Consider the following 56,849-nt stretch of genomic DNA (forward strand, 5'->3'; position numbering starts at 1 on the left):
CCACGACGACGGACCTACGCCAAGCCGCGGCCCCGTCGTAGACGTCGACTCCACACGCCGCTCACCTAGAGATATCGATTCCCCTAGGCTCCACAAGTTTCAAGTCGCGTCGAGCATTCAGCCCGCACTCAGGGCGTACTTCTTCGACTACTGGACGCCCTGAACGCGGTCTCGATCCCGTCAGCGCGGAATTGACAGCGACCGACTACGGCCGCGGCTGAACGTCCACGCTGGGCGGGCGAGGTGAAGGCTCAGGCTTCGACGAGCGCCGCACCACGCTGAAGGCGACCGCGCCGCCGGCAAGGACCACGACGGTCGCTGCACCCGCGATCAGCCACGGCTTCTTGCTGCGGCGCTGATTGCGGCGCGCCTCCTGCAGCAACTGGGGCAGGCTGGCAGCCACTTCCTGAGCGGCCGCGAGTTCCTGGCCGATCGTCTCCTGGGCGGCCGCGATCTCCCGCGCCAACCGGCCTTCCCGGTAGCGGCGGCGAACTTCCGCCGCGGTGGAGTGCGCCGATTGCACACCGAGGCCGACCACGCCGCGGGTGACGTCCACCGGTCCCACCGCCGAATAGGTCAGGCCCCGGGTCAGTCGCTCGCGTGGTGTCAACGAGGCTTCCGCCTTCTGGCTCATCTGCCGCCTTTCGATGTACTGCTCAAGTCCTACGCAGTCCTATCAGGTGGCGAGGCCCTAGAGCTAGAGGGTGCCGCCGGGCGTGCCGCCGACGGCACCGGCTGCGGGACGGGCCACCGGTAGTGGCAGACTGTGATGCCGTGACTAACAGCCCCATTCAGACCGCTACCGCCACGCTGCACACCAATCGCGGAGACATCAAGGTCGCCCTGTTCGGGAACCACGCGCCCAAGACCGTCGCCAACTTCGTCGGCCTGGCGCAGGGCACCAAGGAGTACTCGACCCAGAACGCTTCGGGTGGTCCGTCAGGCCCGTTCTATGACGGCGCGGTTTTCCACCGGGTGATCCGGGGCTTCATGATCCAGGGCGGCGACCCGACCGGCACCGGCCGCGGCGGCCCCGGCTACAAGTTCGCTGACGAGTTCCACCCCGAGCTGCAGTTCGACCGGCCGTACCTGCTCGCGATGGCCAACGCCGGCCCGGGCACCAACGGCTCCCAGTTCTTCATCACCGTCGGCCCCACCCCGCACCTGAACCGGCGCCACACGATCTTCGGTGAGGTCATCGACCCCGACTCGCAGGGCGTCGTCGATGCGATCGCCACCACGCAGACCGACGGCAACGACCGTCCCACCAACCCGGTCGTCATCGAGTCGATCACCATTTCCTGACCGGGGCCGCCCACGGCGAGCGCGCCTGCGACGCGCGCTCGCCGAACTGAACGTCAGCCCGCGTAACCCGCGTCGGTGAGCGCGTCCAGCACTTCCAGCGGGTCGGTGCCAAGGTCCCAGCGGGACAGGATCAGCAGCCCGCCGTCGACGGTCTCGAACTCGAGCAGGCGCACCCGGCGCCCGTGCCGGCGGAACTCCGAGATGCGAATGATCTTGAGGACGTCTCGGCTGAACACCTGCGTGCGGAACCAGCCGCGCACCACCAGACCCTCGGGCGTGATTGCCAGCTTGGGCCGCGCGTGCCACGATGCCGCAGCAAACAGGAGCAGACCCGCAGCGGCAATCCCGGCGATTACCCGGCCCGGCGGGTCTGTGACCAGCGTCACAGTCGCGGTAGCCAGCAAGACGCCGCCGATCGCGCAACCAGCGATTCCCGCCGTCTGCGGCGCCCACTCAGTTTGCTGCATACCCGACTGAGCCCCCCTCACCACGGCAGATCCGGTTATCCACAGACGCTATCAACAGTGGGGATGAATCACACGCGTGTGATTGGGTGACCGGAAGGTTGCTGGCGTGCCGACGGAATAATCACAAAATGAATGCATTACGCCCGCGTCAATCCCTGTCCCTGCCGCTCAGTGCCAGCGCATCGTGAGCAACAACCCGGTGATCATGAAAGCGAAGGCGATCGCGTAGTTCCACGGACCCAGTTCCGCCATCCAGTGCAGCGCCGCGGGGGCCTGCGGACCGTAGGCGGCCAGCTGGAACACCATCAACCAGACCAGGCCGATCAGCATCAGCCCGATGAACAAGGCGACGAACCACACGCTCGACGGCCCGACCTTGACTTTCACCGGAGTCCGGCTGACCGCGGAGACGGTGAAGTCGTTCTTCTTGCGGACCTTCGACTTGGGCATGTGTACCTCTGATACCTCAACAAAGTGCGGGACGGGTGCAACGATTACGGTTGCATGCAGGTAGAGCTCGGATACGAGACTAGCCCACAGGAGACACCATGATCGATCGGCGCCGTTCGCCGTGGCGCTTCGGTGTGCCTTTGGTCTGTCTGCTGGCCGGACTGCTGCTGGCCGCCACCCACGGCGTCTCCGGCGGCGCGGAGATCCGCCGCAGCGATGCGCCCCGCCTGGTCGACCTGGTCCGCGAAACACGTACCTCGGTCAGCCACCTCGATGCCGAGCGGGAGGCCCTGACCAGGAAGATCGACGCCGCGCACGGCCGGTCCTCGGACGTCGCACTGAAGGCGATGCTGAAGCGGGCCGCGGAGCTGGCCGCCGATGCGGACATGAACCCGGTGCACGGCCCCGGCCTCGTCGTCGTTCTCAACGATGCCCAGCGCGACGCCAACGGCCGGTTCCCGCGTGACGCCACACCTGACGACCTGGTCGTGCACCAGCAGGACATCGACGGGGTGCTCAACGCGATGTGGAGTGCCGGCGCCGAGGCGATCCAGATGCAGGACCAGCGGATTATCGCCAGCTCGGTGGTCCGGTGCGTCGGCAATACACTGCTGCTGAACGGACGGACTTACAGCCCGCCGTATTCCATCACCGCGATCGGCAACGCCACGGCCATGCAGGCGGCCTTGGCCGCCGCTCCCCTGGTGGCGCTGTACAAGCAGTACGTGGTCCGCTTCGGCCTGGGCTACCGGGAGGACGTCAAGCCCGACGTCGCTGTGGTCGGTCACGCCGAACCGGTGCGCCTGCACTTCGCGCAGCCGATCGGCCCGATCGGCTACTGACCGCAGCCGTCCACAGCGGGCGGTAACCTGTCACGATGCGGATCCTGGTCGTCGACAACTACGACAGCTTCGTGTTCAACCTGGTGCAGTACCTGGGCCAGCTGGGCGTCGAGGCCGAGGTGTGGCGCAACGACGACGCCAGGCTCGCAGACGCCGACGCGGTGGCCGGCGAATTCGACGGCGTACTGCTCAGCCCCGGCCCCGGCACTCCGGAGCGTGCGGGCGCTTCGATCGCGCTGGTGCGCGCGTGCGCCGCAGCGAACACGCCGCTGCTCGGCGTCTGCCTGGGACACCAGGCCATCGGGGTCGCGTTCGGCGCCACCGTCGACCGCGCGCCGGAGTTGCTGCATGGCAAGACGAGCAGCGTGTTCCACGCCAATGTCGGTGTGCTGCAAGGCCTTCCGGACCCGTTCACGGCCACCCGGTACCACTCGCTGACCATCCTGCCCGAGTCGCTGCCGGCTGAGCTGGAGGCCATCGCCCACACCCAGAGCGGGGTGATCATGGCCGTGCAGCACACCTCGTTACCGATCCACGGCGTTCAGTTCCATCCCGAGTCGATCCTCACCGAGGGCGGACACCGGATGCTGGCCAACTGGCTCAGCTACTGCGGCTGGGCACGCGACGACACCCTGGTGCGCCGGCTGGAGAACGAGGTGCTCGCCGCGATCCGGCCGCACATCCCGACCGATGCAGGCGCTACTGACCGAACTTCAGCGTGATGACGCCGTCCCGGTTCACACCGCTGCCGGCCGACGGGCTCTGATAGACCACCTTGTTGTGCAGGTTGCCGCCGGCGTCGACGTCGGGGCCCTTGTCCAGCACCCCGGTCCAGCCCAGCGCCCGAAGCCGCGGTTCGGCATCGGTCCAGAACATGCCCGACACATCCGGCATGATGAACTGGTTGCCCTTGGAGACCTGCAGTTCGATGACCGTGTCGATCGGTTGCGTCTCACCCTTGGCCGGGTTGGTGCCGATCACTTCGCCGGCCGGGCGCGGGCTGTCCACCTGGGTCTGGGTGATCTTGGTGAAGCCGTAGACGCTCAGGTTCTTCTGGGCGACGTCGACGGTCTGTCCCGTGACGTCGGGGATCTGCTTGGTCTCCGGACCTGAGCCCACGATGATCGTGATCACGTTGGTGATTGCCGAGGTCTGATTGGCCGGGGGGTTGGTCGCGACGACCTTGCCCTGCAACTCCGGGGTCGACGGCGAGTTGGCCTGCTTGAACTTGTTGAAACCGGCCGCGGTGAGCTTCTTGACCGCCTCGGAGTAGGTCAGGGAGGAAACGTCGGGCACTTCGCGCTGCTCCGGCCCGGTGGAGACGTTGATGGTGATCTCGTCGCCGGCTCCCACCGAGGAGTTCGCGGCCGGATCGGTGCCGATGACGTGATCCGGCAGGATCTGGGAGTCGGGCTTCTGCTGGGTGCGGGTCTTGAAGCCCTTGTTCTGCAGCGCCACGATCGCATCGGCGGACGTCTGGCCCCGCACGTCGGGAACCTGGACGCTGCGGGTGTTCCCGCCGAACGTGTTGATCGCGATGGTCACGACGATCGTCAACACCGCCAGCACGGCGACCACGGCCACCCACCGGCCCACCGAACCGGCGCCGCGGTCGCGGTCGGAGTTGTCGAAGTTCTGCCGCGGCAGCGGGTCGGTGCGCGGACCGCCGTGGCCGACGCCCGAGGACGACATGAATGCCTTACGCTCCGCGCCGGTGAGCACCTTGGGCGCTTCGGGGGGTTCACCGTTGTGCACCCGCACCAGGTCGGCACGCATCTCCGCTGCGGTCTGGTACCGGTTCTCGGGGTTCTTGGCCAGCGCCTTGAGCACCACCGCGTCGAGGTCCGCGGAGATCCCTTCGTGGCGCTCCGACGGCGGAATCGGGTCTTCCCGCACATGCTGGTAGGCGACGGACACCGGCGAGTCGCCGGTGAAAGGTGGCTCCCCGGTGAGCATTTCGTAGAGAACGCAGCCCAGCGAGTAGACGTCGGAGCGGGCGTCGACGGAATCGCCGCGGGCCTGCTCGGGCGAGAGATACTGCGCGGTGCCGATCACCGCGGCGGTCTGGGTGACGCTGTTGCCGCCGTCGGCGATCGCGCGGGCGATGCCGAAGTCCATGACCTTCACCGCGTTGGTGGAGCTGATCATGATGTTGGCGGGCTTCACATCGCGGTGGATGATGCCGTTCTGGTGGCTGAAGTTCAGCGCCTGGCAGGCGTCGGCGATCACCTCGATGGCCCGCTTGGGTGTCATCGGGCCCTCGGTGTGCACGATGTCGCGCAGCGTGACGCCGTCGACGTACTCCATGACGATGTAGGGCAACGGGCCTGCGGGCGTCTCCGCCTCGCCGGTGTCGTACACCGCGACGATCGCCGGGTGGTTCAGCGCCGCGGCGTTCTGCGCCTCGCGCCGGAAGCGCAGATAGAAGCTGGGGTCGCGGGCCAAGTCAGCGCGCAGCACCTTGACCGCGACGTCGCGGTGTAGCCGCAAGTCACGGGCGAGGTGAACTTCGGACATGCCTCCGAAGCCGAGGATGTCGCCCAGTTCGTAGCGGTCGGACAGATGCCGAGGGGTGGTCATCGAGGTGTCTCATATCGGGCCAGCGACGCGTGCAGTACAGAATTACCCGTTAATGGACTTTCCGTCCAGTTGAAACCGGAGTTCGGTGCCGGCCCGATCTCTGCACTGCCGGTGTTGGTCACCGTCGGCGGCGGAGACGGTTGATTGTCCCCCTTGGAGTTGATGACGATCAGCACCGCGATGATGATCGCCAGCGCTCCGAGCACACCCGCTGCCCACAGCAGCGCGCGCTGACCCGACGAGAACGTGCGCCGCGCCGGGGGCCGGTGCCCACCGGCCGCGCGGCGTGGCGCCGTGGTGCGGGTGGCGGGTGCGGGCGCGATCCGGGCGGGGGTGGCCGACGGGATAGCCGCGGGGGCTGCCCGCCCCGGCGGCGGTGACTGGCTGGGTCGCGGCGGGCGGCGCCCGGCCCGAACCGCGGCCACGGCGTCGGCGAACGGCCCCCCGCTGCGGTAGCGCTGGCTGGGATTCTTCACCAGCGTGATCTCGATCAGTTCCCGGACATTGGGCGGCAGGTCGGCGGGCAGCGGCGGCGGCGGCTCCTTGATGTGCTTCATCGCCACGGTCAGCGCGCCGTCGCCGGTGAACGGCCGCTTGCCCGAAACCACCTCGTACCCAACAACTCCCAGCGCGTACACGTCGCTGGCGGGAGTGGCGTCGTGGCCGAGGGCCTGCTCGGGGGCGATGTACTGCGCGGTGCCCATCACCATGCCGGTCTGGGTCACCGGTGCCGCGTCGACGGCCTTGGCGATGCCGAAGTCGGTGATCTTCACCTGTCCGGTCGGGGTGATCAGGATGTTGCCCGGCTTGACGTCGCGGTGCACCAGGCCGGCGGCGTGTGCGATCTGCAGTGCGCGACCGGTCTGTTCGAGCATGTCCAGCGCGTGCCGCAACGACAGGCGGCCCGTGCGCTTGAGCACCGAGTTCAACGGCTCGCCGTTGACCAGCTCCATCACCAGGTAGGCCGTGCGGCCCTCCCCGTCCATTGCACTTTCGCCATAGTCATGGACCTGCGCGATACCGGGATGGTTGAGCATCGCGGTGGTGCGTGCTTCAGCCCGGAACCGCTCGATGAACTCCGGGTCCTGCGAGAACTCCTGCTTGAGCACCTTGACCGCGACGCGCCGGCCCAGGCGGCTGTCCACCGCCTCCCACACCTGGCCCATGCCACCGGTGGCGATGAGCCGCTGCAGCCGGTACCGGCCGGACAGCGTCACCCCAACTCTCGGACTCATGGTCCCCCTTGCAAAGCAGCCTCGATCACTGCCCTCCCGATAGGCGCGGCGAGCGCTCCCCCGGTCGCGGACAAGCGATCGCCGCCGTTTTCCACCAGCACCGCCACGGCAATCTTCGGGGCCTGCGCAGGTGCGAAGGCGATGTACCACGCGTGCGGTGGAGTATGCCGCGGGTCGGTGCCATGCTCGGCGGTACCCGTCTTGGATGCGATCTGCACGCCGGGGATAGCCCCTTTCTGCTGTGCGACTTTCTCGGCGCCGACCATCAGCTCTGTTAGCTTAGCGGCGACCTGCGGCGACACCGCGCGGCGCTGCTGGTACGGGGCCGTGGTGCTGATGTTGGCCAGATCCGGCCCCTTGAGGCTTTCTACCAGGTACGGCTGCATCAGGACGCCACCGTTGGCGATGGTCGCAGCCACCTCCGCATTCTCCAGCGGGGTCAGCGCGACGTCTTTCTGCCCGATGCTGGTCATCCCCAGCGCGGCGCCGTCCGGAATCGCCCCGACGGTGGATTCGGCTACCTGCAGCGGAATCGGATCGGGCGCGCTGTCCAGGCCGAACGCGTGCGCCATGCTGCGCAGCGCGTCGGTTCCGGTGAGCAGGCCGAGCTGCACGAACGCGGTGTTACACGACTTGGCGAACGCCTCACTCAACGGCACCGTGTCGCCGGGACCGCACGGGGTGCCTCCGTAGTTCTCCAGGGTCGCCGTGCTGTTGGGCAGCGGAATCCTGGCCGCGGCGGTCAGCTGCTGCGTCTCGGTGGAGCCGGCCTGCAGCGCCGCCGCGGTGGTGATCACCTTGAACGTCGACCCCGGCGGATACGTCTCGGAGATGGCCCGGTTGAGCAGTGGGTTGTCGGGGTTGTCGCGGAGACTCTGCCAGGCCTGGGCCTGGACGTCGGGGTTGTGCGACGCCAGCAGATTGGGGTCGTACGACGGCGACGACACCAATGCCAGGATCTTGCCGGTGGACGGCTCCAAAGCGACGACGGCGCCCTTGCAGGGCGAGCCCGCGCACCCCTGCTGCATCGCGTCCCACCCGGCCTGCTGGATGCGCGGCCGGATCGTCGTGTCGATGTTGCCGCCGCGCGGGTCGCGGCCGGTGAAGAAGTCCGCCAGGCGCCGACCGAAGAGCCGCTCGTCGGAGCCGTTGAGCAGCGAATCCTCGGCCCGTTCCAGGCCTGCGCTGGAGTACCGCAACGAGTAGAAACCGGTGACCGGCGCGTATGCCGCTGGGTTGGGATACACCCGCAGAAAACGGAAACGGCTGTCGGTGGCCACCGAATACGCGAGCAGCTGACCGCCGGCGATGATCTGTCCGCGCTGGCGCGAGTACTCGTCGAGCAGCACCCGCTGGTTTCGCGGGTCGGCCCGCAGCCCGTCGGCCGTGAAGACCTGCGTCATCGTGGCATTGAGCAGCAGCAAAACGATCAACGCCATCACGGTCATCGAGATTCGGCGGAGGGAGGTGTTCATACGCGCTCGATCACCTCGGTACTGGCCGCCGCGATCGGCGCCTTCTTGCGCGGGCGGGTGCGCAGCGGACGGCGGGCGCCGTCGGAGATCCGGGCCAGGATGCCCAGCAGCACGTAGTTGGCCAGCAGCGAGGAACCGCCGTAGGACATCCACGGCGTGGTCAACCCGGTCAGTGGTATCAGCTTGGTGACGCCGCCGACGACGATGAACAGCTGAATCGCCAGCGTCGAGGCCAGACCCGCGGCCAGGAGCTTGCCGAAGCTGTCGCGGGTGGCGATCGCCGTGCGCATGCCCCGGATGATGATGATCGTGTAGAGCATCAGGATGCTGGCCAGGCCGACCAGGCCCAGCTCTTCGCCGAACGCGGCGATGATGAAGTCCGTCGAGGCGGCGGGGACGGTGTCCGGCTGCCCGTTCCCCAGCCCGGTGCCGAAGATGCCGCCGGTGGCGAAGCTGAACAGGGCCTGCACCATCTGATAGCCGGTGCCGTCGGGGTCGGCGAACGGATCCAGCCACGTCTGCACGCGAACGCGCACGTGCGCGAACAGGTGATACGCCACCAGGCTTCCGCCGGCGAACAGCACCAGGCCGAGCATCACCCAGCTGAACCGCTGCGTGGCCAGGTAGACCACCACGAGAAAGGACGCGTACAGCAGCAGCGAGGTGCCGAGGTCCTTTTCGAAGACCATCACGCCCACCGAGATCACCCAGGCAGCCAGCAGCGGAGCAAGGTCCCGCGGCCGCGGCAGGGTCAGCCCCAGCACGTGTTTGCCCGCGCTGGTGAACAGGTTGCGCTTGGCCACCAGCACCGCGGAGAAGAAGATCAGCAGCAGGATCTTGGAGAACTCGGCGGGCTGAATCGAGAAGCCCGGCAACCGAATCCAGATTTTGGCACCGTTCTGCTCGGACAACGACGCCGGCAGCAGCGCGGGAATCACCAGAAAAATCAGGCCGGCCAGGCCACAGATATAGCCGTAGCGCGCGAGTTGGCGGTGATCCTTGAGGAACGTCACCACCAGGGCAAACGCGGTGACTCCGACCAGCGTCCACAACATCTGCTGGTAGGCGCTGGGATGCCCGTGCCGGCCCACCTGCTTGTCCACCAGGTCCAGGCGGTGGATCATCACCAGGCCCAGCCCGTTGAGCAGCGCCACTACCGGCAGCAGCAGCGGATCGGTGAAAGGCGCGAAACGCCGGATCGCCAGGTGCGCGATGCCGAACAGGGTGAGAAAACCCAGCCCGTAGGTGGTGAGGTCCCAGTGCAGGCCCCGCTCCTGGTTGGCCTCGACGATGAAGAGCGCGGCGATGGTGATGACCGCCGCGAAACACAACAGCAGCAACTCGGCGTTGCGCCGCGTGGGCAACGGAGGTGTCACCGCAACCGGTGCGGGCAGTTCCGTTGTGGTCATGCCGCGGGTCGGCAATCGGCCTGCTGTGGCGGGTTTTCGCTCGTCGTCGGCGCCGCGCTGCTGGGCGTGGTCGACGACGGCGCCGCAGGCGCTGCCGGGGTGGTGCTCGAGCGGGTCGATGGTGTGGTGGTGGCTGTCGGGTTCGGTGCCGAGGACGGCGTGGCCGACTGCGTCGCAGAGGCCGGGGCGGACGGGTTGAAGCTCGGCTCCGGGGTGCCGCTGCTGTTGGTGGACGGGGCGGACGGCTCTGGTGCCGAGGTCGCACCCTGATGGCATTTCGGCCGCAGCGACTTGGCCAGTTCGTGCAGTTGCTTGCGGGCCCCGTCGAGAGTGTCCGACGGCAGCTGCCCGGCCTGAACCGAGGCCCTGGCGGCACTGTTCAGGTACTCGACTTTCATCAGCCGGCAGTTGTTGCGGTCGGGGGGTTCGCTGGGACCGATGTCGGAGATCTCGTCGTTGGAGTTGAGGCAACCCAGCGAATAGACCTCGTTCAGTGACAGACCCAGCAGCGAGCCCTGGATGCCGCGCATGATGGCAACGGTGCCGTTGTAGTCGGCGACGTAATAGTTGTTCCGGATGACCGCGCGACTGATGAGCAACCCGGCGATCAGCACCAGGGTCAGCAGCCCGACCACCAACCCGATCCGACGCCGTGACCAGCGTCGCTTGGGCGGCGGTTCGACCGGCGGCGCGACTCGTTTGGTGACCTCGCCCTTGCGGGGGCCGATCGCCGAGGCGCGCCCGGCCGCGGTGTTCGGCAGGGTCAGCTGGTCGTCGCCGTCATCGCCGGACACTGCCCCGGCCAGGATCGGCTGGGTCTGGCCGAACTCGTCGTCGACGACGTCGGCCACCACGACCGTGACGTTGTCCGGGCCGCCGCCGCGCAGCGCCAGTTCGATCAGGCGGTAGGCGCTCTCGGCGACGTCGGGGATTTGCAGGGCCTCGGCGATGGTGTCGTTGCTGACCGGATCGGACAGGCCATCGGAGCACAGCAGGTACCGGTCACCGGCGCGCGCCTCGCGCATCGTCAGGGTGGGCTCGACCTCGTGTCCGGTCAACGCCCGCATGATCAACGAGCGTTGCGGGTGGCTGTGCGCCTCCTCGGCGGTGATGCGGCCCTCGTCGACCAGCGTCTGGACAAAGGTGTCGTCCTTGGTGATCTGGGTGAGCTCGCCGTCGCGGAACAGGTAGCCGCGCGAGTCGCCGATATGCACCAGCCCGAGCCGGTTGCCCGCGAACAGGATGGCGGTGAGCGTGGTGCCCATGCCCTCCAGATCAGGCTCCATTTCGACCTGCGCTGCGATCGCGGCGTTGCCGGCGCGCACCGCGGTGTCGAGCTTGGCCAGCAGGTCGCCGCCGGGCTCGTCGTCGTCGAGGTGCGCCAAGGCGGCGATCACCAGCTGGGAGGCGACCTCTCCGGCTGCGTGACCACCCATGCCGTCGGCCAGTGCCAGCAAGCGTGCGCCGGCGTAGACGGAGTCTTCGTTATTGGCGCGTACCAGGCCGCGATCGCTGCGGGCGGCATATCGCAGGACCAGGGTCACGGGCGCAACTCCTCAGTGCCGCCGAGGCCGGCACCATCGTCGTAAGCGCGGGTCACGGGCGCAACTCTATTGCGGTCTTGCCGATCCGAACCGGCGTACCTATGGGAACTCGCACAGCAGTTGTCACTTTGGCCCTGTCGAGGTAAGTGCCGTTGGTCGATCCTAGATCTTCCACATACCATTCGGAGCCGCGCTGAGACAGCCTGGCATGCCGAGTAGAGGCGTAATCATCAGTCAATACCAAGGTTGAGTCGTCCGCGCGGCCGATGAGCACCGGTTGGCCGCTCAGCGTGATCCGGGCGCCCTGCAGAGCCCCTTCAGTCACAACCAGATACCGTGCCGTGTCGCGGCGCTGCCGCGAGGGCAGCAGGTTGCCGCGCAGCGTCAGACCACGACGAACCATTACCGCGCCGGTCGGTGCATAGATGTCGGTGCGCAGAATCCGCAGCACCGACCAGATGAACAGCCACAACAGCATCAAAAACCCGGCACGCGTCAGTTGCAGTACCAACCCCTGCATCCGGCGGTCCTTTCCGTCCCGGCACTGCCCACCCCGCGCACCTGATGCCGTGCACCTCAGCAAAGTCACGATACTTCGACAGTGACCGATGCGGGGAGATGCGCGGCAGCTTCGAGTCGGTCGGCTCAGTGAATACGGACGATGATCTCGGAATGACCCAGCCGGATCACGTCGCCGTCCGCGAGCTGCCACTCCTGTACCGGGGCGTTGTTCACGGTGGTGCCGTTGGTGGAGTTCAGGTCCGAGAGCAACGCGACCTGACCGTCCCAGCGGATCTCCAGATGCCGACGTGACACGCCGGTGTCCGGTAGCCGGAACTGGGCGTCCTGGCCGCGCCCGACGATGTTGGAGCCGTCGCGCAGCTGGTAGGTCCGGCCACTGCCGTCGTCGAGCTGCAGGGTGACCTGAGCCCCGGCCGACCCGTAGCCGCCCTGGCCGTAACCGCCGTAGCCGCCCGCCTGGCCGTAGTCCTGCGTCGGCGGCTGACCATACTCAGGAGCCGACTGCTGGCCGTAGTCGCCGTAACCCTGCGACTCTCCGTAGCCCTGTGGCTCCCCGTACCCGCCCTGCGGCGCGTACCCACCGGGTGCCGACGCCTCGGCGTACTGGGTGTAGTCGCCGCTGCCGTAGTCCTGGCGACCGTAGCCGCCGCCCTGCTGGTAGCCCTGGTCCTGCCCGTAGCCGCCACCCTGTTCGTAGGACGGCCGCTGCGGCTCGGGGGGAGCGGGCGGCGCGCTCGGTGCGCCGTACCCCTCGTCCTGGCGGGCGGGCTCGCGGCCGTAGTCGCCGTAGCCGCCGCCGTAACCCTGCTGACCACCCTGCGGCTGACCGTAACCACCCTGCTGGTAGCCCTGGTCCTGGCCGTACCCGCCCTGGCTTCCGTATCCGCCGGCGGGCGGACCCGCAGGCGCGGCGGGCGGAGGTGCCTCGTAGGTGGGCGCGTAGTTGCTCTGACCCTGGTCGCCGTAGCCACGCTGGTCGCCGTAGCCGCGCTGGTCGTAGCCGCCCTGCTCGCCGTAACCGCGCTGGTCGCCATAGCCGCCCTGCGGCTGACCCTGGGGTTGGCCCTGCGGCTGGCCGTATCCACCCTGGCCCTGACCGTAGCCGCCCTGATCCTGGTAGCCGCCCTGACCGTAGCCACCGTGTTCCTGGCCGTAGCCACCCTGTTGAGGAGGCGGGTAGCCCTGCTGCGGCGGGTATCCGCCGCCCTCTGCCGGGTACGGAGGCTGGCCACCCTCATGCGGCCGCTGGTAGCGGTCGTCGTAGTACTCGTCGGGCCGCCCCTGCCCCTGACCGCCGCGGTAGCCTGGATTGTCAGTCATCGGTCGTACTCCTGGTTCTGCGCCAAACGCATGATTTGATTGTGGCTGGGCGGAATCGGTAGCCGTCGGGCGGGGCTCGACGTCGGGGTTGACAGTCCCGCGGGCGCGGAACTGGCCGGTGTGCAGGTTCGAGGCCTGCTCGAACCGGACGACCACTTCACCATACGTTTGCCACCCCTGTTCCTGGATATAGTCCGCCAAGTACCGAGCAAAAGCGCTCGACGTGAGGTCCGGGTCGCCGCCCAACTTCTCGAAGTCGTGCACACTGAGGGTAATGATGTATTCGTTGGGTGCCAAAAGGCGATTTCCCTGCAGGGAGCGGACGCCGTCGGCAGCCTCGCGGCGCAGCAGGGCTTCCACCTCTTGCGGCACGATCGATCCCCCGAACACCCGGGCAAACGCATCACCAACCGTCGACTCGAGTTTGCGCTCGATGCGCTGAACCAGCCCTCGTTGGCTACCCATTTTCGCGCTCGCCTCACTACTGTGCACGGGAGTCGTCGGCCGAAGGCGATGAACTCGGCCACGTGACTTGTTAACTGACAATCGTATCGGGACAGCGCGACGCGGCGGCACCGTCAGAATCCTGAGAATCACATCGATACTGTTCGGAGACCTTTCGCCGACTGCGTGGGGGTGCCCCCGAGCGCACGGTTGGGGTGCGCAGCCACTACAGTGATATGGTCCTCCGGTTGTTTCGGGCGAGTGGCGGAATGGCAGACGCGCTGGCTTCAGGTGCCAGTGTCCTTCGGGACGTGGGGGTTCAAGTCCCCCTTCGCCCACAAAAAACCCCGGCCATAGGCCGGGGTTTTTTGTTGGCCGGGGTCGTCTTCGCGAGCGTGCAGGGTCGTACATCGACGCGCCGATAGCGCTGACATTCCGCGCACGGTCGCGGCGCCACAACGACGCCGTGTGGCCCAAATTCCGCTGCCGTCTACATTCTGTTCGACAACTATCGAAGGAGTCGCAGCGTGAACATCGATCCCGCGGCCACCGCGTGGTTGCTCGCCAGCACCGCGCTCGTCCTGCTCATGACCCCCGGCCTGGCGATCTTCTACGGCGGCATGATGCGCACCACCGGCGTGCTCAACATGATCATGATGAGCTTCATCTCCATCCCGCTGGTGACGGTGGCGTGGCTGCTGGTGGGTTACAGCCTGGCCTTCTCCGACGGCGGCGTCGGCGGTTTCGTAGGCGGGCTGGCTCACGCCGGCATGAGCGGAATCGGCCCGGAGACCCTGCACGGACAGGTACCCGAGCTGCTGTACGCCACTTTCCAGCTGACCTTCGCCATCATCACCGCCGCTCTGGTCAGCGGCGCCATCGCCGACCGTGCCAAGTTCGGGGCCTGGATGGTGTTCGTCCTGGTGTGGTCGGTGGCGGTCTACGCGGTGATCGCGCACTGGGTGTGGGCGCCCACCGGCTGGCTGGCCAAAATGGGAGTCCTGGACTACGCGGGTGGATTGGTCGTCGAAATCGTCTCTGGCTCTTCGGCGTTGGCCCTCGCCCTGGTGCTCGGCCCGCGCATCGGCTTCAAAGTGGAGGCGATGCGCCCGCACAACCTGCCGTTCGTCCTGCTCGGCGTGGGGCTGCTGTGGTTCGGCTGGTTCGGGTTCAACGCCGGATCGGCGCTGGCCGCCAACGGGCTGGCGTCCGCGATCTTCCTCAACACCCTGGTGGCCGGCTGCCTGGGCATGCTGGGCTGGCTGACGGTCGAACAGTTCCGCGACGGTAAGCCCACCACGTTCGGTGCCGCCTCGGGTGTGGTGGCCGGCCTGGTGGCGATCACCCCGTCGTGCGGCACGGTGAACACCCTGGGCGCGGCGGTGGTCGGCCTGGTGGCCGGAGTGGTGTGCTCCTACGCGATCCTGGTCAAGTTCAAGCTGAACTACGACGACTCCCTTGACGTCGTCGGGGTGCACTTCGTCGGCGGCGTTGTGGGGGTGTTCCTGATCGGGCTGCTCGCCACCGCGGTGATGACCGGCGGCCCGAAGGGCCTGTTCTACGGCGGCGGACTGGGCCAATTGGGCAAACAGTCTTTGGCGATGGTGGTGGTCGCGCTCTACGCCTTCGCCGTCAGCTTCCTGCTGGGCAAGTTGATCGACCGGTTCATGGGATTCCGGCTCAGCGCCGCCGACGAGAAGAGCGGGATCGACCTGGCCGAGCACGCCGAAACCGCTTATCCCGAAGGCGTTTACGGCCACCAGGCGCCGCGCCGTCCGTCCATCGGCGACCGCGACGACTCCCGCCCGCGGTCGATCGACGATGACGACGACCTGTCGTAGCACATGTGCTAAATCCGGAATCCGGACGACTTCGCCGGCCTCGGTGACCTGGTCGACGTGATTGCGGTCTGACTTCCTAATCGCGCTGGCGATAGCCTGGCCACGTGAGCAGCAAGCAAGTGCCGGGGGGCGTCGTGCACGAGATGCCGGCTGACCTGCGTCAGGCGCTGGTCGCAAACTCGACCGCCCTGGAGTTGTGGAAGGACATCACTCCCCTGGCCCGCAACGAGTTCATCTGCTGGGTCGAGGACGCCAAGCAGGCGGCCACCCGCGAACGCCGCATCAGGCGGACCCAGGAGGAGCTCGAGGAGGGCAAGCGCCGGCCCTGCTGCTGGCCGGGGTGCAAGCATCGCGAGCGCAACGGCCGATAGCGGTAGGCCCGTTGCTGGACCCGCCCCGAAACGTCTAGTGTTTGGTTAGGCGAACCTAATCTGGCGGTTACCCCTCCCGCTGGACCAGGTCAACGCCCCGCTGAGTCACAGCCCTGACTGCAGCGAAGATGCCGAATCCGGGCACGCCGAGCGCGGGCCGGGCTGCGCAGCATGGGAGGACCAGTTGTTGATGGGTGCGATGCCGAGGGGTTGGCCGGCGGAGAGTGCGCAATGACGGCGCCGATCTGGATCGCCTCACCTCCCGAAGTCCACTCGGCACTGCTGTCCGCCGGGCCCGGGCCGGGCGTTCTGTTGGCGGCGGCGGGCGCCTGGCAGGCACTGGGTGCCGAGTACGCCGAGGCGACCGCGGATCTGTTGAGCGTGCTGGGTGCCGCCCAGAGTTCATGGCAAGGCCCGAGCGCCGCTCAGTACGTCGCCGCGCACGCGCCATACCTGGGCTGGCTGACCCAGGCACAGGCGACCAGCCAAGCCGCCGCCGCCCAACACGAGGCCGCCGCCGCGGCCTACACCACGGCCCTGGCGCTGATGCCGACACTGCCCGAGCTGGCCGCCAACCACGTCGTCCACGGGGTGCTGGTGGCGACGAATTTCTTTGGTATCAACACCATTCCGATCGCCCTCAACGAAGCCGATTACGTGCGCATGTGGCTACAGGCCGCGGCCGCGATGGGTGGCTATGAAGCGGCGTCGGCAGCGGCGCTGGCAGCCGTCCCGCCCACCTCGCCGGCGCCGACGGTGGTCAAATCCGACGCAGCCGCCGAACCCAGCCAACTCGCCGCCGCGGCTCCCGCCGCCGATTCCGGAAACCAGCTCAATCTCGCCGACATCATCGCCCAGTTGCTGCAGCAGTACCTCCAGTACGTCCAGCAGCTGTACGAGCCGATCACCAACTTCCTGCAGAACCCGGTGGGCAACACCATCCAGCTGATCACCGACTTCCTGACGAACCCGGCGCAGGCGCTGAGCACCTGGGGACCGTTCCTGTTCGCCGTCATCTACCAGATCGTGACGTGGATCGCGGCGAGCCTCACCTACCCCCAACTCCTGCTGGACCCGCTGCTGTCGATAACCCTGGGGGTGGTGATCGGGGTGGGTTACGAGTACCTCCAGCAGCTTCCGGGCCCGGTGGCCGAAGGTGCGGAAGCACCGGCGGCGGTGGTCAACGCACCGAGTCACTCGTCGAACTGGCCGCTGGCGACGCTGGCGCCGACGATCACCGGCCCGGCCGGCGCTCCGGCGGCTTCGGCCACCGCAAGTGCCGGGTCGGCACCGGCCTCGGCCGCGCCGGCGCCGGCAGCGTCGGCGGTGCCGTATGCCGTCATCGGGCTCGATCCCGGTGAAGGGTTCACGCCGACATTTCGCGAGGGATCCAGCGTAAAGGCGCCGGCCGAAGGTATTCCGGCGGCCGCCGCCGGTGTCGCGGTCCGGGACAAACGCCGGTCCCGGCGACGGCGCGCGGCCACCATGCCGGAGCACCAGTACGCCGACGAGGTGCTGGATTACGACCCGGAACCCGACCCGGTGCCGCCCGCCGAGCCGGCGGTGACGGCCTCAGGAAGCCGTGCGGGCGCGATGGGCTTCGGGGGTACCGCGGCCAGGGGCGACGCCGACGCCGCCGGACTCGTGACCTTGCCCGCCGACGAATTCGGCAGTGGCCCAACCGTTCCGATGCTGCCCAACACGTGGGAGTCCGAACAGCGCTAGCCTCAGTTGCTCGGCTGTGTGTGGACCCAGCCGACCACTTCGGCGGTCACCGGGTCGGTGATGTCGTTGTATTCGGGATGCTTCTTGAGCACCGTGACCACCATCGAACACACCGGCACGATCCGCTTGCCGTCCGCGCGGGTCGCCTGTAGCGCGTCCTCGAGCAGCAGTGTGGCCAAGCCGCGCCCACCGAATGCCGGGTCGATTTCGGTGTGGTGGAAGACCCGCTGATCGCCCCGGTCGGCGAAATCGGCGAAGCCGACGTCCTGGCCGCCGACGGCGATCGTGTAGCGCCGGTCGTCGGCCCGGATGTCGACCTCTGCACCCATTTTGTCGGTTGTCATGTGCGCTCCTTCTGATGTGGAAGTGGCCTGGGAATCAGCCGGGTGGTTGGCATCGGCGGGGCGGGCAGCCGGGCGACCGAACCCTGATAGCCCCTTACGGCACCGAAGCGGTCATCTGGATAGTTACGGGGGTCCTGCCATTGCCGTCGGTAGCCGACGATCTCGTCGTGACTTCGTCCGACGAAGTTCCACCACATCACCAACTCTTCGCAGAACGGCGCGCCGCCCAGCAGCAGGACCCGGGCGGGGCGCCCACCGGCGTTGCTCAGCCGCAGCACGGAGTGTCCGGTGCCCAGGAACCCCAGTTCTGCCACCGACAGCCGAACTCCATCCAGTGCGACGTCTCCGTCGTCGCACAGCACCCCGTGCTCGAAGGCCGGGTCGATCCGGAGTTCGAGCTCGGCCCGCGGCTCCAGGTCAAGTTGCGCTCCGAGCAGCGGGGTGAAAGTCGTTACCGGCGAACGACTCCCGGCCAGCTCACCCAGGAAGACCGAGGCTCGAGCGCCCGGAATCGACACCGGTTCGGGACGGTAGTGCGCGAAGTCGCGAGCCGTGTTGCGCGCTGAATCCGGCAGTGCCACCCACAACTGCGCGCCGTGCAGCACACTGCCGCTCACAGCCACTTCGGAGTGACAGATACCCGCGCCGGCCGTCATCAGGTTGAGTTCGCCCGGCCGCACCATGGCGTGCACACCCGCGCTGTCGCGGTGCTCCACCTCCCCGCTGAACAGCCAGCTCACCGTTTGTAAGCCGGTGTGGGGATGTGGCGGAACGTCCATCCGCGCGGCGTCTCCGGTCACCGGCCCGTAGTGGTCGACGAAGCACCAGGCGCCGATCAGTGAGCGCTGCCGCTGTGGCAGGGTGCGACGCACCGGCATGGCCCGCGGCCCGCCGAGGGGCACCTCCCGCGGACGCAGGATCTCCACGGACGGGGTGTCCGCGGCGACCTGCGCAGCGCCACAAGCAACTTCGGCCGGCGCGATCTCCAGGTTGCTCACCCTGGCGACCATACTCGCCGACTCACCGGCTCGGCGGTTGCAGCGCCTTCATGGCGACCCGCATCACCGGCTCAGGTATCCGGTCTTTGAGCGCCAGCGCCCGGTCGGCGGCGCGAGAGCGCAGCGGTGTGCCTCTGCCGAACATGCGGTTGAAAGGACCCCCGGTCGGTTCGACGGTCACGTGCAGCGGCGGGACGTCGACGGACGAACCCAGGGCATTGGAGATCACCATCCGCTGAATCTCGCTGGTGCCCTCAAAGATGGTGTACAACTTGGCATCTCGATACCACTTCTCCACCGGGTGATCGGTGATGTATCCCCAGCCACCCATCGTCTGAATCGCCCGCTCGGTGGCCTTGACCGCGACTTCGCTGGCGGCCAGCTTGGACATGGAGCCCTCCCCTCGCTCGAAGGGGACGTTGTTGGCCGCCATCCAGGAGGCGCGCCACGTCAGCAGCCGCGCGGCGTCGATCTGAGTTGCCAAGTCGGCCAACGGAAATGCGATGCCCTGGTTGTTGATGATGGGTCCGCCGAACGCCTCCCGCTCGGTGGCGTAGGCGGTGGCGTATTCCAGTGCGGCGCGCGCGATTCCGATGGCCTGCGCCGCCACCATGGGCCGGGTCTGCTCGAAGGTGCCCAGGGTGGCGGATCCCGACTTCTTCGCGCCGGCCACCACTTCGCGGGCCTTAGCCAGCTTGTGTTCGAGTTTGTCCTGGCCACCGAGCAGATTGCCGCCCGGCACCCGGACGCCGTTGAACCGCAACTCAGCGGTATGTGATGCCCGGCATCCCAACTTGTCCAGCTTGCGGACCAGTTCCAGTCCGGGGGTGCCGCCCGGTACGACGAACAGGGCCTGGCCCCGGTGGCCGAGTTCCTCGTCGACCACCGCGTTCACCACGTGCACATTGGCGATGCCGCCGTTGCCGATCCACATCTTGTGACCGTCGATGATCCAGTCGTCCCCGTCGCGGCGGGCAACGGTGCGCAGGTTGCGGACGTCGCTGCCGCCCTCGGGTTCGGAGATGGCCAGCGCGGCCAGCTTGAGGTCCCCCGGCGTCCCGAAGCACTCCGGGGCCCATTGCAGCATCTGCTCGGGAGAGGCGGCCTGTCCGATCGCCGAGAGCGCCAGGGCCGGCATCACGATGGCCAGGCCGATCCCCGCACAACCCCAGAACAGCTCTTCCATGAACATCGGTAGCGAGATGCCGGTCGGGTCGCCGATCAAATCCCGGTAGAACAACGGGCTGTAGAAACCGCGCTGGGCGGCCTCTTCCAACACCGGCCACGGAAACTCCTGCCGCTGGTCGTATTCCAGCGCCACCGGCCGGACCACCTGCTCGGCGAACTCGTGAGTTCGCCGGGCCAGATCGTGTTGCGCTGCGGTGGGAGTCACGTCGAAAGTCATGGGGCGCCTCTGGTTCAGTTGCCTCGGCCCGGACGGGGCCACTGTCAAGCGCGGTATACCCCCGGTTTCGGCGCGCTATCGCGCGACTTCCCATGAACGCTGCTCAGGCCGCCGAACGCGGACCCACCTTGGCGGCCGGGAGATGCAGGATCACCGAGCTCAGCGGAAGCTGGTTGGTCTCCAGCTCGCGTTCCCGGCTCGCCAGCAGGGCTGCGTTCTCGGGCAGTTCCCGGGCGTTGATCTCTCCGGCGGCGATCCGTCGCAACACCTCGTGGGCGTGCGCGAGTTGCTCGCGCTTGCGATACTGCCCGCCGGGCAACTTGACCCCCGCCCAGACCCCCTGGTTCGGCCAGAACACGCCCGGAATCGTGGAGCGGGACGGCGAGTACTTCGGCGAGCACTGGCCGCACAACTCCGGAGTGGGCTGGGCGTACTCCGGTGCCCTGAGTGCATTGACCGCAGCCTTGGCGGTGCCTCCGCCGATCGCGCCGATGGGCGCCTCACCGGCCGCGCCGGCCGCCGCGGCGGAAGCGGTGGCCCAGGCCGCGGCGCAGACCGGCATGCAGGCATCGAGCCAAGCGGGGCAGACGGTGGGCCAGAGCGCGGCCTCTCCCGCCGAGGCGACCGGCCAATTGAGTTCATTCATGCAGGCACCGATGCAGATGGTGTCGGGGGCGACCGAACCGCTCAAAGAGATGCTGCAGGCGCCGATGCAGGCCATGCAGGGCGTCACCAGCCTGCCCCAGGGGATGATGCAGGCCTTCGGTGGAATGTTTCCCGCCGCGGGGACCCCAAGTGCGGCGGCCGTCGCCGAACCCGCGGTGGCGGCCGGCGGGAGCGCCGCGGGCGGCGGCATTGGTGCAGCAGGCGGATTCCCCGGTGCTGGGCTTACCAGCTATACCCGGCCCACCAGCAGCTTTGAGCCGGAGGCGGGCGGGAAGCCGGCCGGCCTGCGGGCCGGCGTGCTCAACGCCGCCGAAGTGCGGGGTCCGACGGTCTCGACCGGTGGCACGCCGCTGCCGATGACCCCGGCAGGCATGCTGGCGCGTGGTGAGGCGGGCAAAGAAGCCGATAAGGATGTGACGCGGGCACGCGTCGTCGTCGATCCTCGCTAGGACCCGTTGCCGACTGTGAAGCTGGCTTCACACTCGGCGCCGACTGTGCGGCCAGCCTCACGGTCGGCGCAGCCAAAGCCCCTACGATCGCCCGACGCTCAGGCTGATGGCGTCGGCTCTCTTCGCGCGCTGACGCGCGCTCATCGCCCGACGCCGGGCGGGCCCGCGAACGCTTGCGCGATCCCCAGCCACTGCTGCGCGTCCTCCCCCACCGCCGTTACCTCCAGCGAGCTCAGCGGCCGCCGCTGGGTGACCAGGAAGCAGAAATCCTCCGCCGAGCCCGTCACACGCTGGGCCGCCTCCGGCGGCCCCCAGGACCAGGTGTCTCCGCCCGGCCCGCGCAACTCGACGTAGAACGGTTCGCTCGGCGGCGTCAAACCGTTGACCATGTACGCGTAGTCGCGGGCCCGCACCCCGATGTGCGCGATCGAGCGCAGCCGGTCCGTCGGCGGCCGGGTCACACCCAGGGCGTCTGCCACGTCCAGCCCGTGCGCCCAGGTCTCCATCAGCCGGGCAGTGGCCATCGACGAGGCGCTCATCGGCGGTCCGAACCACGGCAACTTGCGTCCGTCGGCGACGCCGAGCAGGGCCTCGTGCAGACGCCGACGGGTGTCGCGCCAGTCGGCCAGCAGCTCGGCGGGCGGCAGCGCCGCCAGTTCCTCTGCGCCGGCATCGACGAACCCGGCCGGGTCTGCGGCGGCGGCGGTCAGCGCCTCGCCGAATGCGGCCTCGTCAGTCACCGATAGCAGTGACACCCGGTCGGTCCACAGCAGGTGGCCGATCTGGTGGGCGATGGTCCACCCCGGGGCGGGCGTCATCGTGGCCCACTGCTCCGCGGGCAGCGGTGCGACCAGCGCGTCGAGCCCGTCACTCTCGGCCTGCAGATCGGCGACGAACGCAGCTGAACCAGTCATCCCAGAACCTCCCTAGCACGTCCTCGACGGCCGACCAGGCTGTGCACCAGCAGCCCGATCAGATAAATCACCGAACCGAACAGCGCAAACGCGGGTGCGCGTCCGTCGTCGGGGATGAACGCGGCGGCCACGGTCACCGCGACGATGAACGACACCCAGAACAGGGCGTCCTGAACCGCGAACACGTGCCCGCGCAACGCGTCGTCGACATCGATCTGCATCGCCGAGTCGGCGCACAACTTGACCACCTGGCCGGCAATGCCGAGCAGGAAACCGCACACCACCATGACCGGCAGCAACAGCCCCGCGCCCGCCGTCTGGATGACAGCCGCGGCGACCAGAGCACCGTTCGCCGTGGCGTACCGGCCCCAGCGCCGCACCAGCACCGGGGTCAGCATGTTGGCCAGAAAAGCCCCCAGACCCGTCGCGGCGAAGAACACCAGAGCGGTACCCAGCCCGTCGCCGTCGACGTTCTTCAGGTGATGCACCAGCAGCAAAATCAGCAGCGAGTTGATCCCGACAACCATCCGGTGTGCGGCCAGCCCCGACAGGGCGGCGGCTACCGACGGGAGTTGAACCACCGTCCGCACGCCGTGCAGCCACCCCGTGACCACGGCGTACACCGCGGAGCCGTGAATCGCCCGTTTGGTGTCGTCCGGACCAAGAACCCGGGGCGCGAACCGCAGCGACAGCAGCAGCGCCAATGCCACCGGAACCAGCGCAGTGAAGATGACCGCCGCCGCGCCGTGATCGCCGGCGCCGCCGAGCCAGCGCGGCAGCAGCATGAAATTGGCACCCAGGAAGGCGGAGACCGCGCCGGCCGCGGTAGCCACCGAGTTCATCGTGACGACCTGCTGGCGCGGCACCACGTGCGGCAACGATGCCGACAGACCGGACGCCACGAACCGGGCCAGACCGTTGGCGAGCAGCGCGGCGCCCAGCAGCACCCAATCGCCGGCCCCGACCGCGAGAATCGTGCCGATCGCGACGATGAAGCACAGCCGCGCGCTGTTCGCACCGACCAGCACCAGGCGCCGGTCCCACCGGTCCATCAGCGCGCCGGCGAACGGCCCGAGCAGCGAATAAGGAAGAAACAACACCGCGAACGCGCGCGCGATCGCCAGCGGATCGGCGGCCCGGTCCGGGTTGAACAGCAATGCCCCCGCCAGGCCGGCCTGGAACAGACCGTCGCCGAACTGACTTGCCATGCGCACCTGCATAAGTCGCCAGAAGTCGGGCAGGGCGCGCACCGACCGCCACAATTCGACGGGTGCGCTTGCCTGCATCCGGGTGCGAATCACTGAACCCACTTCCACGATCGGCACAGGCAAGGGCGGGTCGGCCCTGCGCCGTCCCAATCACAGTACAAATCTTCATCGCGCGCGGTTGTTTGCACCGGCGATCGGGCATCGGGTGCGATGATGTGATAGTGGCGCAGCACGAAGATCCTGAGGACAACTTCGCACCCGCCGCCCAGCGGGTGCGGGCGGGTACCTTGTTGCTGGCCAACACCGATCTGCTGGAGCCGACGTTTCGGCGCAGCGTCATCTACATCGTCGAGCACAACGAGGGTGGCACGCTGGGCGTGGTGCTGAACCGGTCCAGCGAGACGGCCGTCTACAACGTGCTGCCGCAGTGGGCCAAGCTCGCGTCCAAGCCCAAGACGATGTTCATCGGCGGCCCGGTGAAGCGGGACGCGGCGCTGTGCCTGGCGGTGCTGCGCGTCGGGGCCGATCCGGACGGGGTACCGGGACTGCGGCATGTCGCGGGCCGCATGGTGATGGTCGATCTCGACGCCGAGCCGGATCTGATCGCGCCGGTGGTGGAAGGCGTGCGGATCTTCGCCGGATACTCCGGTTGGACCATCGGACAGCTCGAAGGCGAAATCGAGCGCGACGACTGGATTGTGTTGTCTGCGTTGCCGTCTGACGTTCTGGCCCCGCCCCGGTCAGACCTGTGGGGGCAGGTGTTGCGCCGGCAGCCGTTGCCGTTGGCGATGCTTGCCACGCACCCGATCGACCTGAGCCGGAACTAGCCGAAGCGGCGCCGCGGTCTTGATTGTCTTGCGCCGGCTTGTCAGCGGCCAGGCGAGTTGACGCAGGTAGCCGGCCGGTTCCACGTCATCGAGACCATACTGTGCCGGCCAGCGGTGGACCGGCAGGTACAGAGTCCCGAAGATCGCGTCGAGGACCGGGAACTCCCCCGCGAAGTTGCTGTTATGGGCCCGCGGTTCGCGGGCGTGATGCCAGTGGTGGAATTGCGGGGTAGCGATCAGCAATCGCAGGGGGCCGAACCCTGCTTTCAAGTTCGCGTGAATGAAGATCGCTTGCAGCGTCATCACGATCGCGAACGCGCCCAGGCCTACCCGGCCGAAGCCGAGCGCATAGAGCGGTAACACCGCGGCGGACCGGATGAAGGTCTCGTCCACGGGATGCAGGTGGTTGGCCGCGAGCCAATCCATTTCGCGGACGCTGTGATGGACCCGGTGGAAACGCCACAGCAGAGGTATCTCGTGCGCGGCGCGATGTCCCGCGTAGTTGCCGACAGCCGAGATCGCCAATCCCGCCACGATCTGCACCCAGGCCGGACTCGCGGCAACGGCGACCCGTAGGGGTTCGGGCACCAACGCACGCAGGAATCCGCCGGCGCCGACCGCCGTCGCGATCAGTCCGAACTTCAACGCGGTTCCGTTGACCAGGTAGTGCACCACGTCGGTCCGCCATCCTCGCCGCAGCACGCGATGCGCGTGCAGCGGGAAGAGCCGTTCCAGCGGGACGAAGATGACCGCGAGAGTCGCCAGTCCGAACACGATGCCGCTGCGCACACTGAGTGCGGCGAGGACCAGCGCGATGGTCAGCACCCCCAGCAGCGCTGCACCGGCAGCGGCCGGCGGCCCGCCCGCGACGCCGTGCTGATCGGAATCCGGCGCCAACTCATCGCCGCCGGCAGTCGGCCGCACGGACAGTCGGGCCGAGCCCGCGGCGTCGGGTCCGGTCTGCGCCAACCGACCCCATCCGGCCAGAATGCCGGTTGCGAGCGCGATCCCAGCGGCCCCGGCGCAACCATTCTGGGTGGCCACCGCGATGGCCGTCATCAAGATTCCCGACTGGACCGCGAGCCCGGAAGCGGATAGCGAACTGCACCCGCGAAGCAGCCGGCAGATCTGCCAACCCACCATCACCATCGCCACCGCCACCGCCACCGCAACGGCCGGGAGCCGGGTCACATCGCCGCCGGGATGCCACCGGCCACCGCAAGCCCAGGCCGCACCGACCAGCGCGATCAGCTCGACGCCGTGCAGCGCGAGGAGCCCCGACCTCAGCACCCGAGCGACCTGGACGGTTGGCCGGGCATGTGCAGATGTCGAGGTGGTCCACCGCTCAGGCATACCCGCCGCGGTCGCTCGACTGAGCAACGGGCCGGCGGCTCCGGCCGCCGGGCTCACGGCGCCGACGACGAGGGGTGGCCAACAACAGCAGGCGAACTCATCGGGGGTCGCTGCTGGGCGCCGGCGTAGCGGGCGGCTGGGTGGTCGTGGCCGCGGGGCCGACGGTTCGGCCCGGCCCGCAGTCGATCGTCGGACCGAAACACGGCCCCCCACCGCCTGCCCCGACCATTCCGTCCAGGAAAGGAAGTCGGTACAGCGACATCACCGTCACGACGACGACGACCGCAGCAGTGATCACCAGCAACACGGCGACTCGGTAGCGTCGGCTCAACGCGACCCGTACTCGCGACACAGCGGATGATTCCGGACTTGCACTCACGGCTAACAGTATGCGGCGCAGCCGCCACGAAAAACCGCTCTGAGCTGTGGGTATTTATACCCAACTTGACGCGGCATGCGCGCTCAAGCGAGTGCAGGACTTAGTGGCAGGACAGAGTGCAGCCCGCGCAGCTGCCGGTACAGCCGGCGGACTCGGCCGGGGCGACTTGACGGCGCAGCGCATACTTCGCGCTCTGCACAGACCCGGTGGCCAGTGTGCCCAGGGCCCCCAGGATGCAGACGATCACCACCACCACCGCGGTCTGCGGCGACGCGGCCAGCGCCACCACTCCCCCGGCGGCGAGCATGATCGCGGCGGCGAACTGCGTAGGTGCCATCGAGCGCAGTGCCAGCTGGGTGGCGTCAGTGGTGGGCGTGTGGGACAGCGACCAGGCACCGAATGCGGCTGACGCTATGGCCGCACATACGCACACCACGCCCGCAATAAGCATGCGCTAACCATACGAGCCCGGCGATCGATCCGCGCGCCGGGCTCCACCGGCCGGCTAGTGCGCAGGGGCCGGCGTCAAGGTGACCAGGGGCGGCTCGGCGGACACCGGGCCGGGAGCGGGCACGGCCCGCGGCGACGCTGCGGCCGGCGGGGCGGCCGCCTGGGGGACAGCCGGCACGGTCGATCGGGCGGGTGCCTGCGGAGCGGGTGCCAAGGGTGCTGCGGGTGCGGCCGGCGCCGCGGGCGTTCCGGCCTGCGCCGGAGCCTGGCCGGCCGCGCCGGGTGTGGTCACCCGGAAGCCGCTGACGATGGCGTCGGTGGCGGGCGCGTCGCTGACCGCCTGCGTCGCGGCCGTGGTCACCGACAGCGATACCAGGTACTTGTCGGATCCGGAACTGGCCAGGACGTGGCGCCGCGAGGTGTTCAGCGTCATGTCGTTCTCGCGGTAGGTGCCCTCGATGACCGAGGAGGGGAAGCTGCCGAGGCTGGTCAGGGACGCGTTCGTGGTCTGCCAGGCGAGCAGCCGCTGGCTGTCGACGAAGCCGTGGCTGATCGCCTCCGTGGCGTCGAAGTCACCCACCAGCTTGTAGACCACTACCTGCGCGTTCGACGTGTACACGCTGGTGCCGCCGACCCGGTCGGCGATCACCACGAACGCGTCGGGCACGTTCGGGTCGGGCACCTGGGTCCAGCGGGGCGGCATCGGCACGGTGATGTCGAGCGCCTTGAACCCCAGCGGGCGTTGCGCCTCGAGCTTGACGCCTTTGCCTTCCAGGTATTCACGCAGCGTGCCCGTGGTCGCCGGAGTCACCGCCGGCGGCTGTGGCGCGGCCACGGCGGGAGCCGGCCCGGCGGCGGGAACGGCCGCGGGTGCCACCGCCGGAACCGGCGCGGCCGCCGGAGCGGGCACCTGCATCGGCAGGGGCAGCTGAGCCGGGGCCTGCGCGGGTGCGGGGGCGAAGCGGTTGACACCGCCGGGGAACACCCCGTTGCTCTGCGCCGGCGGGTGCCCGGCTGCATGGGGACCGGGCCGGGCAGCGACGGCTGGGGGACCAGAGGTTCTGCCGAAGCAGTCCCGCCTGCAACCATCACGACGCCGACGACGCCGGCGGCCATACCACCCACGAGTGTTCGCCAGCTGCGCGCGATCCTCTTCATCTCGATCGGTCCCTCCGGAATAGCCGGGGCGTCACTGCCCACCATCGAGGCCGAATGTAACCCCTGCTCAGCGGCGTCGACCATGCCCGAAATCGAGCTGGGATGAACCTCTGACCGGTGCGCAACGGAACCGATACCAACCCGTGCCCGGCGGCCTCGGCGCGGCCGCTTCCAGACCGGCCCTTATACCCTGTTGGGCGTGACAGAATCGCCGACCGCCGGACCCGATGCGGATGCACCGCGGTACCGCTACACCGCCGAGCTCGCGGCCGGGCTGGAACGCACCTGGCAGGACAACTGGGCTCAGCTGGGTACGTTCAACGTGCCCAACCCGGTCGGCTCGTTGGCTCCCGCGGACGGCTCAACCGTTCCCGCCGACAAGCTGTTCGTGCAGGACATGTTTCCCTACCCGTCGGGGGAGGGGCTGCACGTCGGCCACCCACTGGGTTACATCGCCACCGACGTCTACGCCCGCTACTACCGGATGCTCGGCCGTAATGTGTTACATGCGTTAGGTTTCGACGCATTCGGTCTGCCCGCCGAGCAGTACGCGGTGCAAACCGGCACCCACCCGCGCACCAGGACCGAGGCCAACGTCGTCAACTTTCAGCGTCAGCTGGGCCGGTTGGGTCTGGGCCATGACAGCCGGCGCAGCTTCTCCACCACCGACGTGGAGTTCTACAAGTGGACGCAGTGGATCTTTCTGCAGATCTACAACGCCTGGTTCGACCCCGCCGCCGACAGAGCCCGCCCGATCAGCGAGCTGATCGCCGAGTTCGATTCCGGTGCAAGGGTTCTCGACGACGGTAGGCAGTGGGCGCAGTTGTCGGCGGGGGAGCGGGCCGACGTGGTCGACGGGTATCGACTGGTATATCGCGCCGACTCGATGGTCAACTGGTGCCCGGGTCTGGGCACGGTGCTGGCCAACGAAGAGGTCACCGCCGACGGCCGCAGCGATCGCGGTAACTTCCCGGTGTTCCGTAAGCGGTTGCGGCAATGGATGATGCGGATCACCGCGTACTCCGACCGGTTGCTCAACGACCTCGAGAGCCTGGACTGGCCGGATCAGGTCAAGACCATGCAGCGCAATTGGATCGGACGCTCGACCGGTGCTACGGCACTGTTTGCCGCGACCAGGCCGGACGGCTCAGCCGCCGATATCGAGGTCTTCACTACCCGGCCCGACACGCTGTTCGGCGCCACCTATCTGGTGCTGGCGCCCGAGCACGAACTGGTCGACGAAGTGGTCGCCGCCGGTTGGCCCGAAGGCGTACCGGAAGCCTGGACCTACGGCGGTGCCACCCCGGCCGACTCGGTGGCCGCCTACCGCCGTGCCATCGCTGCCAAGTCGGACCTCGAGCGTCAGGAAAGCCGGGAGAAGACCGGTGTCTTCCTGGGCAGCTATGCCACCAACCCGGCCAACGGTGAGTCGGTACCGATCTTCATCGCCGACTATGTGCTGGCCGGCTACGGCACCGGGGCGATCATGGCTGTGCCGGGCCACGACCAGCGCGACTGGGACTTCGCCCGGCAGTTCGGGCTGCCGATCGTCGAAGTCATTGCCGGTGGCGATGTTTCGCAGGCGGCCCATTCCGGTGACGGTGTCCTGGTCAACTCCGGCTTCCTGGACGGCAAGAGCGTCGCCGATGCCAAACAAGCCATGACGCAACGGCTGGAGTCTGAGGGGCGGGGCCGGGCCCGCATCCAATTCAAGCTGCGCGACTGGCTTTTCGCGCGGCAGCGGTACTGGGGCGAGCCGTTCCCGATCGTCTATGACGCCGACGGGCGCGCCCACGGGATCGACGAAGCCGCATTGCCGGTGGAACTGCCCGACGTGCCCGACTACTCACCGGTGTCGTTCGATCCCGACGACGCCGACAGCGAGCCGTCACCGCCGTTGGCGAAAGCAACGGACTGGGTGCACGTCGAACTCGATCTCGGCGACGGCCTGAAGCCCTACACCCGCGACACCAACGTGATGCCGCAATGGGCCGGCAGTTCGTGGTACGAGCTGCGCTACACCGATCCGCACAACTCAGAACGCTTCTGCGCCAAGGAAAACGAGGCCTACTGGATGGGCCCGCGACCGGCCGAGCACGGTCCGGGGGACCCGGGCGGTGTTGACCTGTACGTCGGTGGTGCCGAACACGCGGTACTGCACCTGCTGTATTGCCGCTTCTGGCACAAGGTTCTCTACGACCTGGGACACGTCAGCTCCTGGGAGCCTTACCGCAAGCTGGTCAACCAGGGCTATATCCAGGCCTTCGCCTACACCGACGCGCGCGGATCGTACGTACCCGCCGAAGAAGTGATCGAGCGCGACGGCGGATTTGTGTACCCGGGCCCCGACGGCGAGATCCAGGTCTTCCAGGAATTCGGCAAAATCGGTAAGAGCCTGAAGAATTCGATCTCACCGGATGAGATGTGCGACGCTTACGGCGCCGACACGCTGCGGGTATACGAGATGTCGATGGGTCCGCTGGAGGCATCCCGACCGTGGGCCACCAAGGATGTCGTTGGCGCGCACCGCTTCCTGCAACGGGTGTGGCGTCTGGTGATCGACGAGGACACCGGCGAAACCCGGGTGGCCGACGCAGACCCCGCCGCTGAGACGCAGCGAGTACTGCACCGCACGATCGCCGGCGTCTCGGAAGACTATGCGGCACTGCGGAATAACACCGCTGCCGCCAAGTTGATCGAGTACACGAATCACCTCACCAAGCAGTACCGCGGCGAGGTACCGCGTGCCGCGGTGGAACCGCTGGTCTTGATGCTGGCTCCGCTGGCCCCGCACATGGCCGAAGAACTGTGGCTGCGGCTGGGCCACACCACGTCGCTGGCGCACGGCCCCTTCCCGGTGGCCGATCCCGCCTTCCTGGTGGACGACACCGTCGAATACCCGGTGCAGGTGAACGGCAAGGTGCGTGGCCGGGTGGTGGTGGCCTCGGACGCCGCCACCGACGCGGTCCAGGCCGCCGCACTGGCCGACGAGAAGGTGCAGGCGTTTCTCGACGGTGCCACGCCACGCAAGGTGATCGTGGTACCCGGCCGGATGGTGAACCTCGTCGTCTGACCTGCTGATCAGCGCGGGCGGATCACCACTTCATGCACGTGGCCGTCCCGGGGGGTGGCCACCACGTCGGCGACCACCCGGGCGACGGTCTCGGGACGCAGGAACTTCGACGGGTCGTACTCGCCGCCCTCGTAGGCGACCAGTTCACGCTGCATGTCGGTGTCCACCCGGCCGGGGTGCACCGACGTCACCAGCAACGCGGGCTCATCCGCGCGCAACGAATCGGCGAAGGCGCGCAGGGCGAACTTGCTGGCCGAATAGGACGCCATGCCCGGCGAAACATTGCGGCCGGAACCGGAGTTGATGAACACCACGCGGCCCTGGGCCTGCCGCAACGCCGGCAACAACGCCAACGTAAGGGCCACGGCGCCAAAGACATTCACGCTGAAGGTGGCGCGCCACTCGTCCACATGCGACTCGTCGACCCGGCCGGGGATGGACACTCCGGCGTTGTGCACGAGCACGTCGAGCTCGTCGACGACTTCGCAACTGGCGTCGATGGAATCGGGGTCGGTCAGGTCCAGCGGAAACGTGGTGGCGCCCAGCCGCTCCGCGACAGCATCCAACCGCGCCGACGGCCGACCGGCCAACAGCAACGTGTGCGTGGGCGCCAGCGCCGTCGCGATGGCGGCGCCGATGCCGCCACTGGCGCCGGTGATGAGTGCGGTGGGCATCTGTCAGTAGTTACCAATCTGCTTGGCAACAAACACTTTCACGCCTCGTCGGTGGCCGCCGCGGGCGCGGCCGGCTCACCGCTGGCGAGTCGGGCCAGGGGAGTCAGCGCCTCCATCAGGATGTCCAGGTCGGACTTGGACAGCTGGCTGAGCATCGCCGCCAGCGCGGCGTGGCGGTTGGCCAGCGACTCGTTGTGCACCGCCCGGCCCTGCGGCGTGATGTCGACCAGTACCGCACGCAGGTCCGACGGGTCGCGCGAGCGCTTCACCAGCCCGATCTTCTCGAGCCGGCGGATCGCCACCGTGGTGGTGGGGGTGCGGACCCGCTCGTGTGCGGCCAGGTCCGTCATCCTGATCGGCCCCCGGTCGAGCAGGGTGATCAGGATCGAAAGCTGGGCCAGCGTCAACTCCCCGGCCACCGCGGTATTGGTCGGATCGCCGCGGCGCAGGATGGTGGACAGCTTGGACAGCGAGCGGTGCAACCCCTCCGCCAGCTCCGCCACCTCGGGCGCTGTAGGTTCGCTGTCCGCCATAAATCGGCAGTCTAACCCGCCACGCCCGTGGGCGGAGACAATGCGGTACGCGGGCGCGCCCGGGTCGAATAATGCCGGGTCACAGCACCTGGGCGAGGAACCGCCGCAGCCGCTCGGTCTCGGCGGCGTCGAATATCCGCTCCGGCGGCCCGAACTCGACGACTTTGCCGTGATCCATGAAGACGACGGCATCGGAGGCTGATCGCGCGAAGCCCATCTCATGGGTGACCACCAACATCGTCATCCCGTCGGCGCCGAGATCGGCGATGAGCCCCAGGACGCCCTTGACCATCTCGGGATCCAGCGCGGAGGTGGCCTCGTCGAAGAACATCACCTGCGGCGCCATGGCCAGCGCGCGGGCAATCGCCACCCGCTGTTGTTGACCACCCGACAGGGTGCCGGGACGGGCGCCGGCCTTGCCCTTCAGACCCACCCGGTCCAGGTGGTGCAGCGCCAGTTCCCGGGCGGCGTCGGCGGGCAGGCGGCGCAGTTTGCGCGGTGCGAGTGCGACGTTGTCCAGCACGCTGCGGTGCGGGAAGAGGTTGAACTGCTGGAACACCATGCCGATGCGCTGACGCAGTTCGTCGGGATTGTCGCGGAGCACCGATCGGCCGTCCAGCAGAATGTCGCCGCTGTCGGGCTCGCGCAGCCGGTTCAATGCGCGCAGCAGCGTCGACTTGCCGGAGCCCGACGGGCCGATCACGGAGGTGGTGGTGCCCGCCGGCACCTCGAGGCTCACCCCGCGCAGCACCGCGGTTCCGCCGAGGACCTGATGAATATCCTTGGCCGCCAGCGAAACCGGATCACGGGGGAGCGTCACGTCATCTCCGTGCCGATGGTCGAGGTGACGACTTCCGGGGGATCGTCGGGCTCGAGTTTGGTGCGGCCCCGGCGCAGCCGGCCGTCGATGTAATTGACCAGGTGCGTGAGCGGCACGGTCAGAATCAGGTAGCAGATGCCGGCCGCCACCAGCGGCGACAAGTTGCCGGTTTGCGCGTTGAGGTCGCGCCCGACCTGGAACAGCTCACGCTGGCTGGCGATCAACCCCAGGAAGTACACCAACGCCGAGGCCTTCAGCAGCGCGATGAACTGGTTGACCAACGCGGGCAGCACCCGTCGTACCCCCTGTGGCACTACGACCAGCCGCATCGCGGCCGAGTAGCTGAAGCCCAGCGCGCGGGCGGCTTCCAGCTGGCCGGGGTCGACGCTCTGGATCCCGGAACGAAGAATCTCGCCGACGTAGGCCCCGGCCATCAAGCCCAGGACGGCGATGCCCAGCGGATAGGGGTTGTTGTCGGTCAGCCCGCCCACCACCGGACCCACGCCGAGCCCGATGATCAGAATGATCACCACCTCGGGCAGCCCGCGGAAGACGTCGGTGTATACCCGGGCCGGCCATCGCAACCAGCGCTTATGCGAGATTCCGGCGACGGCCAACGCCAAGCCGACGGCCAGGCCGATGATCCCGGCGCTGCCGGTCAGAATCAACGTGTTGGGCAGCCCGGTGGTCAGCAGCGTCGGGATGGCCTGGCGGTACATGTCCCAGTCGAGGAATGAGTCGCGCAGCTGCCCGAGCGTTGACCTGGGCGCGGACGGCTGCACCGGCTTGCGGTGGTGCTCGGCGGCGATCGCGGCGAAATCGGGCAGTTTGGGGGACGCGGCCGCCTTCGATCCCGGCTTCCAGCCTGGCGGCAGGGTGCGTGGCACCCACTTGCTGTAGAGCTCGGCCCAGGTCCCGTCCGCGATGACGGCGTCCAACCCGGAATTCAGGGCATCGACCAGCGGTTGGTTGTCCCTGGCGACCGCGTAGGCGACGAAGTCGTCGGTGCCGAAGGTGTGGGCGACAGTCACCGCGGGATCACTCGGTCGCACCGCGCTCGATGCCTGGTTGGCCGGTGCCACCCACGCGTCGATCTGATGGGTTTTCAGGCTGGCGTACACCGTGGCGAAGTCGGGGTACTTCACCGGCTGCAGGTGCAGGGTGTCCACGACGTAGGTCTCCTCGACCGTGCCTTGCACGACGCCGATCCGCTGGCCCGGCGCCAGGTCGGTGAACTTCTTGATGCTCGACCCCGGGGGCACGACCAGGGAGTAGAAGCCGAAGTCATAGCCGTTGGTGAAGGCCACGGTGTGCCGCCGGGCATCGGTCGCCTTCACCGATGACGAACCCACGTCGAAGCGGCGCGATGCCACCTGGGCCAGCAGGCCGGAGAAATCGGTCCCGACGAAACGCACCTGCAGGCCCAGCTTCCCGGCGATCGCGCGCAGCAGCTCGTTGTCGAAGCCGGTGAAGCGGCCGGTGGCGTTGATGCAGGTGCTGGGTGGGGCGTCGGACAGGGTGCCGGCCAGCAGAATGCCGGGTGTCCCGAGGCCCAGCGCCGCGGTGTCGACCGAGCTCAAAGCCATCACCGACGCGGTCGTGTCGGTGTCGTCCGCGATGCCGGAGTCTCCGGTCGTGCGGGAAGACGTGAGGTCTTCGGGCAGGACGGTGGCGCTCTCCACCCCGGGCGGTGCGCATTGATTGCCGTCCGCGAACGCGGGCGCCGCGCAGGTTAACCCGGCGATGATCGCGACGGTCGCGACCAGCCCGAACAGTTTTGCCCACATCACCGCCACCGTATCGAGCGCGCGGCGGCGGCTTCTGCTCAGGACACTATCGACGAGCGCTCGGGAGTTTGGTCCGGATCAGGGTGTACCGGAAGGACCGCGACGTTGGCGTCCGAAGGCTCCTCGCGCGGGGTGAACACGCCGCGGCGGCACAACTCGGCGACCATTGTTCTTGCCATCAGCTCGGAGCGCCTGATGCAGGCGGCCCGGGCGGCGTCGGGGTCGCGCCGGTGCATGGCAGCGTTCTCTTCTTCGTAGAACGGCAGCATGTCGTCGCGGCTGTGCTGGTAGGTCATGAAGAAGACGCGCGGGATGAGGTTCTGCGACGCCCGAATGGTCGCGTGCAGCCGCGGCCCGGCGTACTCGTCGTTGACCACCCGCCGGTACTCCCAGGCGATCTCGGCAAAGTTTCGCGACTCCTTGGCGGCGCGCAACGAACGCATCAAGGCATCGAGTTCGCTCAGGATCCGCGGCGTCGGGTTGGCCGCCGCTCGTGCCGAGGCGATGCCGTTGAGCAGGCCGTCGAGTTCGTGGTGTTCCAGGACGGTCGACTCGTCGAAGCGTTCGACGAACGCGCCGCGGTGATACCGCGTGGACACGATGCCGTCGTGCTCCAGCTGAACCAACGCCTCTTGGATGGGTACCCGGCTGATGCCCAGGTCCTGCGCTATCTCGTTGCGGTCGACCCGGTCGCCGCTGCGCAGTTTCCCGGTCAGCACCAGGTTGAGCAGGTGCGTGACCACCTGGTCTTTTTCTTTGATCCCGTACTTCTTTGGCATCAGTTCTTACATCTCTTTCAGCCCCCGACGGCCGCCGTGCGCGGCAAGTTTCTCACGTCTGGGCGGGTCCGTTGAGATGTTTGGCAGATGAAGCGCGGCTCAAGCCGAACTGTCGCGCCACCGGCAGAGCGCCTCTGCGTCCGAAAGGTCGTAATCGGGTCCGTCGCAGCCCACGGTCAGCATCGTGACCCCGAGGCCGACCAGCGCTTCGGCGTTGCTGATCACCGCTGACCCGTTGCCGGCCGACGCGGAGCGCTCGACGGTGGCCGGGTCCCGGCCGACGGCCTCGCAGTGCCGGGCCAGCACCGCCGCCTTGGCGGGAAACTCGTCAGCGGAGGCGAAGCTGTGCCAGATGTCGGCGTGCTCGGCGACCAGGCGCAGCGTCTTACGCTCACCGCCGCCGCCGATCAGCACCGGAATGTCCCTGGTCGGCGCGGGGTTCAGCTTGCTCAGGCGCGCGGTGATCCGGGGGAGCGCGCCCGCCAGATCGTCGAGCCGGCTGCCGGCGGTGCCGAACTCGTAGCCGTACTCGTCGTAGTCCTTTTGCTTCCATCCCGAGCCGATACCCAGGATGAGCCGCCCACCGGAAATGTGGTCGACGGTACGGGCCATGTCGGCCAACAGTTCCGGGTTGCGGTACGAGTTGCACGTGACCAGGGCGCCGATCTGGATTCGTGAGGTCTGCTCGGCCCAGGCCCCGAGCATGGTCCAGCACTCGAAGTGGGCGCCGTCGGGGTCGCCGTAGAGCGGAAAGAAGTGGTCCCAGTTGAACGCGACGTCCACGCCGATGTCCTCGCAGCGGCGGACGGCATCCCGGATCTGGTCGTACTGCGGGGCGTGCTGGGGCTGCAGTTGCACGCCGATGCGGATGGGAAAGTCGGGGAGCACGGGGGAGTTCATACCCACCACCGTAGGCCTCAGGCCCCGTCGATCACCGTGCGCACGAGATCGATCAGGGCGCGCGGCTGGTCACTCTGCACCGAGTGGCCAGAATTCTCCACGACATGGGCGCCCTTGAAATGCGTTGCGCGCCTGCCAAGTTCGGCAACGTCATCGTCGTTGACGAAGCCCGACGAGCCGCCGCGGATCAGTGTCACCGGCGCGGCCAGCGCGTCGACGTCGTCCCACAGGGTGCTGAAATCCGGAAAGACCCGGATCGCGTCGTAGCGCCACGTCCAGTTGCCGTTGTCCAACCGGCGCGAGTTGTGAAAGACGCCACGGCGCAAGGCCTTCACCTCGCGGTGCGGTGCCGCGGCGACCGTGAGGTCCAGCATCGCCTGGAAGCTCGGGAACTCCCGCTCGCCGTGCATCAGCGCGACCGTGCCCTGCTGCTCCTTGGTCATCTCCGAGTGACGCTGCAGAGCCGACGGGGTGACATCGATGAGCACGAGTTCATTGAGCAGCTCCGGTGCCAATGCGCCGAGCCGGATACCGGTCAGGCCGCCCAGCGACATCCCGACCACCAGCTCGGCGTTGGGGGCGAGATCACCCAGGACAGGCGCCAGCGCGTCCGCGTTGTGCTGCGGTGAGTAGTCGCCGTCCTCCCGCCAGGAGGAGTGGCCGTGACCGGGCAGGTCCACGGCGAGCGCGGGTTCGCCCAGGCCGACGATCACCGTGTCCCAGGTGTGCGCGTTCTGACCGCCGCCGTGCAGGAAGACCACCCGCGGCTCGGGTCCGCCCCAGCGCAATGCGCTGATGGCACCGGCGTCTACCCGCTCGACGGTCGGCAATGGACCGCTGACGCCGGCCTGTTCGGCGTTCTCGTCCAGCAGGTCGAACTCCGAGAGCCCGGTCAGGTCATCATGCGAGGCGTCGGTCACGTCACCGACACTAGCGGCGGTTCAGCCCTCGTTGATGAACTCTTCGAGCTGCGTACGGGCGATGTCGTCGGCCAGCTGCTCCGGCGGGCTCTTCATCAGGTACGCCGACGCCGGCAGCACCGGTCCGCCGATGCCGCGGTCCTTGGCGATCTTGGCGGCGCGCACGGCGTCGATGATGATGCCGGCCGAGTTCGGGGAGTCCCACACCTCGAGCTTGTACTCCAGGTTCAGCGGCACGTCACCGAAGGCGCGGCCCTCCAGGCGCACGTAGGCCCACTTGCGGTCGTCGAGCCAGGCGACGTGGTCGGACGGGCCGATGTGGACGTTCTTGTCCTCGACCTTGCCGGCCAGCGAGCCGGTGAGGTTGGACGTCACGGCCTGAGTCTTGGAAACCTTCTTGGACTCCAGACGCTCGCGCTCGAGCATGTTCTTGAAGTCCATGTTTCCGCCGACGTTGAGCTGGTAGGTGCGGTCCAGCGTCACGCCGCGGTCTTCGAACAGCTTGGCCATCACGCGGTGGGTGATCGTGGCGCCGACCTGGCTCTTGATGTCGTCGCCGATGATCGGCACACCCGCGTCCTTGAACTTCTTGGCCCACACCGGGTCCGAGGCGATGAACACCGGCAGCGCGTTGACGAACGCCACCCCGGCGTCGATGGCGCACTGGGCGTAGAACTTGTCGGCCTCCTCGGAGCCCACCGGCAGGTAGGACACCAGCACGTCGACCTTGTTGTCCTTGAGGACCTTCACCACGTCGACCGGCTCGTCGTCGGACAACTCGATGGTGTCGGCGTAGTACTTGCCGATGCCGTCGAGGGTCGGGCCGCGCTGCACCACCACGTTGGTCGGCGGCACGTCGGCGATCTTGATGGTGTTGTTCTCCGAGGCGTAGATCGCGTCGGACAGGTCGAAGCCGACCTTTTTGGCGTCGACGTCGAACGCGGCCACGAACTTGACGTCGCGGACGTGGTACGGGCCGAACCGGACGTGCATCAGACCGGGGACCGAGGAGGTGTCGTCGGCGTTGTAGTAGTACTCGACGCCCTGAACCAGCGAGGACGCGCAGTTGCCGACGCCGACGATGGCGACTCGTACCTCGGTCGACGCCTGTGTGTTCCCACTCATTGGGCGTTCTCCTAACTTCGTAACTTGGGTTTTGTCTTACGTTTTGTGTGCGGTGGTTACGTCTGTTCCACGGGGTTGGGTGCTGCCCGTTCCGCGGCGATCAGCTCGTTGAGCCACTTGACCTCACGCTCGCTGGACTCCAGCCCGAGTTGATGCAGCTGACGGGTGTAGCGGTCAAACGAGCTGCTGGCCCGCGCGACTGCTTCACGCAGGCCTTCCCGGCGCTCCTCGACCTGACGGCGCCGGCCTTCCAGGATGCGCATGCGCGCCTCCGCCGGAGTGCGGTTGAAAAACGCCAGGTGCACTCCGAAACCGTCATCGGTGTAGTTGTGCGGACCGGTGTCGGCGACAAGTTCGGTGAAACGACGGCGGCCCTCGTCGGTCAGCTGATAGACCCGGCGCGCTCGTCGTACCGGGGTCCCCGCGGGCGCCGCGTTCTCGGCGATCAGCCCGTCGGCCTGCATCCGGCGCAGTGCCGGGTACAAGGACCCGTAGGAGAATGCGCGAAAGGCGCCGAGCAGGCCGGTCAGCCGTTTGCGCAACTCGTAGCCGTGCATGGGTGACTCGATGAGCAGCCCCAAAATGGCCAGTTCCAGCATCGATTCACCTCCTTTTGCATGGCTTGTTACGACGATACGACGCCTCGCGTCATAGTATCGCTCCGATATATTAGCGACAACAGCACCGCCCGTTAATGCGCTGTTAGTCACACTCGGGTGGCCGGCTTCAGCTCACGTAATGGACCTGCTTGACGGTCCCGTCGCCGGCCAACTCGATGTATCCGCTGCCGTAATCGCTGGACACGTAGATCGTCAGCGACAGCGACCCCGGCGCGGTCGGATCCTTGGCCGGCTCCACGATCAGATAGATCGATTTGACGTCCTGTTGTTTGATCCCGACGGTCTCGGGTGCGCCGCGCAGGATGCCCACCACGGTCTTGACGTCGAACTTGCCCAGGTCGACGAGGTCGGTGTCGGTGCTGCTGTTGCGGGCGGAGCTGGACGGGTCGCCCCAGCCGCCGCGGTAGGTGTAGTCGAGGACCCGTCTGTCGTCGGTGGGATCCTTGCGGTCGATCGACGCGTACTCCGGGTAGACCAGCAGCCGGTAGCCCATGGTGTCTCCGAAGCGCTTGCGGGTCTGCTCCAGCAGCCCGGTCAGGCCGCCCAGTGACTGCAACTGCTTGGGGGGAGTCAGCACCACCGGCGCGATGCCGTCGGACTTGGCTCCGGGATCGGAGGTGAAGTCCAGCGGCGACGTGGTGTTGCCGTAGAGGCCCCACCCGATGCCGATGCCCAGCAGTACCGTGACGCCGAATGCCGCGGCGGCCAGCCCCAGCCCGTTGCGCCTCGCTCGGATGATCGGCGTCTGCACCGGCTTCTGGATCTGCGCGCTCTGCCCGGATTGCAGATCGTCGACCAGGAGCTGCAAATCGTCGAGGGTCACGGCGTTGGTGGCCATGCTGACCCGCTCGCGGTGCTCCTCCATCGACAACTCGCCGTCGTTGAGCGCCTTGTCGAGAATGTTGCACGCATCTTGGCGGTCGCTGTCCTTGGCCCGCGTGGTACCGCTCCGAGATTTCGCCACGGGACGATCGTAGAAGTCGGGCCCCCGACCGGCACAGCCTGTGATCACCGGATACCTGCTCGGCCACGCGACAACAGCCGCAGTTGCGTGTCGGTGCCAGGGGCGGCGACGTACTCTGGTCTGCGTGCGACTGCAGCGACAGGTGGTGGACTACGCGCTTCGGCGGCGCTCACTGCTTTCCGAGGTGTACTCGGGACGCACCGGTGTGTCCGAGGTTTGTGACGCTAACCCCTATTTGCTGCGCGCGGCGAAGTTTCACGGGAAACAAAGCCAGGTGATGTGCCCGATCTGCCGCAAAGAACAATTGACGCTGGTGTCCTGGGTTTTCGGCGAGCATCTCGGGGCGGTTTCGGGCTCCGCGCGTACCGCAGAAGAGTTGGTACTGCTGGCGACCCGGTTTTCGGAGTTTGCTGTCCACGTGGTCGAGGTCTGCCGGACGTGCAGCTGGAATCACCTGGTGAAGTCGTACGTCCTGGGCGCGGCAGTGCCCGCCCACCCGCCGCGGGGCTCGGGCGGCAAGCGGACGGCGCGCAATGGCGCCCGCACCGCCAGTGAATAGCGGAGGGCGCCACCACCAGTCGTCCAGCGACAAACCGGATGAGTCGACGACAACGGATGGCGGCAGACATTCCGGCGGTGAGCAGCAGGGTGCGCCGCCGCCACCACGCCGTGCGGTGCCTCCCGATGACCGGCTGACCACGGTCATTCCCGCGGTGCCCGACGATCGCCCCAGCCGGCACGCCGACCCGATCGACCAGGTCAAAGCCGCTCTCGACAGCCCGTCGTCACCACCGCCGCCCGCCGACCCCGTCGGTCAGGTGAAGGCCGCGCTGGATTCCCGGTCGCCGCGACCGGGGCACGAGCGGCTCAGCGGCCAGCACCGTCCGCCGGGCGGGCCGCCGCCGTCGGGACCGGCCGGCGCGACCCGCGGGCCTCGCCGCAAGCCGACCTGGTCTCAGCAGATCAACTGGAGATGGGTCCGGCGCTCGCTGTACCTGAGCCTGGCGGTCCTGATCCTGCTGCCGATCGTCACCTTCACCATGGCGTACTTCATCGTCGACGTGCCGCGCCCGGGGGACATCCGAACCAACCAGGTGTCCACGATCCTGGCCAGTGACGGCTCGGAGATCGCCAAAATCGTTCCCCCCGAAGGCAATCGGGTAGACGTCAACCTCAACCAGGTCCCGGTCCACGTGCGGCAGGCCGTGATCGCCGCCGAGGACCGCGGCTTCTACTCCAACCCGGGCTTCTCCTTCACCGGGTTCGCCCGCGCCGTCGGCAACAACCTTTTCGGCGGTGATCTGCAGGGCGGTTCCACGATCACCCAGCAGTACGTGAAGAACGCCCTGGTGGGCTCTGCGCAGCACGGGTGGAGCGGCATGATGCGCAAGGCCAAGGAACTCGTCATCGCCACCAAGATGTCGGGCGAGTGGTCCAAAGACGATGTGCTGCAGGCCTATCTGAACATCATCTATTTCGGCCGCGGCGCCTACGGGATCTCGGCGGCATCGAAGGCCTACTTCGACAAACCCGTCGAACAGCTCACCGTGGCCGAGGGTGCGCTGCTGGCGGCGCTGATCCGGCGGCCGTCCACGCTGGACCCTGCCGTCGATCCCGAAGGCGCGCTCGCGCGCTGGAACTGGGTCCTCGACGGCATGGTGGAGACCAAAGCGCTGGCGGCCAAAGACCGGGCAGGACAGGTGTTCCCCAAGACGGTGTCGCCGGACCAGGCGCGGGCCGAGAATCAGACCACCGGCCCCAACGGACTCATCGAGCGGCAGGTCACCAAGGAACTGCTCGAACTGTTCAACATCGACGAGCAGACCCTGAACACCCAGGGGTTGCAGGTCACCACCACGATCGATCCGCAGGCCCAGCAGGCTGCCGAGAAGGCGGTGTCGAAGTACCTGGACGGCCAGGACCCCGACATGCGGTCCGCGGCGGTGTCCATCGATCCGCGCACCGGGGCGGTGAAGGCTTACTACGGCGGATCGAATGCCCTGGGCTTCGATTTCGCTCAGGCCGGCCTGCAGACCGGTTCGTCGTTCAAGGTCTTCGCCTTGGTCGCGGCACTCGAGCAGGGCATCGGCCTGGGTTACCAGGTGGACAGTTCGCCGCTGACCGTCGACGGCATCAAGATCACCAACGTCGAGGGCGAGAGTTGCGGCACCTGCAACCTGGCCGAGGCGCTGAAGATGTCGCTCAACACCTCCTACTACCGGCTGATGCTCAAGCTCAAGGGCGGGCCACAGGCCGTCGCCGACGCCGCACACCAGGCAGGCGTCGCCGAAAGCTTTCCCGGTGTCCCGCACACGCTGTCCGAAGACGGCAAGGGCGGCCCGCCCAACAACGGAATCGTGTTGGGGCAGTACCAGACCCGGGTGATCGACATGGCCACGGCCTATGCGACGCTCGCCGCCTCGGGCCTCTACCACCGCCCGCACTTCGTGCAGAAGGTGGTCAACGCCGAAGGTCAGGTCCTCTTCGATGCCGGCACCGCCGACAACAGCGGAGACCAGCGCATCCCGAAGGCGGTGGCCGACAACGTCACCGCCGCGATGCAGCCGATCGCCGGGTATTCGCGCGGCCACAACCTGGCCGGCGGACGGCAGTCCGCGGCCAAGACCGGCACGACGCAGTTCGGCGACACCACGTCCAACAAGGACGCCTGGATGGTCGGGTATACGCCGCAACTGTCCACCGCCGTCTGGGTAGGAACGGTCAAGGGCGACGAACCTCTGGTGAGCGCCTCCGGCGGAGCGATATACGGGTCCGGACTGCCCTCCGACATCTGGAAGTCCACGATGGACGGCGCCCTGAAGGGGCAGCCGAACGAGACGTTCCCCAAGCCGACGGAGATCGGGGGATATGCGGGTGTGCCGGCGGCACCTCCGCCGCCGCCACCACCGCCGTCGGAGACGGTGATTCAACCGACGGTCGAGATCGCGCCGGGAATCACTGTGCCGGTGGGCCCGCCGACCACGATCACGGCGCCGCCGCCCGGCGGGCCGGTCCCACTGCCCCCGCCGTCTGACGTCCCCCAGCCTCCCCCGTGAGCGAGCGCGCCACCATCTCTCCGCGGCCGCTTGCTGCCGACCGCCGCAGCGCCGACAGCCGAGACTGCCCCAGCCGCAACGACGTTCTGGGTGCCGCGCTGGCCGGCGTGATCGGTGGGCCCGTGGGCCGGCACGCGTTGATCGGCCGCACCCGCTTCATGACACCGGTGCGGGTGATGTTCCTGATCGCCCTGGTATTCCTGGCCCTGGGCTGGTCGACGAAGGCGGCTTGCCTACAGAGCACCGGCACCGGTACGGGTGATCAGCGGGTTGCCAACTGGGACAACCAACGGGCGTATTACGAATTGTGTTACTCCGACACGGTGCCGCTGTACGGGGCGGAGTTGTTGAGCCAGGGCAAGTTTCCCTACAAGTCGAGTTGGGTCGAGACGGACGGCAACGGCACACCCCAGATGCGCTACGACGGCCAGATCGCGGTGCGCTACATGGAATACCCGGTGCTGACCGGGGTTTACCAGTACGTCTCCATGCGGCTGGCGAAGGCCTACACGGCAGTCAGCAAGATCCTGCCTGTTCCGGTAATCGCCGAAGTGGTGATGTTCTTCAATTTCGCTGCCTTTGGGCTGGCGCTGGCCTGGCTGCTCACCGTCTGGGCCACTGCGGGACTCGCCGGTCGCCGCATCTGGGATGCCGCGCTGGTGGGCGCTTCGCCGCTGCTGATCTTCCAGATATTCACCAATTTCGACGCGCTCGCAACGGCTTTCGCGATGGGTGGCCTGCTGGCCTGGGCGCGCCGCAGGCCGGTGTTGGCCGGTGTGCTGATCGGCCTGGGCGCCGCGGCCAAGCTGTATCCCTTGTTGTTCTTAGGCCCGTTGCTGGTGCTGGGGATCCGGACGGGACGGCTGCGCGATGTCCTGCGGACCACGCTGATCACCGCGGCGACCTGGTTGGCGGTGAATCTGCCGATCATGGTGCTCTTTCCGCGTGGATGGTCGGAGTTCTTCCGGCTCAACACCCGTCGCGGCGACGACATGGACTCGTTGTTCAACGTGGTGAAATCGTTCACCGGCTGGCGGGGGTTTGATCCCGTACTGGGGTTCTGGCAACCGCCGACCGTGCTGAACAGCGTTGTCGCCGTGCTCCTCGTATTGTCCTGCGCGGCAATCGCCTACATCGCGCTGACCGCACCGCAGCGGCCCCGGCTGGCGCAGCTGGCGTTCCTGGTGATCGCGGCCTTCCTGCTGACCAACAAGGTGTGGAGTCCGCAGTTCTCGCTGTGGCTGGTGCCGCTGGCCGTGCTGGCCGTGCCGCACCGCCGGGTTCTGTTGGCGTGGATGACAATTGACGCTTTGGTGTGGGTGCCCAGGATGTATTACCTGTACGGCAACCCGAACCGTTCGTTGCCACAGCAATGGTTCACGGCGACGGTGCTGCTGCGCGATATCGCGGTGATGGCCCTGTGCTTGTTGGTGATTCGGCAGATCTATCGCCCGGAGGAAGATCTGGTGCGCTGGCAGGGGCGCGTCGACGATCCGGCCGGAGGCAACTTCGATCTCGCCCCGGACAGCCCGCCCGGGTGGCTGCCGGTGTGGTTGCGCCCGGCCCGTCGCCCGCGGGTCGCCGAACCCGAGTTGGTCGGACAGACGTGATGCAGGTTGCCATTCCGGTGTTTCCCCGGTTCACCGCACTCGATGCGATCGGGCCTTACGAAGTGCTGCAACGCATTCCGTCGATCGACGTGGTGTTCGTCGGGCATCGGCGCGGTGAGGTGCGCACCGAGAACGGCATGCTGGGCGTCACCTGCGACGCCACGTTCGACGAGGTCACCGCGCCGGATGTGGTGGTGTTCCCCGGCGGCATCGGGACCCGGGTGCTGGTCGACGACGAAACCATCCGCGGCTGGCTGCGGGCCGTGCACCCGACTACCCGATTCACCACGTCGGTCTGCACTGGTGCCCTGTTGCTGGCCGGCGCCGGTCTGCTCGACGGGTTGACCGCTACGACGCATTGGCGCGCGGCCGACGAGCTGAACCGCCTGGGCGCGCGATATGTGCCCGAACGTGTCGTGGAGCATCTGCCCGAGCGCATCATCACTGCGGCGGGGGTGTCCAGCGGCGTCGACATGGCCCTGCGGCTGGTCGAGTTGCTGTTCGACCGGGTCGCCGCCCAGGCCGCTCAACTGCTCATCGAGTACGACCCGCAACCGCCGTTCGACTCCGGCGCGCTGGCCAAGGCCGACGAAGCGACAAGGGCCAGGGCGCTCGAATTCATCCAGTCCCGGAAGTGAATTTCGGGTCAGCCCGGCCATCCGGTAGCCTGGGGCGGTTGCCGACGCAGGCGACCCTCCTGCCACGGAGGTTCCGTGGCCGCCCAGACCAGAGGAGGTGATGAGGTCCCTATGCGTCCATACGAAATCATGGTCATCCTTGACCCCACGCTCGACGAACGCACCGTTGCCCCGTCCCTGGAGACGTTTTTGAACGTCGTCCGTAAAGACGGTGGATCGGTCGAGAAGGTCGACATTTGGGGCCGGCGGCGGCTGGCGTACGAGATCGCCAAGCACGCTGAAGGCATCTACGTGGTCATCGACCTGAAGGCCGCCCCCGCGACGGTCTCCGAGCTCGACCGCCAGCTGAGCCTGAACGAGTCGGTGTTGCGCACCAAGGTGATGCGCACCGACAAGCACTGATCGCCCTGTCGGAGCGGTTGCCTAGGCTTGCCCAAAGCTCGTAAAAACACCCACCAGGCGGACCCAGGAGGCATTCATGGCTGGTGACACGACAATCACTGTCGTAGGAAACCTGACCGCTGATCCCGAGTTGCGGTTCACGCCGTCGGGTGCGGCCGTGGCGAACTTCACGGTGGCATCGACCCCGCGGATCTACGACCGCCAGAGTGGTGAGTGGAAGGACGGCGAAGCGCTGTTCCTGCGCTGCAACATCTGGCGCGAGGCGGCCGAGAACGTCGCTGAGAGCCTGACGCGCGGCGCCCGGGTGATCGTCACCGGGCGCCTCAAGCAGCGGTCCTTCGAAACCCGCGAGGGCGAAAAGCGCACCGTGGTCGAGGTCGAGGTCGACGAGATCGGCCCCTCGCTCCGGTATGCGACCGCCAAGGTCAACAAGGCCAGCCGCAGCGGCGGCGGTGGCGGCGGCGGCTTCAGCGGGGGCGGTGGCGGTTCGCGGCAGTCCGCGCCCGCCCAGTCCGGCGGATCCGGTGAGGACCCGTGGGGCAGCGCCCCGGCGTCGGGTTCCTTCGGCGGCGGCGACGACGAACCGCCCTTCTGACCTACCTAACTTTCACAGCACGAGAACGGAAAGATTGACACCATGGCCAAGTCCACCAAGCGGCGCCCGGCTCCGGAAAAGCCGATCAAGGCGCGCAAATGCGTCTTCTGCGCCAAAAAGGGCCAGAACATCGACTACAAGGACACCAACTTGCTGCGGACCTACATCAGCGAGCGCGGCAAGATCCGCGCCCGCCGGGTCACCGGCAACTGCGTGCAGCACCAGCGGGACATCGCGGTCGCGGTCAAGAACGCCCGCGAGGTCGCGCTGCTGCCCTTCACCTCCGCGACGCGCTGATCACGCGCGCCCAACGAAAGTATTTGAACGATGAAGCTGATACTCACGGCTGACGTCGACCACCTCGGTTCCGTCGGCGACACGGTGGAAGTCAAGGACGGTTACGGCCGCAACTTCCTGCTGCCCCGCGGTCTGGCGATCGTCGCTTCGCGCGGCGCCCAGCGGCAGGCCGACGACATCCGCCGCGCCCGCGAGACCAAGACGGTCCGCGACCGCGAGCACGCCAACGAGATCAAGACCGCCATCCAGGCGCTCGGATCGGTCTCGCTGCCGGTGAAGACCGCGGCCGACAGCGGCAAGCTGTTCGGTTCGGTCACCGCCGGTGACGTGGTGGCCGCCATCAAAAAAGCCGGCGGCCCGAACCTCGACAAGCGGATCGTCCGGCTGCCCAAGGCCCACATCAAGGCCGTTGGGACGCACCCCGTGGTCGTGCACCTGCACCCCGAGATCGACGTCGAGGTCGCCCTCGAGGTCGTCGGCGAGAGCTAACTAGATGTGCCCTCACCCGGTGTGGCCTTGAGGCCGCACCGGGTTTTCGGCTGCGCGGAATCGCATTCGCGCAGCGGCATTCTGGCGAACAATTCCGAAGGGGTACGCACCGGGCCGGTGTAACCCTGCATTAACTCGGCGAAAATGTGGCTGAAAACCAACACGCCCGACACGATAACCTGCGCCGACACGCCGTAGAGATTCTTGTCCACATGATTTCGGCGGCGTTGTATGGCGGTCAGCAGCAGTGATGTACAAAAACGCGAGAATGATCCACAGGTACTCCACACCCCGTTCAACACTGGTGTTCAACGATATGCACACTCGATCCACAGCTTCATGAACAGGCCCTGTTGGAGTCCCGTCCAGCAACGTTTACGTTTTCATCCGGCGCGAAGCTAGGGGCTGGGGGTCGGTGCCATGACTTGCTCTCGGAATGTCAGTGATCGAATGTATGTTCGGTGGGTGAGTCGAAGGGAGGTGGTCTGTGGCGGTCGTCGATGACATGCCTCACCCGGGGATGGATACTCCGCCGCCGAGCGAGGATTACGGTCGCCAGCCTCCCCAGGATCTCGCCGCGGAGCAGTCGGTGCTGGGCGGGATGCTGCTGAGCAAAGACGCCATCGCCGACGTGCTGGAGCGGGTGCGGCCCAGCGACTTCTACCGCCCCGCCCATCAGAACGTCTACGACGCCATCCTGGACCTCTACGGCCGCGGCGAGCCGGCGGACGCCGTGACCGTGGCCGCGGAATTGGACCGCCGCGGGCTGCTGCGCCGCATCGGTGGTGCGCCGTATCTGCACACGCTGATCTCCACGGTTCCCACGGCCGCTAATGCCGGCTACTACGCGGGCATTGTCGCGGAGAAGGCACTGCTGCGCCGTCTGGTCGAAGCCGGCACGCGGGTGGTGCAGTACGGGTACGCGGGGGCGGACGGCGCCGATGTGGCCGAGATCGTCGACCGGGCTCAGGCCGAGATCTACGAGGTCGCTGAGCGGCGGACCTCCGAAGACTTCGTGCCCCTCGAGGACCTGCTGCAGCCGACGATGGATGAGATCGACGCCATCGCCTCCAACGGCGGCATCTCGCGCGGGGTGCCGACCGGATTCACCGAGCTCGACGAGGTGACCAATGGGCTGCACGCCGGCCAGATGATCATCGTGGCCGCACGGCCCGGTGTGGGGAAGGCGCTGGCGCTGAACACGCCGCTACCCACACCGGTCGGGTGGACGACGATGGGTGACGTCTCGGTCGGCGACGAACTGCTCGACGCCGACGGAGCGCCGACCCGGGTTATGGCCGCAACCGAGATCCTGTTGGGCCGGCCCTGCTACGAGATCGAGTTCTCGGACGGCACGACGATCGTCGCCGATGCGCAGCACCTCTGGCCGACTGGATACGGCATCCGCACCTCGGCCCAGTTGCGCAGTGGCTTGGACACCATCGCTCCGGCTGGATCCTCCGGGCGTCAGGTGGCCGTCATGGCGCCGGTATTGCAGATTGTTTCGGTCCGCCGGGTGCCCAGTGTCGCCGTGCGCTGCGTCGAGGTGGACAACCCCGCGCACCTCTACCTCGCCGGGCGTGGCATGGTGCCGACCCACAACTCCACCCTCGGGCTCGACTTCATGCGCTCATGCTCGATCAAGCACCGCATGGCCAGCGTCATTTTCTCTCTCGAAATGAGCAAGACCGAGATCGTGATGCGGCTGCTGTCGGCGGAAGCGAAAATCAAACTGGCCGACATGCGTTCGGGCCGGATGACCGACGACGACTGGACCCGCCTGGCTCGGCGGATGAGCGAGATCAGCGAGGCGCCGCTGTACATTGACGATTCGCCGAACTTGACCATGATGGAGATCCGCGCCAAAGCGCGCCGGCTGCGGCAGAAGGCCAATCTGAAGCTCGTCGTCGTCGACTACCTCCAGCTGATGACGTCCGGCAAGAAGGTCGAGTCGCGACAGATCGAAGTGTCCGAATTCTCAAGGCATCTCAAGCTTTTAGCGAAGGAACTTGAGGTTCCGGTGGTTGCGATCAGCCAGCTGAACCGTGGTCCCGAGCAACGCACCGACAAGAAGCCGATGCTGTCGGACCTTCGCGAGTCGGGATGCCTGACCGCGGCCACCCGGATCCTGCGGGCCGACACCGGCGCCGAAGTCACCTTCGGTGAGCTGATGCGTACTGGAGAGCGCCCCTTGGTGTGGTCGTTGGATGAGCGGTTGCGCATGGTCGCCCGGCCGATGACGAATGTGTTCCCCAGCGGACACAAGGAGGTGTTCCGGCTGCGGCTGGCCTCCGGGCGGGAGATCGAGGCCACCGGCAACCACCCCTTCATGAAGCTCGATGGCTGGACACCGTTGGAGCAGTTGAAGATTGGCGATCGCATCGCGGCGCCGCGACGGGTGCCCGAGCCCGTCGACACGCAGCGGATGGACGACTGCGAAGTCATGCTGCTCGCCCACATGATCGGCGACGGATCATGTGTGGAGCGTCAGCCCATCCGTTATGCCTCGATCGACGAGGCTAACCTCGCCGCGGTGACGGTGTCGGCCGCATACTTCGGCGTCCGAGCCGTCCGCGACGACTACCCGGCGGCGCGAGTGAGCACCTTGCGGTTGCCGGCGCCGGAGCGCCTGACGCACGGTCGGCGCAATCCGATTGCCGCCTGGCTGGATGGGTTGGGTCTGTTCGGGAAGCGCAGCTACGAGAAGTTCGTGCCGGAGGCGGTATTCCGCGCTCCGAATGATCAGGTGGCGTTGTTCTTAAGGCACCTGTGGGCGACGGACGGGTCGGTGCGGTGGGACGGGAAGGCGCGGCAGGGACGTATTTACTACGCATCGACGAGCCGGCGTCTCATCGACGATGTTGCTCAATTGCTATTGCGGATGGGTGTTTTCGCGCGCATTAAGCTCGTCAAGAAGGTCGGCTACCGGGACTCGTGGCACCTCTACATCTACGGCGCCGAGAACCAGGTCCGCTTCCTTCGCCATGTCGGCGTGCACGGCGGGAAGTCTGTCGCCGCGCAAGAGGTGTTGTCCCACCTGGAAGGTTTGGTGCGCAACCCGAACCAGGATACTGTGCCGCTCGCGGTGTGGGACCGGGTTCGGAATGCACTGTCGGCCAAGCAGATGACGCATCGGCAGTTCGCCGCGGCGATGGGCACACAGTTCTGCGGTTCGACGATGTGGAAGCATTCGCCGAGCCGGTCACGGCTGCACCGGGCCGCAGCGCTGTTGGAGGACAACGACATTCACGTGCTGGCGACCAGTGATGTCTACTGGGACACCATTGTCGAAATCACCAGCATCGGCGAACATGACGTCTATGACGGGACGGTTGACGGCACGCACAACTTCGTGGCGAATGGGATCAACCTGCACAACTCGCTCGAACAAGATGCTGACATGGTCATCCTGCTGAACCGCCCCGACGCATTCGAACGCGACGATCCACGCGGGGGAGAGGCGGATTTCATTCTCGCCAAACACCGTAACGGCCCGACAAAGACGGTGACGGTCGCGCACCAGCTGCACTTGTCGCGCTTCGCTAACATGGCGAGGTGACCGCCACTCCTGTCGAGATGCTATGAAGATTGACAAATAGCACTTCGTTGTTAGACAACGTTATTCGGCTCTGATTGGCGTTCAGAGACGTTTCCGCGGTACATGATGGGTTTGATATCGAAAGCTCTGTCAAAGTAGACGTCAATCGAAATCGCTGGGCCTTTTTCAACGCTGCGACGAAATGAGGACTGCCTGAGCTGGCCGACCCGAGAGTCCGCTTGCCCCGGGGCGTTGCTGCAGCAGCTCGCGCCCTCGGCGATCGCGATCGGCCCTGAAGCGCGACCCACGATCTGACTACCTATTTGGAGCCCTTGAGCGCCACAGCTATTCGGGGGTACCCGTCATCGGAGCAACGAGCAGTTCCAGGCGGCGCCCCTACGGCGGGCGCGACTACGCCTGACCCAAACTCGGCCGGTAATCAGCCGCCTCAGCCTCGGCGGCAAGCAATGCCCCCAGCTCACCCTCCTGCTGGGCAACAAACACACCGATCACCTGCCGGCACACCTCCGGCACGCTCACGCCACGCATATCGGCAATGCGTTTCAGCCCGACCAGCATCGACGTAGACACGTGAAACTGCACAGCGAACTGACCGCACGAACCATCCTCAGGCGGCAACCCCGGACCCACCACCACAGGTTCATCCACCCCGTACTCGTCCACCTCAGCACGCCGAGCTCGCTCAACAACTCCACCACTAGCGCCGCCACGAACGCCGTCGGCCGGGTCCCGGAACTCCTCATGACTGAACAAACCCATTCCGCCTACGCTAGACCTTGCAAAATTCCCCGGCCGCCAACTAAGCGACGCCGTTCGCGAGAGACCTAGGCAAGCGAAGCGGCGCTGAGGTCGCAGAGAGGTTTACCGCGGCGGGTCGTCGCCGAGAAGCAGGTTGACGTCTAGCCGGCGAAGCCTTCCCACCGCAGCGCGGTCGCGATCGACGTCCCCGCCCCCGGACAGAGCACCTGCCGCCACTGGTAGCCGAGTTACATTTTGGCACCGTCGCGGGGCTCATCCACGGCCAAATGAGAAGCCTCGATGAGAAAAGGTTCCTGGCTGTCTGGAGGAACTCTCCTCTGACGGTGATGGAGGTTACGGCTACTTCACCTGGCGGTATGCCTTATCCCACTGCTGCCGGGTCAGTTCGGGCCCGTTGCGTCCGTTCACGCTCAGTTCGGTCGGATCGCCAGCTGGCTGAGGCTGAACATGAACGAATTGGCGATGCCGGAGTTGAACAGGCCCGAATTGAAGCCGCTGAACCAGCCGGCCGGGAAGCCGCCGATGGCGCCGGTGAGGCCGGTGTTGAAGAAGCCGGAGCTGACCCCGTTGATGATCGCACCGCCGCGGGCCGTGTTGAAGAAACCCGACATGCTCCCGCTCTCGAACCAGGCCTGCGGGTCGGCGCTGTTTCCGAAACCTGAGGCCCCGCCGCGAGCGTCGTTGAAGAATCCCGAGTTACCCGTCGCACCGACCGCAACCGAACCCTGATCGACGGCACTGCCGAAACCGGTGTTCAGGGTGCCGGCGTTCCAGGCGCCGGTATTGGAGTGACCCGAGTTGCCCCAGCCGGTGTTGGTCTCGCCCGAATTGAGGAAGCCGGTGTTGACGTTGTTCCCGTTCCAGGCGCCGGTGTTGATCGACCCGCCGTTACCGAAGCCGGTGTTCAGCAGGCCCGAGTTCCAGAAGCCAGCATTGCCGGCGCCCGCGTTGCCCACGCCGAGGTTCCCGGTGCCGGAGTTCCCGACCCCCAAGCTGTTGAGCTGCCCCGGGAAAACGGTGTTCGTGCCGGAACTGAACATGCCGATGTTGCCGTCGCCGGAGTTGAAGAAACCGACGTTGTTGTGGCCGGAATTGCCGAAGCCGATATTGCCGCTACCGGAGTTGAGCAGCCCGGCCAGATTGATGCCCACCTGGTTGTCGCCGGTGAGCCCGATACCGATGTTGTTGTTACCGGTGTTGCCGAACCCGAAGTTCCCGTGGCCGAAGTTCCCGGCCCCGATATTCCCGCTGCCGGTGTTGCCCCCACCCATGTTCCCGTCGCCGCTGTTGCCCAGGCCGACATTGCCGTTGCCCGTATTACCCATACCGATGTTGTTGTTGCCCCGGCCCGCGTGAAAGGTGTACAAGTCCGGATTGTTCAAGTCGGCCGGGCCGCCATTACCGAAACCGATGTTCCCGTTCCCGTTGTTACCGAAGCCGAAATTGCCGTTACCGACGTTCCCGGCGCCGATGTTGCTGTTGCCCTGGTTGCCACCACCGACGTTGTGGTAGCCCGATTGCGCGGACGTGAGCGAGCTGTTGCCGTCGCCGCTGTTACCCATCCCGATGTTCCCCGACCCGGTGTTGCCGCTGCCGATATTGCCGTTGCCCTTGTTGCCGAACCCCAAGTTGGGCAGGTTCTGGACGAACTGCGCCAGCGTGCTCGGCAGTTGCTGCGCCGCAGCCACCGCTCCGGCGTGATAGCCGACCATCGCCTCGACGTCGGTGGCCCACATCGCTTCGTACTGCGCCTCGGCGGCCATGATCGTCGGCGTTAGCAGCCCGAACCAATTCGATCGGACCAGCTGTCCAAATGCATTGCGGTTGGCCAAGATCGCTAATGGATGCACCACCGCCGCCCGCGCGGAATCGAACGCGCTACCCACCATCTCCGCCGCTCGGGAGGCAACCGCGGCGTGGCTTGCGGCCTCAGTCAAGTACGCCGTATACGGAGCGGCGGCATTCACCATCGCCGCAGCGGCGGGGCCCGCCCACGCCTCACCCGCCACGCCGGTGATCACCGACGAGAAGGACCCCGCCAACTCCTCCAACGACTCGGCGAGGGAGGCGTAGGCCCCACTGGCCGCCGCCATCGGTGCCGATCCGGGACCGGACAACAGCAGGGCAGAAATCGTTTCCGGCGGAGCCGTCATAAAGCTGGTCATGGTGGAACCCCCATCACTGCTGACTGTGAAACCCGAGTCTTCGGCAGGGTCCTCAACTCTGATTGAGTATCGGGGTACTCGACTTTCGTCGCGCCGACCGCAAGGTCCTACGGGTCGGCCGCGCCGCGCCCTGTCAGGCAGTGACCGGTGAGATGAGGACCGGACGTCTCACCGGTTGAGTTGCCACACGGACACGTTCAGGCAGAGCGCGAACGTGGTCCAGAGCAGGTAGGGCACCAGCAGCCATCCGGCCGCGGCGCTACGGCGAAAGAACAACACGACAGTGGTGACCAGGACTACCCACAGAATCGAAATGTCGATCAACGCGATTCCACGCCAGCGGAGTCCGAAGAACAGCGGCGTCCAGGCCGCATTGAGGGCCAACTGCGCGGCGTAGGCGGCCAGCGCAGTCCGGGTCACGCCAAAGGGTCCGCTGCGCCACACCAACCAGGCCGCCACTGCCATCAGCACGTAGAGGGTGGTCCACACCGGTCCGAACAGCCACGAAGGTGGAGCCCACGACGGTTGCCGCAGTCGGCCGTACTGCTGGGCGCTGTTGGCGGCGAGACCACCCACACCGGCGGTGAGCATGACCGCCAGCAATGACAAGCCCAGTGCGACGAAGTTCGTGACTCCCCGACGGTTGGCGGCATCGACCATGCGACCACGGTAACCACCGGTCGTGCCCATCAGCGGCCAGGGAGGGGTTGAGCTCGGACAACGCGCGTTCAGAACCATCACTCGGTTCGGCCCTCTCGGCTAAGGACGCGCGGCAGTCACCTGGTTGCGAATGGTGCCGATACCAGCGACGTCGACTTCGACCACGTCGCCGGCGCTCAAGAAGCGCCCTCCGGTCTCTCCAACCCCCGCCGGCGTGCCGGTCAGAATGACGTCACCACAATGCAATTCGGTCTGATGGGACAGCGCCTCGACAATCTCGCCGAAACCGAAGACCATGTCATCAGTCGAACCGTGTTGACGCTGATCGCCGTTGACGCGAGTCACAACAGTGAGCGCGCCTTGATCCCTGACACCGTCCGCCGTGACGATGCAGGGGCCCAGCGGTTTGAACGACGAAAACGACTTGGCCCGTACGATCGCTGCGATGTCGACGAGCTGTCCATCACGGGTGCCCTGATGCTGAATATCACGCGCGGAGACGTCATTTGCGACGCACATTCCGGCGATGTGATCCCACCCGGACCCCTGGGAGAGCGCATGACACGGCCGACCCACGACGATGGCGATCTCGCCCTCATAGTCGACGTGATTGGGGGCTTCCGGAGGCAGAACAATAGGAGCGAACGGACCTGAAAGTGCCGTCGACGGAATGGGAAGGCCGATCGGGCGCGGGGGAGCCTGCAAACCGACCTCCTTGATATGGCTTCGGTAGTTGAGCCCGAGCAGAAACATCCGGCCAGCCGAATCTACCGGTGCGCGCAGAACGGCGTCAGTCATCGCGAGGCGAGCACGAACCGGTATTCCTGACACGTCAGCAAGGGTGTCCGCGAGCAACTGCGCGATGCTCGGCCGCCCCGAAATATCCAGGACCGCAAGCTCTTCGCCGTCAGCGCGCGCAATTCCCTGAGTCGTACGAAACAGCTGCAGCATTTCAGCGAGATCCCGCCAGAATGGTGGCGTTCCGACGGGAGAATAGCCACTGTCCGTCTGCCCCACGCCTGAACTCGTCGTCGAATGCGGTGATGGCGTGCGCGCTGAGTTCCTCGTCGCCACCCAGTACATACAAGAAGAGCAGGGACCGCGCCCGCGCGCAGTCTGCATCGGTTCGTTCAAAAACGATGTTGGTGACCTGGTGGCGTGTCTTGCGTGCGACATCGGCCTCCCGCGCGGCCATCGCCATCCGAATCTGGCCGCGGCCGCTCAAAAAGCTTTCCGCCAGGCACATTTGAGCGCTTTCGGTGAACAAGTCGACGTTCTTGGTCGCCTCGCCCGAATCGATGTGGAATGCGAACCGATAGATCAGGTCCTGGCACGCCGTCTGCGCGTGCAGTTGCTCCAGCAGGGAGTTGGCTGGGGACGTTTGATTCTGCACGGGCGCGGCTCCTATCAACAGTGCCTGGTGCTCTCCGGCAGCCTAACCAAACTTGACTGAAAGTCAATATCGTCGCGGGTCGGCAGCGGAGACGTGCTGGGCGGCCGGCCCCCGGTGTACGGTTTCGCCTGTGCCTCGACAATCGCCGGCGAAGACGACGCGCCGCAGCGACGACAGCAAGCGACCTGTTGGCCGTACATCCACCACCGCCGGCTCCAAGGCTGCGTCCAAAGCCGACCGACGACAACAGCTGACGATCGCGGCGCTCCGACTGTTTTCGCAACACCCGTACGACGACGTTTCGGTCGACGACATCGCGAGCGAGGCCGGGGCGGCGCACGGCCTGGTGTCCTACTACTTCGGCGGCAAGCGAGGGGTGTACCTCGCCGCGCTTGCGATGGTCCAGCGGGATCTGGATTCGCTCACCCAGCCGTTGCCGTCCGACGGGGACGTAACAGCGCAGATCAAGGGGATGTCGCGGCGACACTTTGAATATTTTCGCGCCCACCCCCACCTGATGATCGGAATGTTGCATTCCGGCCCTGTCGACCCGCAGACCAGTCAGATCGCCGAAGCGAATCAGACCTCCGGTGCCCAGGCACTCGTACGGATGCTGAACCTGCCGGAGAACGACCAGCCCGCAGCGCTCGAGGCCGCTCTGCGCGGTTGCATGGGTTTTGTGAACGCCCTCACCGTCCACTGGCTGACGCACGATCAGGACCTGTCCATTGATCGCGTGGTCGACCTCGTCTTCGACGTCGTGACAGCCGCGGCCGCCAGCGCAGTGGGGATCTCAACCGTCGAGACAGCGCTGGGACGACCCCTGGCGGGGCGCTGAACCGGCGCGATCAATTATTGACTCTCAGTCAAACTCTTGGCAGACTGTCCTGCGAACCGGGGAGCGGCTGCCGGCGCGGTGACGACCCGCAACGACGCGGCCGTTCGTCATGAATCTCAGGAGGCATCATGCCCGCGCCCCAGAAGCTGGCCCATATCGTCCTGGCGTCCGGCCAGCGCAACGTGATGCGCGACTGGTACTGCAAAGTGCTCAGTGCCCGAGTGCAATTCGAGAACGAATTCCTGTGCTTCCTCACCTACGACGATGAACACCACCGGATCGCCATCGGGGAGATGCCCGGCGCTCAGAAGCCTCCGCCCATGTCGACTGGGTTGCAGCACGTCGCATTCACCTACGACACGCTGGGCGACCTGCTCGACACCTACGATGAGTTGCGATCGCAGGACATCCTCCCCATCTGGTGCGTGAACCATGGAACGACCTCATCGCTTTATTACAGCGACCCGGACGGCAACTGGATCGAATTGCAGGTCGACAACTTCGCCTCAAAC

The 56,849-nt window shown here is 67.0% G+C and carries 55 protein-coding genes, 1 tRNA gene and 1 pseudogene (1 of these 57 running past the window's edge); 21 read left to right on the forward strand and 36 right to left on the reverse strand.

Annotated features, from left to right (window positions below; all coding sequences use genetic code 11):
• Positions 1-205 precede the first annotated feature (205 nt).
• The gene (gene cwsA / locus AO501_RS12955) at positions 206-634 is read right to left on the reverse strand and encodes a cell wall synthesis protein CwsA (RefSeq protein ID WP_055578116.1); all 429 of its coding nucleotides are present in this window, start codon (positions 632-634) and stop codon (positions 206-208) included.
• A gap of 122 nt (positions 635-756) precedes the next feature.
• Here cwsA and AO501_RS12960 point away from each other — a divergent pair, with 122 nt between their 5' ends.
• Positions 757-1,305 carry a peptidylprolyl isomerase gene (locus tag AO501_RS12960; protein WP_055578117.1) on the forward strand — a complete coding sequence of 183 codons (549 nt, stop codon included), beginning with the start codon at positions 757-759 and terminating at the stop codon, positions 1,303-1,305.
• A 53-nt stretch (positions 1,306-1,358) separates the two neighbouring features.
• Here the strand turns inward: AO501_RS12960 and AO501_RS12965 are convergent, their stop codons facing one another.
• On the reverse strand, positions 1,359-1,772 hold the full coding sequence (locus AO501_RS12965; RefSeq protein ID WP_055578118.1) for a PH domain-containing protein: 414 nt from the start codon (positions 1,770-1,772) through the stop codon (positions 1,359-1,361).
• 168 nt (positions 1,773-1,940) lie between these two features.
• Positions 1,941-2,222 carry a cell division protein CrgA gene (crgA, locus tag AO501_RS12970; protein WP_055578119.1) on the reverse strand — a complete coding sequence of 94 codons (282 nt, stop codon included), beginning with the start codon at positions 2,220-2,222 and terminating at the stop codon, positions 1,941-1,943.
• Positions 2,223-2,320: 98 nt separating this feature from the next.
• Here crgA and AO501_RS12975 point away from each other — a divergent pair, with 98 nt between their 5' ends.
• Together AO501_RS12975 and AO501_RS12980 are read left to right on the forward strand one after the other, a co-directional pair.
• The gene (locus tag AO501_RS12975; protein ID WP_055578120.1) at positions 2,321-3,064 is read left to right on the forward strand and encodes a DUF881 domain-containing protein; all 744 of its coding nucleotides are present in this window, start codon (positions 2,321-2,323) and stop codon (positions 3,062-3,064) included.
• A gap of 35 nt (positions 3,065-3,099) precedes the next feature.
• Positions 3,100-3,786, forward strand: a complete 687-nt coding sequence (locus AO501_RS12980) for an aminodeoxychorismate/anthranilate synthase component II (RefSeq protein WP_055578121.1) — start codon at positions 3,100-3,102, stop codon at positions 3,784-3,786.
• Here AO501_RS12980 and pknB read toward each other — a convergent pair.
• The 7 genes from pknB to AO501_RS13015 form a co-directional block, all read right to left on the reverse strand.
• A complete protein-coding gene (gene pknB / locus AO501_RS12985) occupies positions 3,764-5,644 on the reverse strand; it encodes a Stk1 family PASTA domain-containing Ser/Thr kinase (RefSeq protein ID WP_055578122.1) in 1,881 nt (626 codons plus the stop codon). The genes AO501_RS12980 and pknB overlap by 23 nt on opposite strands.
• Positions 5,641-6,879 (reverse strand): serine/threonine-protein kinase, encoded by a 1,239-nt coding sequence (locus tag AO501_RS12990; protein WP_371934984.1) that lies wholly within the window; start codon positions 6,877-6,879, stop codon positions 5,641-5,643. Before AO501_RS12990 ends, pknB begins: the two co-directional genes overlap by 4 nt.
• Positions 6,876-8,354 (reverse strand): D,D-transpeptidase PbpA, encoded by a 1,479-nt coding sequence (gene pbpA, locus AO501_RS12995; RefSeq protein ID WP_055578123.1) that lies wholly within the window; start codon positions 8,352-8,354, stop codon positions 6,876-6,878. The genes AO501_RS12990 and pbpA overlap by 4 nt, the downstream gene beginning before the upstream one ends.
• The gene (locus AO501_RS13000) at positions 8,351-9,763 is read right to left on the reverse strand and encodes an FtsW/RodA/SpoVE family cell cycle protein (RefSeq protein WP_055578124.1); all 1,413 of its coding nucleotides are present in this window, start codon (positions 9,761-9,763) and stop codon (positions 8,351-8,353) included. Before AO501_RS13000 ends, pbpA begins: the two co-directional genes overlap by 4 nt.
• Entirely contained in the window at positions 9,760-11,307 is a 1,548-nt protein-coding gene (locus AO501_RS13005; protein WP_055578125.1) for a PP2C family protein-serine/threonine phosphatase, read from the reverse strand. The genes AO501_RS13000 and AO501_RS13005 overlap by 4 nt, the downstream gene beginning before the upstream one ends.
• A gap of 52 nt (positions 11,308-11,359) precedes the next feature.
• Complete coding sequence (locus AO501_RS13010) at positions 11,360-11,827, reverse strand: FHA domain-containing protein FhaB/FipA (protein ID WP_055578126.1); 468 nt, start codon at positions 11,825-11,827, stop codon at positions 11,360-11,362.
• A gap of 125 nt (positions 11,828-11,952) precedes the next feature.
• Complete coding sequence (locus AO501_RS13015) at positions 11,953-13,614, reverse strand: DUF3662 and FHA domain-containing protein (protein ID WP_055578127.1); 1,662 nt, start codon at positions 13,612-13,614, stop codon at positions 11,953-11,955.
• A 234-nt stretch (positions 13,615-13,848) separates the two neighbouring features.
• Between AO501_RS13015 and AO501_RS13020 the strand changes: the two genes are divergently transcribed.
• The 4 genes from AO501_RS13020 (at position 13,849) to AO501_RS13035 (ending at position 17,530) form a co-directional block, all read left to right on the forward strand.
• Positions 13,849-13,931 (forward strand) — tRNA-Leu (locus AO501_RS13020).
• 189 nt (positions 13,932-14,120) lie between these two features.
• Entirely contained in the window at positions 14,121-15,434 is a 1,314-nt protein-coding gene (locus tag AO501_RS13025) for an ammonium transporter (RefSeq protein ID WP_055578128.1), read from the forward strand.
• Between the two features lie 104 nt (positions 15,435-15,538).
• The gene (locus tag AO501_RS13030; RefSeq protein WP_055578129.1) at positions 15,539-15,805 is read left to right on the forward strand and encodes a YdeI/OmpD-associated family protein; all 267 of its coding nucleotides are present in this window, start codon (positions 15,539-15,541) and stop codon (positions 15,803-15,805) included.
• 231 nt (positions 15,806-16,036) lie between these two features.
• Positions 16,037-17,530: a PPE family protein gene (locus tag AO501_RS13035; protein ID WP_055578130.1), complete on the forward strand. Its 1,494-nt coding sequence runs from the start codon at positions 16,037-16,039 to the stop codon at positions 17,528-17,530.
• Between the two features lie 2 nt (positions 17,531-17,532).
• On the opposite strand, the gene AO501_RS13040 is transcribed toward AO501_RS13035, so the two are convergent.
• From AO501_RS13040 to AO501_RS40515, 4 genes are all read right to left on the reverse strand, one after another.
• Complete coding sequence (locus tag AO501_RS13040) at positions 17,533-17,874, reverse strand: GNAT family N-acetyltransferase (RefSeq protein WP_055578131.1); 342 nt, start codon at positions 17,872-17,874, stop codon at positions 17,533-17,535.
• Positions 17,871-18,872, reverse strand: coding sequence for a pirin family protein (locus AO501_RS13045; RefSeq protein WP_055578174.1), 1,002 nt, complete (start codon positions 18,870-18,872; stop codon positions 17,871-17,873). Before AO501_RS13045 ends, AO501_RS13040 begins: the two co-directional genes overlap by 4 nt.
• Positions 18,873-18,894: 22 nt before the next feature.
• On the reverse strand, positions 18,895-20,277 hold the full coding sequence (locus AO501_RS13050; RefSeq protein WP_055578132.1) for an acyl-CoA dehydrogenase family protein: 1,383 nt from the start codon (positions 20,275-20,277) through the stop codon (positions 18,895-18,897).
• 103 nt (positions 20,278-20,380) lie between these two features.
• Complete coding sequence (locus tag AO501_RS40515; protein ID WP_306237553.1) at positions 20,381-20,923, reverse strand: hypothetical protein; 543 nt, start codon at positions 20,921-20,923, stop codon at positions 20,381-20,383.
• Between AO501_RS40515 and AO501_RS13060 the strand changes: the two genes are divergently transcribed.
• A complete protein-coding gene (locus tag AO501_RS13060) occupies positions 20,922-21,392 on the forward strand; it encodes a hypothetical protein (protein ID WP_055578133.1) in 471 nt (156 codons plus the stop codon). The two genes, AO501_RS40515 and AO501_RS13060, sit on opposite strands and share 2 nt — an antisense overlap.
• A 140-nt stretch (positions 21,393-21,532) precedes the next feature.
• On the opposite strand, the gene AO501_RS13065 is transcribed toward AO501_RS13060, so the two are convergent.
• Both AO501_RS13065 and AO501_RS13070 read right to left on the reverse strand, forming a co-directional pair.
• Positions 21,533-22,306, reverse strand: a complete 774-nt coding sequence (locus tag AO501_RS13065) for a TIGR03084 family metal-binding protein (protein ID WP_055578134.1) — start codon at positions 22,304-22,306, stop codon at positions 21,533-21,535.
• Entirely contained in the window at positions 22,303-23,631 is a 1,329-nt protein-coding gene (locus AO501_RS13070) for an MFS transporter (protein WP_156452529.1), read from the reverse strand. The genes AO501_RS13065 and AO501_RS13070 overlap by 4 nt, the downstream gene beginning before the upstream one ends.
• Before the next feature lie 101 nt (positions 23,632-23,732).
• On the opposite strand from AO501_RS13070, the gene AO501_RS13075 reads away from it, so the two are divergent.
• A complete protein-coding gene (locus AO501_RS13075; RefSeq protein ID WP_156452530.1) occupies positions 23,733-24,341 on the forward strand; it encodes a YqgE/AlgH family protein in 609 nt (202 codons plus the stop codon).
• Here AO501_RS13075 and AO501_RS13080 read toward each other — a convergent pair.
• The 4 genes and pseudogenes from AO501_RS13080 to AO501_RS13095 form a co-directional block, all read right to left on the reverse strand.
• Positions 24,255-25,631 (reverse strand): sterol desaturase family protein, encoded by a 1,377-nt coding sequence (locus AO501_RS13080; protein WP_055578136.1) that lies wholly within the window; start codon positions 25,629-25,631, stop codon positions 24,255-24,257. The genes AO501_RS13075 and AO501_RS13080 overlap by 87 nt on opposite strands.
• Positions 25,632-25,791: 160 nt before the next feature.
• A complete protein-coding gene (locus tag AO501_RS13085) occupies positions 25,792-26,073 on the reverse strand; it encodes a hypothetical protein (RefSeq protein ID WP_156452527.1) in 282 nt (93 codons plus the stop codon).
• Positions 26,074-26,173: 100 nt separating this feature from the next.
• Entirely contained in the window at positions 26,174-26,524 is a 351-nt protein-coding gene (locus AO501_RS13090; RefSeq protein ID WP_055578138.1) for a hypothetical protein, read from the reverse strand.
• A gap of 54 nt (positions 26,525-26,578) precedes the next feature.
• Positions 26,579-27,681, reverse strand: a pseudogene (locus tag AO501_RS13095) (LpqN/LpqT family lipoprotein).
• A gap of 199 nt (positions 27,682-27,880) precedes the next feature.
• Between AO501_RS13095 and leuS the strand changes: the two are divergent.
• Positions 27,881-30,754, forward strand: coding sequence for a leucine--tRNA ligase (gene leuS / locus AO501_RS13100; protein ID WP_055578139.1), 2,874 nt, complete (start codon positions 27,881-27,883; stop codon positions 30,752-30,754).
• Between the two features lie 8 nt (positions 30,755-30,762).
• On the opposite strand, the gene AO501_RS13105 is transcribed toward leuS, so the two are convergent.
• The 10 genes from AO501_RS13105 to AO501_RS13150 all read right to left on the reverse strand — a co-directional run bounded on the left by AO501_RS13105 (position 30,763) and on the right by AO501_RS13150 (position 39,876).
• A complete protein-coding gene (locus tag AO501_RS13105) occupies positions 30,763-31,428 on the reverse strand; it encodes an SDR family oxidoreductase (RefSeq protein WP_055578140.1) in 666 nt (221 codons plus the stop codon).
• A gap of 38 nt (positions 31,429-31,466) precedes the next feature.
• Positions 31,467-31,961, reverse strand: coding sequence for a MarR family winged helix-turn-helix transcriptional regulator (locus tag AO501_RS13110; RefSeq protein WP_055578141.1), 495 nt, complete (start codon positions 31,959-31,961; stop codon positions 31,467-31,469).
• Positions 31,962-32,040: 79 nt separating this feature from the next.
• Complete coding sequence (locus AO501_RS13115; protein ID WP_055578142.1) at positions 32,041-32,781, reverse strand: amino acid ABC transporter ATP-binding protein; 741 nt, start codon at positions 32,779-32,781, stop codon at positions 32,041-32,043.
• Positions 32,778-34,568, reverse strand: a complete 1,791-nt coding sequence (locus tag AO501_RS13120; protein WP_055578176.1) for an ABC transporter substrate-binding protein/permease — start codon at positions 34,566-34,568, stop codon at positions 32,778-32,780. Before AO501_RS13120 ends, AO501_RS13115 begins: the two co-directional genes overlap by 4 nt.
• 38 nt (positions 34,569-34,606) lie before the next feature.
• Positions 34,607-35,347 carry a GntR family transcriptional regulator gene (locus AO501_RS13125; protein WP_055578143.1) on the reverse strand — a complete coding sequence of 247 codons (741 nt, stop codon included), beginning with the start codon at positions 35,345-35,347 and terminating at the stop codon, positions 34,607-34,609.
• A gap of 99 nt (positions 35,348-35,446) precedes the next feature.
• Positions 35,447-36,247, reverse strand: coding sequence for an LLM class F420-dependent oxidoreductase (locus tag AO501_RS13130; protein WP_055578144.1), 801 nt, complete (start codon positions 36,245-36,247; stop codon positions 35,447-35,449).
• Positions 36,248-36,264: 17 nt separating this feature from the next.
• Positions 36,265-37,167, reverse strand: a complete 903-nt coding sequence (locus AO501_RS13135) for an alpha/beta fold hydrolase (RefSeq protein ID WP_055578145.1) — start codon at positions 37,165-37,167, stop codon at positions 36,265-36,267.
• Positions 37,168-37,188: 21 nt separating this feature from the next.
• The gene (locus AO501_RS13140; protein WP_055578146.1) at positions 37,189-38,292 is read right to left on the reverse strand and encodes an inositol-3-phosphate synthase; all 1,104 of its coding nucleotides are present in this window, start codon (positions 38,290-38,292) and stop codon (positions 37,189-37,191) included.
• 56 nt (positions 38,293-38,348) lie between these two features.
• The gene (locus AO501_RS13145; RefSeq protein WP_055578147.1) at positions 38,349-38,891 is read right to left on the reverse strand and encodes a PadR family transcriptional regulator; all 543 of its coding nucleotides are present in this window, start codon (positions 38,889-38,891) and stop codon (positions 38,349-38,351) included.
• Positions 38,892-39,018: 127 nt separating this feature from the next.
• Complete coding sequence (locus tag AO501_RS13150) at positions 39,019-39,876, reverse strand: DUF1707 SHOCT-like domain-containing protein (RefSeq protein ID WP_082658600.1); 858 nt, start codon at positions 39,874-39,876, stop codon at positions 39,019-39,021.
• Between the two features lie 124 nt (positions 39,877-40,000).
• On the opposite strand from AO501_RS13150, the gene AO501_RS13155 reads away from it, so the two are divergent.
• The 8 genes from AO501_RS13155 (at position 40,001) to rplI (ending at position 46,963) form a co-directional block, all read left to right on the forward strand.
• Positions 40,001-40,435: a DUF5318 family protein gene (locus AO501_RS13155; protein ID WP_055578148.1), complete on the forward strand. Its 435-nt coding sequence runs from the start codon at positions 40,001-40,003 to the stop codon at positions 40,433-40,435.
• Positions 40,428-42,932, forward strand: coding sequence for a transglycosylase domain-containing protein (locus AO501_RS13160; RefSeq protein WP_371934983.1), 2,505 nt, complete (start codon positions 40,428-40,430; stop codon positions 42,930-42,932). The genes AO501_RS13155 and AO501_RS13160 overlap by 8 nt, the downstream gene beginning before the upstream one ends.
• Complete coding sequence (locus tag AO501_RS13165; RefSeq protein WP_055578150.1) at positions 42,929-44,542, forward strand: glycosyltransferase family 87 protein; 1,614 nt, start codon at positions 42,929-42,931, stop codon at positions 44,540-44,542. The genes AO501_RS13160 and AO501_RS13165 overlap by 4 nt, the downstream gene beginning before the upstream one ends.
• Positions 44,542-45,180 (forward strand): DJ-1/PfpI family protein, encoded by a 639-nt coding sequence (locus tag AO501_RS13170; protein WP_055578151.1) that lies wholly within the window; start codon positions 44,542-44,544, stop codon positions 45,178-45,180. Before AO501_RS13165 ends, AO501_RS13170 begins: the two co-directional genes overlap by 1 nt.
• A 111-nt stretch (positions 45,181-45,291) precedes the next feature.
• Entirely contained in the window at positions 45,292-45,582 is a 291-nt protein-coding gene (gene rpsF, locus AO501_RS13175) for a 30S ribosomal protein S6 (protein ID WP_055578152.1), read from the forward strand.
• Between the two features lie 76 nt (positions 45,583-45,658).
• Complete coding sequence (locus AO501_RS13180; RefSeq protein ID WP_055578153.1) at positions 45,659-46,177, forward strand: single-stranded DNA-binding protein; 519 nt, start codon at positions 45,659-45,661, stop codon at positions 46,175-46,177.
• A 42-nt stretch (positions 46,178-46,219) separates the two neighbouring features.
• Positions 46,220-46,474 carry a 30S ribosomal protein S18 gene (rpsR, locus tag AO501_RS13185; RefSeq protein WP_055578154.1) on the forward strand — a complete coding sequence of 85 codons (255 nt, stop codon included), beginning with the start codon at positions 46,220-46,222 and terminating at the stop codon, positions 46,472-46,474.
• Positions 46,475-46,504: 30 nt separating this feature from the next.
• Positions 46,505-46,963: a 50S ribosomal protein L9 gene (rplI, locus tag AO501_RS13190; RefSeq protein ID WP_055578155.1), complete on the forward strand. Its 459-nt coding sequence runs from the start codon at positions 46,505-46,507 to the stop codon at positions 46,961-46,963.
• Here rplI and AO501_RS13195 read toward each other — a convergent pair.
• Entirely contained in the window at positions 46,960-47,175 is a 216-nt protein-coding gene (locus tag AO501_RS13195) for a hypothetical protein (RefSeq protein WP_055578156.1), read from the reverse strand. The genes rplI and AO501_RS13195 overlap by 4 nt on opposite strands.
• Positions 47,176-47,450: 275 nt before the next feature.
• On the opposite strand from AO501_RS13195, the gene AO501_RS13200 reads away from it, so the two are divergent.
• Complete coding sequence (locus AO501_RS13200) at positions 47,451-50,522, forward strand: replicative DNA helicase (protein WP_082658595.1); 3,072 nt, start codon at positions 47,451-47,453, stop codon at positions 50,520-50,522.
• A 390-nt stretch (positions 50,523-50,912) separates the two neighbouring features.
• Here the strand turns inward: AO501_RS13200 and AO501_RS13205 are convergent, their stop codons facing one another.
• The 5 genes from AO501_RS13205 to AO501_RS13225 all read right to left on the reverse strand — a co-directional run bounded on the left by AO501_RS13205 (position 50,913) and on the right by AO501_RS13225 (position 55,499).
• Positions 50,913-51,281, reverse strand: coding sequence for a hypothetical protein (locus AO501_RS13205; protein WP_055578157.1), 369 nt, complete (start codon positions 51,279-51,281; stop codon positions 50,913-50,915).
• Between the two features lie 410 nt (positions 51,282-51,691).
• Entirely contained in the window at positions 51,692-53,446 is a 1,755-nt protein-coding gene (locus tag AO501_RS13210; protein ID WP_055578158.1) for a PPE family protein, read from the reverse strand.
• Positions 53,447-53,614: 168 nt separating this feature from the next.
• Entirely contained in the window at positions 53,615-54,106 is a 492-nt protein-coding gene (locus AO501_RS13215; RefSeq protein WP_055578179.1) for a TspO/MBR family protein, read from the reverse strand.
• Positions 54,107-54,205: 99 nt separating this feature from the next.
• Positions 54,206-55,057 (reverse strand): fumarylacetoacetate hydrolase family protein, encoded by an 852-nt coding sequence (locus AO501_RS13220; RefSeq protein WP_055578159.1) that lies wholly within the window; start codon positions 55,055-55,057, stop codon positions 54,206-54,208.
• 1 nt (position 55,058) lies between these two features.
• Positions 55,059-55,499, reverse strand: a complete 441-nt coding sequence (locus AO501_RS13225) for a nuclear transport factor 2 family protein (protein ID WP_055578160.1) — start codon at positions 55,497-55,499, stop codon at positions 55,059-55,061.
• Positions 55,500-55,629: 130 nt separating this feature from the next.
• Here AO501_RS13225 and AO501_RS13230 point away from each other — a divergent pair, with 130 nt between their 5' ends.
• Both AO501_RS13230 and AO501_RS13235 read left to right on the forward strand, forming a co-directional pair.
• Complete coding sequence (locus AO501_RS13230) at positions 55,630-56,337, forward strand: TetR/AcrR family transcriptional regulator (protein ID WP_055578161.1); 708 nt, start codon at positions 55,630-55,632, stop codon at positions 56,335-56,337.
• Between the two features lie 128 nt (positions 56,338-56,465).
• Positions 56,466-56,849: the 5' portion of a VOC family protein gene (locus AO501_RS13235; protein WP_055578162.1), read on the forward strand. 174 nt of this gene lie beyond the right edge of the window; the window shows 384 of its 558 coding nt (coding positions 1-384); it begins with the start codon at positions 56,466-56,468; its stop codon lies beyond the right edge, outside the window.

The organism is Mycobacterium gordonae, assembly GCF_001417955.2.
GTDB lineage: Bacteria > Actinomycetota > Actinomycetes > Mycobacteriales > Mycobacteriaceae > Mycobacterium > Mycobacterium gordonae_B.

Coding starts and splice junctions, on each gene's coding strand:
- AO501_RS13180 (WP_055578153.1), top strand. CDS start 45,659: ATGGCTGGTGACACGACAATCACTGTCGTAGGAAACCTGACCGCTGAT.
- AO501_RS13040 (WP_055578131.1), bottom strand. CDS start 17,874: ATGACAACCGACAAAATGGGTGCAGAGGTCGACATCCGGGCCGACGAC.
- AO501_RS13130 (WP_055578144.1), bottom strand. CDS start 36,247: ATGAACTCCCCCGTGCTCCCCGACTTTCCCATCCGCATCGGCGTGCAA.
- rpsR (WP_055578154.1), top strand. CDS start 46,220: ATGGCCAAGTCCACCAAGCGGCGCCCGGCTCCGGAAAAGCCGATCAAG.
- AO501_RS13145 (WP_055578147.1), bottom strand. CDS start 38,891: ATGCTGGAACTGGCCATTTTGGGGCTGCTCATCGAGTCACCCATGCAC.
- AO501_RS13220 (WP_055578159.1), bottom strand. CDS start 55,057: ATGCTGCAGCTGTTTCGTACGACTCAGGGAATTGCGCGCGCTGACGGC.
- AO501_RS13125 (WP_055578143.1), bottom strand. CDS start 35,347: ATGCCAAAGAAGTACGGGATCAAAGAAAAAGACCAGGTGGTCACGCAC.
- AO501_RS12980 (WP_055578121.1), top strand. CDS start 3,100: ATGCGGATCCTGGTCGTCGACAACTACGACAGCTTCGTGTTCAACCTG.
- AO501_RS13140 (WP_055578146.1), bottom strand. CDS start 38,292: ATGAGTGGGAACACACAGGCGTCGACCGAGGTACGAGTCGCCATCGTC.
- AO501_RS13105 (WP_055578140.1), bottom strand. CDS start 31,428: ATGCCCACCGCACTCATCACCGGCGCCAGTGGCGGCATCGGCGCCGCC.
- AO501_RS13060 (WP_055578133.1), top strand. CDS start 20,922: ATGCAGGCACCGATGCAGATGGTGTCGGGGGCGACCGAACCGCTCAAA.
- AO501_RS12965 (WP_055578118.1), bottom strand. CDS start 1,772: ATGCAGCAAACTGAGTGGGCGCCGCAGACGGCGGGAATCGCTGGTTGC.
- AO501_RS13215 (WP_055578179.1), bottom strand. CDS start 54,106: ATGGTCGATGCCGCCAACCGTCGGGGAGTCACGAACTTCGTCGCACTG.
- AO501_RS13010 (WP_055578126.1), bottom strand. CDS start 11,827: ATGCAGGGGTTGGTACTGCAACTGACGCGTGCCGGGTTTTTGATGCTG.
- AO501_RS13110 (WP_055578141.1), bottom strand. CDS start 31,961: ATGGCGGACAGCGAACCTACAGCGCCCGAGGTGGCGGAGCTGGCGGAG.
- AO501_RS12975 (WP_055578120.1), top strand. CDS start 2,321: ATGATCGATCGGCGCCGTTCGCCGTGGCGCTTCGGTGTGCCTTTGGTC.
- AO501_RS13090 (WP_055578138.1), bottom strand. CDS start 26,524: ATGCTTATTGCGGGCGTGGTGTGCGTATGTGCGGCCATAGCGTCAGCC.
- rpsF (WP_055578152.1), top strand. CDS start 45,292: ATGCGTCCATACGAAATCATGGTCATCCTTGACCCCACGCTCGACGAA.
- AO501_RS40515 (WP_306237553.1), bottom strand. CDS start 20,923: ATGAATGAACTCAATTGGCCGGTCGCCTCGGCGGGAGAGGCCGCGCTC.
- rplI (WP_055578155.1), top strand. CDS start 46,505: ATGAAGCTGATACTCACGGCTGACGTCGACCACCTCGGTTCCGTCGGC.
- pknB (WP_055578122.1), bottom strand. CDS start 5,644: ATGACCACCCCTCGGCATCTGTCCGACCGCTACGAACTGGGCGACATC.
- cwsA (WP_055578116.1), bottom strand. CDS start 634: ATGAGCCAGAAGGCGGAAGCCTCGTTGACACCACGCGAGCGACTGACC.
- AO501_RS13120 (WP_055578176.1), bottom strand. CDS start 34,568: ATGTGGGCAAAACTGTTCGGGCTGGTCGCGACCGTCGCGATCATCGCC.
- pbpA (WP_055578123.1), bottom strand. CDS start 8,354: ATGAACACCTCCCTCCGCCGAATCTCGATGACCGTGATGGCGTTGATC.
- AO501_RS12990 (WP_371934984.1), bottom strand. CDS start 6,879: ATGAGTCCGAGAGTTGGGGTGACGCTGTCCGGCCGGTACCGGCTGCAG.
- AO501_RS13050 (WP_055578132.1), bottom strand. CDS start 20,277: ATGACTTTCGACGTGACTCCCACCGCAGCGCAACACGATCTGGCCCGG.
- AO501_RS13035 (WP_055578130.1), top strand. CDS start 16,037: ATGACGGCGCCGATCTGGATCGCCTCACCTCCCGAAGTCCACTCGGCA.
- AO501_RS13065 (WP_055578134.1), bottom strand. CDS start 22,306: ATGACTGGTTCAGCTGCGTTCGTCGCCGATCTGCAGGCCGAGAGTGAC.
- crgA (WP_055578119.1), bottom strand. CDS start 2,222: ATGCCCAAGTCGAAGGTCCGCAAGAAGAACGACTTCACCGTCTCCGCG.
- AO501_RS13210 (WP_055578158.1), bottom strand. CDS start 53,446: ATGACCAGCTTTATGACGGCTCCGCCGGAAACGATTTCTGCCCTGCTG.
- AO501_RS13015 (WP_055578127.1), bottom strand. CDS start 13,614: ATGGGTAGCCAACGAGGGCTGGTTCAGCGCATCGAGCGCAAACTCGAG.
- AO501_RS13170 (WP_055578151.1), top strand. CDS start 44,542: ATGCAGGTTGCCATTCCGGTGTTTCCCCGGTTCACCGCACTCGATGCG.
- AO501_RS13000 (WP_055578124.1), bottom strand. CDS start 9,763: ATGACCACAACGGAACTGCCCGCACCGGTTGCGGTGACACCTCCGTTG.
- AO501_RS13205 (WP_055578157.1), bottom strand. CDS start 51,281: ATGGGTTTGTTCAGTCATGAGGAGTTCCGGGACCCGGCCGACGGCGTT.